Raw genomic sequence first — 56,605 nt, 5'->3', positions numbered from 1 at the left:
CGGTGTCGCCCCCGGCGGCGAGCACGAGGACGCTGCCCGGCGCCGCGGTGTCGACCGCCTCGAACGTGTGCTCGGGTTGTCTCCGCTCGGTCGCGCGTTCGTAGACGACCGTGACGGCGGGTCCCGCGATCCGGGCGGCGACGTGGGAGCGGAGCCCGGGTGCGAGCACGCCGGGCAGGCCGAGGTGGTCGAGCGCGTCGGCGATCGCGGCGGGGGTCGCTGCCGCGAGGGCCCGGCCGGGGTCGGTGTTCACAGTCCCCACCGTCCTTTCTGTTGTGCTCCGTCCACGGCGAGGTGGGCGCCGTTGACGAACGCGGCACGGGGCGACACCAGGAAGGCGACGACCGAGGCGACCTCGTCGGCCGTGCACAGCCTGCCTGGTGGCAGGGAGCCGAGTGTGTCGCGTTCGACCTGCTGCTCGGAGACGCCGCGCAGGGTGGCCACCCGTGCGGTGAGCAGGCCCCAGCGTCCGGTGTCGACTGGTCCGGGGTGGACGGTGTTGATCCGGACTCCCCGTGTGCCGTACTCGGCCGCCAGCGACCGGGCCAGGCTCAGGACCGCCGCGTTCACGCTACCGGCGAGCACCTCCCACGGCGCGGCCTGCAGACCGGCGTTGCCACCGACCAGCACCGCGGCGCCTCCGTGGGTGGCCAGGGCCGGCAGCACGGCACGACACAGCGTGGCGTGCGCCAGCAGTTTGGAACGCAGTGCGAGCAACCAGTCCTCTTCGTCCACATCAGACAACCGGCCGGCGGGTGCGGCGCCCGTGCAGGCCACCGCGGCGTCGATCCGGCCGTGGGTGCGCAGCGTCCAGTCGACGACCGCGGCGCACTGGTCCGGGTCGGCCATGTCGGCGGTGCGCGGGTGGACGGACGGCCCCAGCTCCGCCGCGGTAGCGGCCAGTCGCCGCCGGTCCCGCGCGGCGACGACGACCGTGGTGCCCTCGTCGGCGAGTCGCGCGGCCACGGCGGCACCGATTCCAGCGCTGCCACCCGAGACGAGTGCGACGCGGCCGTGCAGTCCGAGGTCCATGTGGGTCAGCTCCCGGTGGTGGTGCGCTCCAGCAGGATCTCCTTGTGGCCGTCCAGCGGGCGCAGGCTTCCGGGCGGCACGAGGCGGACTTCGGCGCGCACGCCGAGCCTGCGGTGCAGCCGGTCGGCGATCTCGCGAGTCAGCGCCGCGTGCTGCGGCGAGGGCAGGCCCTCGGCATGCTCGACGCGAACCGGCAGCGGCTGGTCCGTGGTATGACCGGGGAATCCGGCGATGATCCGCACCGCGCCGGTCACGCGCGGCAGTAGCCCGCCGACGACGTCCTTGACGGCGGCGGGGAACACGTTGATCCCGCGGACGATGAGCATGTCGTCGGCCCGCCCGAGCACCACGATGCGGAAGCCGGTCCGGCCGCACGGACATTCGGTGCCGGCCACCTCGACGAGGTCGCCGCTGCGGTAGCGCAACAGTGGGCTCGCGTGCCTGCGCAGCGCCGTGTAGACGAGTTCGCCGCGGCTGCCCTGTTCGATGCGCTGGGCGCGGCCGGTCGCCGGATCGACGAGCTCGACGTGGAGCGCGTTCTGCGAGCACAGGTGCATCCCGCCGCCCGCGTCGCACTCGGCCCAGTAGGTGGATCCGAAGTCGGCGCCGCCCATCAGGTCGCGGACCTCGGCGTTCCACAGCTCGCGGAGCCGCTGCCGTACCGAGGGAATCCCGGCCCCCGGCTCACCACCGAGCGACAGCAGCCGGATCGGCAGCGCGGTCGCGGGCTTGCCGAGCACGGCCGGCGCGGATTCGGCGAGGTGACGGGCGAGTGACGGGGTGCCGACGAGCGCGGTCGGCCGCAGCTGGTCGATGGCCAGCAGCAGGCGCTCGGTGCCCGCCTCCGCGCCGATCGGCAGCACGGTGCAGCCGGCGTGCTGCAGCTGCTGGACGATCGGCAGCCCGCCGACGAACCCACGGGACATCGCGAACGCCTGTAGTACCACCTCGCCTCGCCGGATACCGTTGGTCCGGAAGACTCGGGCACCCATCTCGTTCCAGACGTCCCGATCGCCGGCCGTCAGCGCGAGGTAGACCGGTGCACCGGTCGTACCGGAGGTCGCGTGCACCTGCACGATCTCGCTGGGCCGGACGGCGAGATGGGCGCCGAGCGGCGGCTGGTCGGCGAGCGAACGGCGGAGCTCGGCCTTGGTGGTGAACGGAACCGCCTCGAGCGCGTCGAGCCCGGTGAGGTCGGCGCGGCCGATGCCGGCCTCACCGAGTTTCCGGCGGTAGAAGGCGGAATGGGCCAGTACGTGGTCCAGCTGCGGTCCGAGCAGGTCCTCGTGCCGCTGCCGCACCCGTGCCCACGGCAGGTACTCCCAGTCAGCCGTTGACATGGGGCAGGACCTCCTCGACGAGGCGACGCAGCTGCTCCTCCTGGTCGTGGGAGCACAGCCGGAGGGCGATGTGCTGCACACCGGTGCCGCGGTAGCGGCGCAGGTCCTCGATGCACTCCTCGGGCGTGCCCGCGGTGGTCCACGCCGCCGTGCGGCCGGGGCTGAACGTCGTCGCGTAGTACTCATCGAGGTACCGCCGTGCCCGGTCGAGCGAGTCCTGTTTGCTCGTTCCGATGTGGATGTTGTGGTAGAGGCAGTTGCCCAACCGCTCCGGATCGCGGCCGGCGTCGGCCGCAAGCTTGCCGATCGTCTGCCAGCCGACGGCGAAATCCTCCGGGGTGGTGCTGTGGGTCATCCAGCCGTCGGCGATCCGCGCCACGCGTTCCAGCCCCCGTCCCGCCGGCCTGCCCGGGGCGCCGGCGGCGGCACCGGAGTCCGGAGTGGACAACCGAGTGGCGTTGGTGGTCAGCCAGATGGGCGGCGGATCCTGCAGCGGTCGCGGTCGCAGACTGAGCCCGGAGAACTGGTGGAACTCACCGGTGAACGGCTCGCCATCGGTCGTCCACAGGTGCCGCAGCACGGCGATGTTCTCCAGCATGCGGCGGCGGCGCTGTGCCGCGGGCACGCCGAGCGCCTCGCTCTCGGCCTGCCATTCCGGCCCTTTGCCGCCGCCGACGCAGGCGATGAGCACCGTCCGGCCACCCGCGAGGTGGTCCAGGCTCGCCCATTCGTACGCGAGGGTCAACGGGTCGCGCAGTGCGAAGCTGCCCATGCACGCAGGGCCGATCAGCACGTGGCTCGTCCGTGCCGCGAGAGCGGCCAGCAGCGTGACGGCGTCCAGCCGGGGGTTCACGTAAAGCGAGTCGCCCACCCAGACGGAGTCGATGCGACCGGATTCGTCGGCCTGCTCCGCCAGGCGCAGGAGGTCGGCAGCCGTGCCGTGCCCCAGAACGACGTTGCGGTTGGCCAGAGTGAGCCCGAACCGAAGGTGCTCCACACTACCTCCACGGCGAGTGTCATTATCTGACTTTTGAAGTCACAGTATGGCTGCTACAGTCCCGTGTGTAAACCACCCGGGCGGAGGCGAGATGGCCGGAGTTCCCCGAACGTCCGCCGTGGAACGTGCCACGGACGGACGACTGTCCAAAGTGATGACTCTCGACAGCGCGCTGGCCGGCATCGGTGCGGACACGCTGATCGCGGTGGGCGGATTGTGGTACCACAACCGGCCCGCCGCGGCGATCCGTGCGTTGCTGCGCGGTGGCGTCTCCGGGCTGCGCCTGCTCACCTCGCCACCGTCCAGCTTCGACACCGACCTGCTCATCGGGGCCGGAGCCGTGCGCACGCTGTACACGGCGCACGTCTCTTTCGAACACCTCGGGCTCGCACCCCGGTTCCGCCGCGCCGCCGAACGCGCCGAGCTGGAGATCATCGAGTGCGACGAGGCCACGGTGCTGGGCGGGCTCATGGCCACGCTCGAGGGCCTCCCGGACCACCCGGTGCCGTCGCTCGTCGCCACCGACCTCCTGCGTACCTCGACCCAGGTGCGGACCGGCACGGACGGGCCGCGGGCGCCAGCGCTCAGGCCCGACGTCGCGGTGCTGCACGCCCAGGAGGCCGACCGGTTCGGCAATGTCCGGCATCTCGGGGCGGCGTTCTGCGACCCCGTGTTCGCCAAGGCGTCCGCGCGCGTCGTGGTCACCGTCGACCGGCTGGTCGGCAACGACGTGGTGCGCGCGGAGCCGTGGCGAACGACCATTCCGGGCTATCTCGTCGACGCGGTCGTGCCGCTGCCCTACGGGGCGCACCCGTGCTCCAGCCACGGGCTGTACTGCCACGACGAGGAGCACCTGCGGCACTACCTCGCGGCGGCGGGGGCGCCGGACGGGGACGGAGGGGACGCGTTCGCGCGCTACCTGAGGGAGTTCGTGCACCTGGACCACGCCACCTATCTCGACCGGATCGGCGGGACCGCGCGGCTCGACGCGCTGGACGAGGAGGTCGCGTGAGCTATTCCGACCGGGAACTGATGGCCGTGCTGCTGGCGCGCCAGCTACGGAACGGCGAGATCGGGATGATGGGCGCCAGCAGCGAGATCCCGGTGGCGGCGGCCCTGCTCGCGCAGTGCCTCCACGCGCCGGACCTGACGGTGATCATGCCCTCCGGTGCCGTGAACCCGCGGCCGGGCAGGCTGTACCGATCCTCGTCGGACGGCCGGTGGTTCACCGGGTGCGAGGCCATCGGCACCGCGTACGACCTGTTCGAACTGTCGGAGAACGGACGGCTCGACTTCATGTGCTACGGCGGCGTCCAGCTCGACCGCTTCGGCAACATCAACCTGACCCGGACCGGCCCGTTCGGCGAGCCACCCCGGTTCCGTGGCCCGGGGCTCGCCAACATCTCGATGGCCGTGACGGCGAAACGCACGCTGTTGTTCAGCACGGCACACTCACCGCGCACGTTCGTCGAACGGGTCGACTACGTGACGGCGCCGGGTCATCTGTCCGGCGGCACACAGCGGCGTCGTGCGGGGATCGCCACAGCGGGCCCGCAGGTGTGCATCACGCCGCTCGCGGTGTTCGGTTTCCCCGAGCCCGAGCACGCCATGACGGTGTCGTCGCTGAATCCGGGTATCGAGCCCGGTCGCGTGCTCGACGCGACCGGCTTCGCCCTGCCCCCGCCGCCGTGGCCGGCGACGGAACCGCCGACCGGGGAGGAGCTCGGCGCGTTACGGGCCGTTGTCGACCGGACCGGGGTACTTCGAAGCTGAAAGAGAGGACCAGCCATGCGATTCCAAGATCGTGTCGCGATCGTCACCGGAGGCGCCGGCGGCATCGGCCGGGCGACGTGCCTGCGACTGGCCGAGGAGGGTGCGACCGTGGTGGTGGCCGACATCGACGCCGACGCCGCACGCACCACCGCCGCCGAGCTCGCCACGCCCGGACTCGCCGTGCAGGTCGACGTCGGATCACCCGATTCGGCGCGGGAGCTCGCCGCCACGGTCACCGACGTCCTTGGCCGCGTCGACGTGCTGGTCAACAACGCCGGCTGCGACACCATCGGCCCGTTCGCCGACAGTGATCCCGCGACCTGGCAGCGGCTGCTCACGGTGAACCTCATGGGCACGATCGCCTGCACGCACGCCGTGCTGCCGAGCCTGATCGAGCAGGGTGAGGGCGCGATCGTGTGCGTGGCCTCGGACGCGGGCCGGGTCGGTAGTTCCGGCGAGGTGGTCTACTCGGCGACGAAGGGTGGTGTCATCGCGTTCGGCAAGGCGCTCGCCCGTGAGGTCGCCCGCCACCGCATCCGCGTCAACTCGGTGGCGCCCGGCCCCACGGACACGCCGTTCCTCAACGGGTTCGGCGGCGACCTGGAGAAGATCCTCAACGGCATGATCAGGGCCACCCCGTTGCGCAGCCTGGCCCAGCCGGAACAGATCGCGGCCGCGATCGCGTTCCTCGCCTCCGCTGACGCCGACTTCATCACCGGTCAGACGGTGAGCGTGTCCGGCGGGCTCACGATGGTGTAGCGCCACTCACCCTCCGCCACGCCGCCGTGAAGTCTCCGGCGCGCCCGGTCAGGTCCGCGAGTTCGCGTGCGGCGCGTTCCTGGCTCTCCCGGGTGACCGCGGAAGCCAGGCCGAGCCGATGTGCGCGTGGCAATTGCACGAGGCGGCAACCGGGCTGATCACGGCGAAGAACAGCACATCGCTGGGCGCTCGACGCGATCGCAGTGCCGTTCGCCGGCTACGCCGCGTATCACGGCGGGGCGCTGGAATCCTGGTACGGAGCGCAAAGGGTTGACCGGATGTTCGCCCACCGGTCCTTCTGGACGCCGGGATCACCGTGGCCGGTTCGTCGGACTACCCGTGTGGGCCCTACGAGCCGTTGCTCGGTCTGCAGAGCATGGTGACCCGAGGCGGCGTCGACGACGGCGCGCTCGTCGGCGTCCGGCAGCGCCTCACTGCGGCCGAGGCGCTCGCGATCTACACGATCGGCTCGGCCGCGGTGTGCGGCGACGAGGGGTGGAAGGGACGGCTGGCGCCGGGGTTCCTCGCCGACTTCGTGGTGCTGGACCGGCATCCGCTCGCTGTCGAACCCGAGTCGATCGCGGACACCAGTGTGCTGCACACCTACGTCGGCGGGAGTCGCGTGTGGACTCGAGCTCAGTGAGTCCTAAGTGGTCAGATCGGGTGCGAACTGCGCGAGCGCGACCTTCCTGGCCTCGGCGACCTCCTCGGTGGTCGCGGTGCCGGAGGCCTCGGTGGCGCTGGCCCACGCACTCACCGAGTGCTGCGAGAAGCGCTGCACGTCGTCGGAGTTCTCCCACTCCGTCGGGTCGCCATCGGCCTCGCCGCGCACGTACCGGTCCAGGCCGAGCAGGCTGACGTCCCAGCCGGGGCCGACGTAGAGGGAGCCGGCGCCGCTGCCCGCGATCTCGATCGGCACGGTGTGCTCGAGTTCGATCACCGTGTCGTCGTTCTCGTCGGCGGCGAGCCGTAGCTCGACGATGCTGTTCTCGGCGCCCCAGGTCAGCTGCAGCAGTTGGGGCCGTTCGCAGCGCAGGATCTCGCCACCGGCGTTGCCCTCCACCTGAAACTTGCCGCCGGCTTGCAGGTCACCGCTGACCGGGGCGAACCAGCGCGCGAGCCGGTCGGGCTCGGTCACCGCGTCCCAGACGTCGTCGATCGGGGAGGTGTAGCGGCGGCGCAGCAGGATGCTGACCGTCTCGCCCTCATCACCACCGGTTACCTGTCTCTTCTTGACCTCGCGGTAGACGGTCTTGAGCTGAGTGGCTATGTCGATCATGGCTCTTCCGTGCCCTTCTTCCTGCGGTCCCGTTTGCCTCGTGCGAGTTCGGTGGCCAGCGCGTCGAGATGCTGGGTCCAGAAGCCGCGGAAACGCTCCAGCCACACGTCGACCTCCCGCAGCCCGGCCGTGTCGACGGCGTAGAGCCGGCGGGCGCCTTGCGCGCGGACGGTGGCGAACCCGTTGTCGCGCAAAACCCGCAGGTGCTGGGAGACCGCGGGCTGGGAGATTCCGAACTCGTCCTGGATGATGGCCGTGACCGCGCCCGACGTCTGCTCACCGTCGGCGAGCAGTTCCAGGATCCGGCGGCGGACCGGATCCCCCAGTACGTCGAACGCGTGCACGGAAAAGATCCTTGCAGTGACGACTTATATAAGTCAAGGCTAAGATATTCAGCCGGGGGGCCAGGTCATGCCTCGCCCGCCGAGGACGTGGCAATGCGCGTGGAAGACCGTCTGCTGGCCGTCGGAGCCGGTGTTGAAGACGAGCCGGTAGCCGGACGCGTCCACCCCGTCGAGCTTGGCCACCTCGCCCGCGACGGCCAGCACCTCGCCTGCGAGCGCGGGGTCCGCGCTCGCCATGGTCGCGGCGTCGGCGTGGTGCTCCTTGGGGATCACCAGCACGTGGGTGGGGGCCTTGGGGTCGATGTCCCGGAACGCGAGGACGGTCTCGGTCTCGTGGACCACGGTCGCGGGCAGCGTCCGCTCCACGATGCGGCAGAACAGGCACTCGGTGCTCATTGCGCTCACTGTATGCCAGTGGTCTGGGTGTCGCGGGGAAATCGGCGGCAGATCGCAACTTGCGATTGTCGTGTTCGCCATACGGACCGTCACTGTCAGTCACCGCGATGGCGGCGTTGATTTTCGTCCCGGCCGGTTTTGCCGGTGCCGCCGCCGTTTCGCCAGGCCGGCGTCATTCGGCCTCGCCGGGCACGGTAATGCCCGGATATGTGACAGGACGCCGGTCGCCGCGACGCCCTGTCATTGTCTGAAACGACAGTTTCAGTTGCGTCGGTGATAGGCCTCTGTGACCTCGGACGGAATGCGCCCACGCTCGGAAATGTCGAAACCGTTCTTGCGGGCCCAGGCGCGAATCGCCTGATTCTGCTCACGGTCGGCCGACGACGAGCGGCCCTGAGCCTGTCCGTTGGCCCGCTTGCCCTGCGTGCGCTTGCGGCCGCCGGCACGGCGCGCGTGCTCGATGTACTGGGCCAGCGTGTCGCGAAGCTCCTCGGCATTCTCCGAGGAGAGGTCGATCTCGTAGTTGACGCCGTCCAGACCGAACTCGATGGTCTCGTCGGCCTCGGAACCGTCGAGATCGTCCACGAGGGAGACAAGAACCTGCTGAGCCACTGTTCCTCCTGCTTTGCCCGGACAATGCAAATGTGAATTGCCTTCTCAGCCGGAAGTGTACCGGATACCGGCGGTCCGGGAACACGTTCCCGATTATAACGGTCTGTGTTCGCACTAACCCCGGATAGGAGAAAGCAGCTCCACTAGTCGGTAGACGCGCAAATGTGGTTACCGGTTGTCCGGCAGCGCCGGGTATTCGTCAGCGGCGGCCACGTCGGGACCGATCTCGAGGCACTCACCGGCAGCCCTCGAAACGCACGGCATGACGAAACGGCGCCGCTGGTGGGCGTCCAGCACGAGATCCCGGTGCTCGGGCTCGCCGGAGAACAGCCGCACGCGGCACGTGCCGCAGGTCCCGCTCTCACACGAGCTGGGCACCTCGATTTCGGCATCGCGCAGCGCGTCGAGCAGTGTCTTGTTCGCCGGCACGTCCACCGTCCGGCCGGTGGGCCGCCACGTCGCGCGGAACGGCAGGGCCGTGCCATCGGTGCCCGCGACCCCGGCGAAGTCCTCGAAATGCACCCGGCTCGGCCGCCAGTGCATCGTCAGCGCCCGCACGTCGGCCAGTAGCCCGCCCGGGCCGCAGCAGTAGACGCGGGTGTCCTCGCGTGGTTCGGCGAGGTAGGGCCACAGGTCGAGGCGGCCCGCCCCCGCACCGCTGTGGTGCAGCACCACGGCGTCGTCGTCCACAGTGAACTCGTCGAGGAACGCGGTGTGCTCCGGCGAGCGGGTCAGGTACAACAGCCGGACGTCGGCCCCACGGCGGCTCAGGTGCCGGAACATCGCCCTGATCGGCGTGATGCCGATGCCTCCCGCGATCAGCAGGTACCGGTCCGACGGGTGCAGCTCGAAGCTGTTCGACGGCGCCGAGACCTCCAGCTCGTCGCCGGTCCGGGTCTCGTCGACGAGGCTGACGGAACCACCCCTGCCGCCATCCTCGCGGGCGACGGCGATCACGTAGCGGTCCCGCTCGGCCGGGTCGCCGGTGAGCGAGTAGCTGCGCGCGGCCCCCGACGGGGTGTGCACCGTGAGGTGCGCGCCGGGGGTGAAGGCGGGCAACGCGGAGCCGCCGGGCGCCCGCAGCTCGAACCGGCATACCGATGGCGTGAGCAGGTCCTTGGCCGTGATCCGAACGGTGAACGCGGGCGTGCTCATGCGGCCGCCCCGTAGGACACGACGTCGCCGGGCCTGATCGTGCCGCCGCTCAGCACCTCGGCATAGCAGCCCAGCTCGGCGTGACCGTACTGCTGCACGAGGTGGCGGGGAACGGCGATGTCGCGGACGGCGTTGACCGGGTCCACCTCGGTCGCCGCGCAGCGCTTGGTGTTGAGCACGCCCCGCAACCGTACCTCGCCGATCCGGAGCTCCTTGCCCACGAGGTCGAGCTCGCTGAACGGCGGCAGCCCGTCGAAGTAGACGTTGGCCCTGAACCGCAGCGGGTCGATCGGCACGCCCACGCGGTCCTCCAGATCCCGCACCGAGTCCAGGTTGATGAGCGAGATCGCGTTCATCATCGCGTCGGAGACCACCGACACGTCGGTGAACCGCCTGCCCTCGGCGTGGGCGAGCAGTGGAGGGCGCTCGGCGGGACGGTCCAGAACCCTGGCGAAGAACGCGGTGGCCTCCTCGGCGCCCTGCTCGCTGGACAGGTCCGCCTCCAGCACCCGGTGCCCGCGCACGTCCACCGTCAGCACCGAGCTCGCCGGGTCGAAGCGGGTCGACAGCCCGGCGAGGCGCTCGTCCCTGGCCAGCATGAAGAACTGGTCCTTCGGCAGCGGGCTCGTCTGCCCGGGTACGTACCGGCCCTCCGGCCGGGCGAGGGCGAACACGCGGTCGTGCGGCACCCCGCGACCCGCCTCGAGGGTCACCGAGTCCAGCGGCTGCGCGCTCAGGCCCTTGATCGGGTAGACGTACAGGTTGCGGATGTGTCCGGTCATCGCAGTCGTCTCGCTCCCTTCGCCAGTTGCACCGTATCCCCGCTAGATCGCGTCTAGCGGCCGCCCCTCCCGATCTCGCGCCTCCAGGTCGAGAGCGAGAGGAGGCCGGATGACCGCGAGCGAGAACACGACCGCACTGCGTGTCGCGGTGATCATCGGCAGCACCCGCAAGGGGCGGGTGGGCGACAACGTCGCGCACTGGTTCGCCGGCCTGGCATGCGAACGGGAGGACCTGGACGTGGCCGTCGTCGACCTCGCCGACTTCGAGCTGCCCGCACAGTTGCCCGCCGAGACGACGGACGACATGGCCAGGCTCGCGGCGCGCATCGGGGAGTCTGACGCCTTCGTGGTCGTGACCCCCGAGTACAACCGCAGCTTCCCGGCGTCCCTCAAGCAGGCCATAGACGTCGCCTACGACGAGTGGCACGGCAAACCCGCCGGGTTTGTCTCCTACGGCTGCCGCTCCGCCGGGCTCTACGCCGTGGAACAGCTGCGGTGCGTGTTCATCGAGCTCCACGTCGTCACCATGCGCGACACCGTGAGCTTCGACCTCTTCGCCGACGACGTCGACGACTCCGGGCGGCCCGCCGACGACGGCGAGACCGCCCGCACCGTCACCGCGATGCTCGACCAGCTCGTCTGGTGGGGCCGGGCCCTGCGCGCCGCCCGCGCCGAGCGGCCGTACGTCACCTGACTTGGAGAAAGGAAAGTTGATGAGTAAGCACAGGGGAGACCTGGCGATCCAGGCGTCAGGGCTGATCAAGACCTTCGGCAAGACGAAGGCGGTGCGCGGCATCGACCTGGAGGTGCCTGCCGGCACGGTGTACGGCGTGCTCGGGCCGAACGGCGCGGGCAAGACGACCGCGGTCCGCATGCTGGCGACGCTGCTGCGACCGGACGGGGGCGAGGCCACCGTGTTCGGCCACGACATCGTGCGCGAGGCCGACGCGGTGCGCGGCAAGGTGAGTCTCACCGGGCAGTACGCCTCGATCGACGAGGACCTGACCGGCACCGAGAACCTCGTGTTGCTGGGCAGGCTGCTCGGGCACCGCAAACCGGGTGCGCGCAAGCGGGCGGCCGAGCTGCTGGAGGCGTTCGGGCTCACCGAGGCCGCGGACCGGCAGGTGAAGAACTACTCGGGCGGCATGCGCAGGCGCATCGACATCGCAGCGAGCATCATCAAGACGCCGGAGCTGCTGTTCCTCGACGAGCCCACCACGGGCCTCGATCCGCGCAGCCGCAACCAGGTGTGGGACATCGTGCGGATCATCGTCGCCCAGGGCACGACGGTGCTGCTCACCACCCAGTACCTCGACGAGGCCGACCAGCTGGCGTCCCGCATCGCGGTGATCGACCAGGGTCGCGTGATCGCCGACGGCACGCCCGGTGAGCTGAAGTCGTCGGTCGGCGCCGGTTCGGTGCACGTCCGCCTCCGCGACGCGGCGCAGCGGCCGGAGGCCGAACGGGTGCTCGTGCGCACGCTCGGCACCGACGTCACGCTCGAACCCGAGCCGGTGGCGCTCACGGCGCGCATCTCCGGCGAGGAGTCGGGCAGGGGAGCGGCCGAGCAGGCCTCCCGCGCCCTGCACGAGCTCGCCGCCGCCGGCATCACCGTCGACGACTTCTCCCTGGGCCAGCCGAGCCTCGACGAGGTGTTCCTCGCCCTCACCGACCACACAGCCAACCCGACCGATGAGGAGGTGGCGGCATGACCACCGCGACCCCGGAGAAGGAGACCGCGCCGTCGGTCGCCTACGTCCCGACCGCCGAGGGCCTCGGCGCCGTGCTCGCGTCGGGCGAGCAGCCACCGAGGCCGAGCGCGTGGTCGGCGTCGGTGACGTTCGGCTGGCGGGCGATGCTGAAGATCAAGCACGTGCCCGACCAGCTGTTCGACGTCACCGCGTTCCCGATCATGATGACACTGATGTTCACCTACCTGTTCGGCGGCGCGCTCGCCGGGTCGACGGGTGAGTACCTGCAGTTCCTGCTGCCGGGCATCCTGGTGATGAGCATCGTCATGATCACGATGTACACCGGCGTCGGCGTGAACACCGACATCGAGAAGGGTGTCTTCGACCGCTTCCGCACCCTGCCGATCTGGCGACCGTCCGCTTTGGTCGGTGCGCTGCTCGGCGACGTCTGCCGGTACCTGATCGGTTCGACGGTGATCCTGACGCTGGGCCTCATCCTCGGTTTCCGTCCCGAGGGCGGGCTGACCGGTGTGCTGCTCGGTGTTGCGCTGCTCGTGGCGTTCTCGTTCGCGTTCTCGTGGATCTGGACGATGTTCGGCCTGTTCCTCAAGAGCGAGAAGTCGGTGATGGGCGTGAGCATGCTCGTGCTCTTCCCGATGACGTTCCTGTCCAATGTGTTCGTCAACCCGGAGACGATGCCGGGCTGGCTGCAGGCCTTCGTGGACGTCAACCCGATCGCCCACCTCGTGGCGGCGGTGCGCTCGCTGATGGCGGGTACGCCCGACGGCGGCGAGATCCTGTGGACGCTGATCTCCGGCGGCGTGATCCTCGCGATCTTCGGCACGCTGACGATGCGGCTGTACAACAGGAAATGACGTCGGGGGGTCTCCTGGCGGCTCCCTGGGGATCGCGTGTCTGACGATCCCTAAAGCCGCCAGGAGATCGCCTCGGCCGCCGGGTCGTAGCGGCAGCTGGCGCCGGTGGAGACGGTCGCCCGCAGATGCGCGGCGAGCTGGGGGTGGCGATCGTCGAGCTTGCGCAGGGTGTCGCGAATGCGTGCGGTCACGGCCTTGCGGGCCCGCTCCGCCTCGTCGCCGAGGCGGCGCTGGCGCCCCGCGAGTCCCGCGGCCGCACGCAGCTCGTTCAGCAGCGCCGCCCGTTCGCGGTCGAACTCCACCGCCCTGCGGTCGTCGCCGCGGGCGGCGGCGCTGTCGATCTCCTCGTCGAGCACGGCGAGCCTGCGCCGGTAGCTCGCCCTGGCCTCGTCGTCGAGAATGTCGTCGCCGCCAAGGCGTTTCGCGGCGATCACCACCTCCCCGCCGTCGGGGTTGAGCAGCTCCACTGCGGAGACGTCCGTGCCGGGCCTGCTGATCAGGTGGTGCAGGTCGCGCAAACCCTTGGCGTCGGGCAGGTGCACGGTGTGCCCGTCGAGGCCGAGCGACCACACCTCGCCGGTGAACCGGAACTCGCCAGAGGGCTTGTTCTCCCTTACCTCCAGTGTGGATACCGGGGTCGCGAGCGTGATCCCGAGTTCTCCGGCCTCGCGTTCGAGCTCGCCCCGCAGCGCGGCGGCGCGGTCGGCGTCGCCTGGTGCGCCCCGGCCGAGCAGCGCCTCCACGAGCCCTGCCCTCGCCTCGATCGACCACACCCGGGTGCGCATGGCGTCGGCGGATCGCCACGCCGCGGTGAAGCCCTCGATCGCCCGGTCCCAGCGCCGCTGGGCGGCGTCGACCGCGGCGATCCAGTAGTCCACCGGGCCGCTCAGGTCGAAGCCGTACATCGAGACGAGGTACTGGCCCGCGAACGGCGTCAGCTCGTCCCGCGACCGTTCGCACAACTCGGGGTCGCGCGTGACGGCCGCCGTCTGTGCCCGCAGGCGCAGCCAGAGCGGCCCGATGCTGCGTGCCTCCGCGTCGTCGCCGGGACCCTCGTCCAGCAGGCGCAGCGCGGGACCCGGGTCACCTTTCCGCAGCGCGGTGATGGCGGCGATGAGCGGCGCGTGCGAGTAGTCCTCTGGGCCGATCGTCTCGTGCAGCCGGTCCAGTTCCTTCAGGTCGCCCTTGAAGTAGAGCAGCTGCCAGCGCTGGTGGTGGCTCATGGGAAAGAGTTGCTCGTGCGCGGCGGACCACGATCCGTCCGCGCGGGCGGCGAGGTCCTCCGCGTCGGCGAACCGCCCGGTGAACGCGGCGATCAGGCTCTGGTCGATCAGTGCGCCGATACCCATGCGGGTGTCACCGACCCTGGCGGTCAGCGCGACGAACTTGTCGAGCTGGTCCAGGTAGGCCGGGTCGCCCGTCTCCAGCAGCGCGACCCAGCGCAACGAGGTGGCGAACTGCTCGGTCTCCAGGTCGCCGGTGCGGCGCGCGACGCTCGCGAGCTCCTCGGTGAGCGCCACACGCTGCTTCGAGCTGCCGAGCCCCCAGATCGTGTCGTGCAACGACCACAGGGTGAACCCGAGCGTCTCGTCGTCCCCGTCAGCGCGGGCGAGCTTCTCGAGCCGGAAGGTGAGCTCGGCGGCCAGCTGCTGCTGGGAGCGCTGCTCGGGCCTGCCATCGCCGATCAGCGCGCGATGGGCCTCGGCGAGCAGATCGCCCGTGCGGTCCCGCCCCGACCCACGATGGGCGTGGTACGCGGTGAGGGCCACCCGCGCGAGGAGCGTGGGATCCTCCCGGCCGAGGGCGAACGTCCTGGCCTCGTCGAGCACCCTGCGTGCGCCCTCCGCGTCGTGGTCGTGGTCGAGCTGGCGGAACAGCTCGAGCGCGAGCACGGTCCGCAGCCGCGGCTCCTCCTCTCCCGCGAGTTCGAGTCCGCGCCGGTAGTGCCCGACGGCCTCCTCGGAGGCCAGCCTGCTGGAGGCGTGCCGCGCGGCGGCCAGCACCAGCCGTACCGCGTGGGCCCGCTCGATCTCCTCGCCCGCGAGGTAGGCGTGGCGGGCGAGGTCGGCGGGGAACACCCGCTCGGCGAGCGAGGGGGAGCGGTCGAGGGCGCGCACGACGGCGGCGTGCCTGCCGCGCAGTTCGGTCTCGTCGAGCGCGTCGTAGAGCGTCTCGCGCACCAGATCGTGGGCGAACGCGAAGGAGCCCCCGCCGCGCGAGAGCACCAGGCGGGCCGCCGTCGCGCGTTCCAGCAGGCGGTCGACCTGAGGGACCGGCGCGGAGACCGTCGCGGCCAGCACCTGCCGGTGGAACTCCCTGCCGAGCACGGCGGCACCGGTGAGCAGCCTGGTCACGGGCTCGGGCAGCAGCGACAGCCTGCGGCGCACGGCGTCGCGCACGCCCGGCGCGATGGCGGTGATCGTGCCGCTGCCGTGCCACAGCCGGGCGGTCTGTTCGACGAAGAACGGGTTGCCGCCGGTGCGCCGGTGCACCTCGGCGACCAGGTCGGCGTCGGGCTCGCCGCCGATGGTGCGGGCCATGAGCTCTCGGACGTCGGCGGGCTCCAGCCCGGTCAGCGTCAGCGTGGTCGCCCTGCTCAGCAGCGAGGTGATGAGCGGGGTGAGCGCGTGGTCTGCGGCCTCGACCTCGACATCGCGGTAGGTGCCGACCAGCAGGACGCGTTCGAACCACGTGTGCTGGGCCGCGAACTCCAGCAGCTTGAGCGAGGCCGGGTCGGCCCAGTGCAGGTCGTCGAGCACCACGACCACGGGCCGCTCCTGCGACACCGCGACGAGCGCGCTGGTGACGGCGTCGTAGAGCTGGAAGGCGTCGGCCTGTTCGGTGGGCGAGGACTCGCCGAGCAGGATCCCGAGCCGGTCACCGGCCGCCTGCTCGACCCGTGCCCATTCCTCGGTGGTGGTCCCTCGGCGCAACCCGCGCACGACCTGCACCCACGGCCAGTAGCCGGGCGCGTTGTCGGAGTCCCAGCACGACCCGCCGAGCACGAGCGCGCCCTGCCTGCGGGCCTCGTCGGCCGCGTTGGTGACCAGCGTCGTCTTGCCGATCCCGGCCTCACCGGTCACCAGGACGAGGCCGCCGTGACTCTCGGCGGCCCTGGCGACCTCGGCGCGCAGCTGCCCGGCAGGGTGCTCACGGCCGATGAGCGCGCCCGTGGGGTTCTCGGTTCGCATGGCGCTTCCGACCCTAGCGACTGCGAGCCCGGATTGTCGGCTCTTATTCGGGTGTCAGCTGGCCCGGAAGAACCGGTCGAGCACGCGCGTGCCGAAGCGCAGCGCGTCCACCGGAACCCGCTCGTCGACGCCGTGGAAGAGGGCCGAGAAATCCAGGTCGGCCGGCAGCCGCAGGGGAGCGAACCCGAAGTTGCGGATGCCGAGCCGCTGGAACGACTTCGCGTCGGTGCCGCCGGAGAGCATGTACGGCAGGGTGCGGGCGCCAGGGTCCTCGGCCAGCACCGCGGCGGTCATGGCGTCCACCAGCGCGCCGTCGAAGGTGGTCTCGACGGGCGGCAGTTCCATCCACTCCTTCTCGATGTCGGGGCCGAGCAGCTCGTCGAGCTCGCGGTCGAAGGCCTCGAGCCTGCCGGGCAGGATCCGGCAGTCGACCGCGGCCTCGGCGGTGGAGGGGATGACGTTGGACTTGTAGCCGGCCGTGAGCATCGTGGGGTTGGCGGTGTCGCGCAGGGTCGCACCGATCATGCGCGAGATGTTGCCGAGCTTGGCGACGGCGCCCTCGAGGTCGTCCTCGGGGAAGTCCCAGCCGGTGATCTCGGTGACCCCGGCGAGGAACTCGCGGACCGAGTCGGTGAGCACGAGCGGGAAACGGTGGTTGCCGAGCCTGGCGACGGCCTCGGAGAGCTTGGTGACGGCGTTGTCGCGGTGGATCATCGAGCCGTGGCCCGCGGTGCCGCGCACCCGCAGCTTCATCCAGCGGATGCCCTTCTCCGCGGTTTCGATCAGGTAGGCGCGCACGTTGTCGCGGAGAGTGATCGAGAAGCCACCGACCTCGCTGATGGCCTCGGTGGCGCCCTCGAAGAGGTCGGGCCGGTTGTCGACCAGCCACTGCGCGCCGAACTTGCCGCCGGCCTCCTCGTCGGCGAGGAAGGCGAAGATGATGTCGCGTGGCGGGACGATGTCGTGCCGCTTGTAGTGCCTGGCCAGCGCGAGCGTCATGCCGACCATGTCCTTCATGTCGACCGCGCCGCGGCCCCACACGTAGCCGTCCTGGATGGCGCCGGAGAAGGGGTGGACGGACCACTCGGAGGGGTCTGCGGGCACGACGTCGAGGTGCCCGTGGACGAGCAGCGCGCCCCGGCTGGGATCGGCACCGGCCAGGCGGGCGATCACGTTGTGCCGGTCCTTGCCGCCGGACTCGACGTAGGTGATCTCGTGCCCGACCTCGGTAAGCTTCTCGGCGACGAACTCCGCAGCGGCCCGCTCGCCGACAAGGGTGGTGGGGTCGCCGGTGTTGGTCGTGTCGATGCGGATGAGCTCGCTGGTGAGCGTCACGGCCTCATCGGCGGCGGCGTCGATCAGGTTAGGTTCGGTCACCTGACATTCCTATCATTGGTGCAGGTGAGACTGGTGGGACGCCGTGTGGTGCCCCCCGATGCGAGGCCGGGAAGGCGTGGGCTACTCTATTCCCCAGCAAGTCCGAGTGGCGGAATGGCAGACGCGCTAGCTTGAGGTGCTAGTGCCCGTAAAGGGCGTGGGGGTTCAAGTCCCCCCTCGGACACCAGCACAATCCCTACGGCCTGGTCTGATGGTCGCATACATCGCGTCTTCTTCGTGTAGGTACGTCATCTCCAGGTTCAGTGACTCGTAGAGCGCCCGGAGGTCTTCGGGTTCGGCTCGGTTGATCGTCCGGCCGACATCGCCGAGGTAGTCGATCATGGCGTGGATCTCGGCCTCGTTGAGCGCATCGGGAGGTTGGGCATTCTGTAGTTCGGCTTGGGCTGCTTCGCGCTGGGCTTGCGCTTCGTTGATCGCCTCCACGAACGCGGCCGGATCAGCGCCTGCGCCGATGGCCTCGGTGAGTCGCCGTAGTCGTGTCTCGGCGTCGGCGAGGCGCTTCCGGAGTGCCTCGCGCGGCTGCTGTCCTTGGGTGGTGCCTTGTGAGGCGAGCAGTGCGGCGACGGTGCTGTCGCGGTTGTCGCGGTGGAACAGGCCACCGATCCACTCGTTGAGCGGTTCCAGCACAGCGGCCTCGGGCAGGTAGACGTTCGTCGGGTGATCCCTCAGCAGGGGTGACGACGGAACCAGGGTGCGCGCGGCGCAGCGGTAGTAGATCCGATCTTGCCGGGGCGTGCCTTCCATCCGGCGGGTGCAGTACCCGCAGTGGACGCGCCCGCGCAGCGCGTACACGTGCTTCATGTGGCGTTTTGGCCCGCGCTCCAGCTTCCTGCTTGCCGAGAGCCCTCCCGCAGCCCGTGACCGTCGCCGTAAGGCCGCTTCGGTGAAGGTCTCCACCGACACGATCGCGGGGTGCGCGGGCTTGCGCGAGCGCACGATGCGGTCGGGCTCGGAGCGCCGGAACCGGACGGCGTGACCGGCCGAGATGTCCTCGGGGTCCAGCAGGACTTCCTGCTTGGTCCAGCGGCCGAAGAAGGCGTAGCCGGTGTAGCGCGGGTTGTCGAGGATCGCTCGGACCGCGCTGGCCTGCCAGCCATCGGCGAGCCGGTGCCGGTTCTGCTCCCGCCGATGGGCGGATGGGCACGGGATGCCGTCGCGGTTAAGGACGTTGGCAATCGCTCGGTCGCCCTGGCCGTCGAGGTAGGTGGCGAAGATCCGGCGAACGACCTCGGCGGCAGGCTCGTCGATGGCGAGAACCCGCAGCCGGTAGCCCTCGGCAGCCTTTCGTGGGTTGGGATGCGGACCACCGTCGACGCTGATACCCGTAGGGCGGGCGGCCACCCTGGTATCTGCCCTCGTTGATCACCTGCGCGTCCATCGCTGCCCGCACCCGTGCCTGGACGTGCTGGCGTTCCGACTCGCTCATGCCGCCGAGGACTCTCATCAGCATCTTGTGCGACGGGTTGCGCGGATTGAACTTGCCGCCCAGTTCCGGCACCCACAGCTCGACCCCGTAGGCCGCGAACTTCGGCGCGATCAGGGAGAACTGGTCACCGAACCAGCAGCGGGTGCCCTCGCCCACGGTCGTGGACATGCGCGACGAACCTTCGCCTGCCGCTGCGCCAGATGGCGCATGCACCAACTGTCGGACCGCGGCACCGATCTGCTCGACGTTTGTCCCGTTCCCATCCACGACGCCGCACCTCAAGCTGCTAACCAGCTCCGACGTCGCCGGCACTGGCGCCCCGGGCTTCGCCGCTAACAGGAGGTACTTATGTCCGCACGCATAGCACCCGCCACCGCCGCTCCTGCGCGCATCGTCGACCTCGAGCTCAGGCGGCTGCTCGAGACGGAGGTGCCCGTCCGATGAGCAACGAGGCTGTGGTGAGCGGCCTGCCGGTGGCGCAGGGCCGCGCACGATCGGTAAGCGTGTTGCTGATCGGCTGTGTGCTCGTCTACGGCCTGCTCGAGGCGATGATCCTGCCCGCATTGTCGCTCATTCAGCAGGGGATTGGCGCGACGCCGGCGCAAGCCGGGTGGATCATCTCGGCGATGGCGCTCGCCGGCGGGGTCGCTACCCCGGTCGTCGGCAGGCTTGCCGACGTCCGCGACCGGCGGGTCGTCTTCCTCGGCGTCCTCGCGATCGTCTGTGTGGGGATCGCGCTTGCAGGGCTGGCCTCCTCAGTCGCGGTGTTCGCGGTCGGCCAGGGCCTGCAAGGCGTCGGGATCGGCCTCGTGCCTCTGGCCATCGGCATCGTCCGCGACACCGAGCCACCCGAGAAGCTGCGGAGGACCAACGGCCTGCTCGTCGGTGGAATGGCCGTCGCCAATGCGGGTGGTGTGCTGCTGGCGGGGCCGATCCTCTCCGTGCTCTCGTACCCGTGGCTGTACTGGATCGCCCTGATCGTGCTTGTACCACTGATGGTGCTCGCTGTCCTCGTGATGCCGTCCTATCCGCCTGCAGTGCGGGGCAGGGTCGACTGGACAGGTGCCGTCCTGCTCGGCATCGGCCTGGTGGCGCTCCTGCTGGGCGTCACGTTCGTCGCGTCGACCGGGTGGACGTCGGCTCCCGTGCTCGGCCTGGGAGCGGTGGCCGTCGTCGCGCTGGCCGTGTTCGTCGCCGTCGAGCGGCGGGTCGTGGAACCCCTTGTCGACCTGCGGCTGGGCGGCCGGACGGTGACGATCGTCCAGCTGACCGCGTTCGCCTCGGGTGTGGCCTCCGTGGGGCTGATGATCGCTGTCCCGACGATCGTGGCGGCACCGGCAGCGACCGGGTACGGGCTGGGCTCGACCCCGGTCGTCACCGGGCTCATCATGTTCCCGCTAGGCGTGCTCGGTGCGATCGTCTCCCCGCTGGCCGGCCGATTGGAGAGGCTGGTGGGGTCGCGCATGGTCATGGTGCTCGCCGGGGTGCTGTTTCTCGCCGCGGGGCTGGTCATGTTGGCCGGCCGGTCCGATGCTGTCGTGCTGGCCGTCGGCGCTGGCCTGGTCGGCGTGGCGGTGGGCCTCGGCCTCACCCAGGGCGTCAACATCATCGCGCTCACGCTTCCCGCGGACCGCGTCGCGAGCGTCTCCGGGGTCGCCTACGTGCTGCGTGCGGTGGGCCAGGCGGTCGGTGCTCAGCTGGCCGCCACCGTCATGGCCCTCGAGTTGACGCCGGGTATGCAGCTGCCGAGCTGGAACGCCATCACCTGGGCGTTCCTCGGAGCGAGCGCCGTGGGTGCCCTCGTGGCGGCGGTGTCGTTCGGGCTTCCCGCCCGACTGACCAGTTCACGCTGACCCGTGTGCAGTTGACCGACAAAGGAGCCGATCATGGCGTTGACCATCCGAAGCCTCGCCGACCGCGTGTGGGACCACGTCCTGCGTACCGAGCCGCACTATGCACTGCGCAACGGGCAACCCGTCGAGCGACTGCCGTGCGGGTCGCACGAGGAGGCGGAAGAAAGAGTCGCGGTGGGCCGGTCCGTGCGCGAGGCGCTCATCGGGATCGACGTTGCCGCGCTCGAGCAGGACGAGCGGAATACAGCCGCTCTGCTCCGCTTCGTCGCCGACGACTGGACGCGCGCCGACGAGTCATGGTGGTGGCACTTCCCGGTGGCGCCCTACCAGATGTTCGAGTTCAGCCACACGGCGCCGCAGGTGTTCGACGTGATCACCTTCGCCGACTCGACGGCCGACGTCGAGCGTTTCCATGCCCTTGCCGCAGACCTCGCGCGACGGGTACGCGTGGCGGAAGCGAAGCTTCGCGCGCAGGCCGAGCGTGGCTGGGGGATACCGCGCGCGGCGTTGCCGGGGTTCGTGTCCACGGTCGAGGGTATGCGCGTCGCGATGCGACGGTGGCTCACCCTCGACGACTCCCGCCTCGAACCCCTGTCACCGGCCCTGCGGGGCAGGCTGCAGGACGGGCTGCGGCGGGTTGAGGAGAACGACATACTGCCGGCGGTCGACTCGCTCCTGCGCTACCTCGACGGCACGGGGCGTGACACCGCGGCCGGCGGGGTCGGGCTCGGCCAGTACCCCGGAGGCGAGCGGGCGTACCGGGAACTGGTGCGTCAATATGCCTCGTTCGACATCTCGCCGGAGGAGGTGCACGAGCTCGGGCTCGCCCAGGTCGCCGAGCTGACCGAGCAGATGGCGAAGCTCCGCGCGGAGGTGGGTTTCGACGGCGACGAAGCCGCGTACCGGAGAGTGCTCGAAGCGGACGAGCGGTTCCACGCACGCGGCGCCGACGACGTCGCCGCGACCTACCGGCGGCACATCGCCGCCATCGAGCCACTGGTCGGGGGCTGGTTCTCGGTACTACCCGAGGCAGGCTACGAGGTCGAACGCCTCGATCCCGAGCTCGAAGCCGGGCTGTCCTACGGCTACTACGAGCAGCCAGGCCCGACAAACCCCGCCGGCCGTTACCGCTATAACGGGTCCGGCCTCGACACCAGGTCCCAGATCGACGCGGCGACCCTGATCTATCACGAACTCGTCCCCGGCCACCATTTCCACCTCGCCCGCCAGGAGGAAGACGCCTCGCTGCACCCGGTCCGCGGCGTGTTCGCCCCCGAGCTGCTCGGTGCCTACACGGAGGGCTGGGCCGAGTACGCCGCGTCGCTCGGGACGGAGATGGGCCTCTACACCGACCCATGGGATCGCTACGGCCACTACGTCCACCAGCGTTTCACCGCGCAACGGCTCGTCGTCGACACCGGGCTCAACGCGCTCGGCTGGTCCCTCGAGGAGGCGGCCAGGTACATGGCGTCGACGACCATGGAGTCGCCGGGGCAGATCCGTACCGAAACGCTGCGCTACTCGACCGACATGCCCGGTCAGGCGCTCGGCTACCGCCTCGGCTTCCTCAAGTTCTGGGAGCTGCGCAGCCGCGCGGCGGAGGCGCTCGGGCCCGCGTTCGACGTCCGCGACTTCCACGAGATCGTTCTCGGCGCCGGCGCCCTCCCGCTCACCGCCGTCGCCGAGAACGTGGCGAGCTTCGTGGCGGAGCGGACCACCTGAGAATGCTTGTCCGACCAGCGGCACGCCAGCTTGCGGGCCGAAGGGCCCTTCGAGTGCGGTCGTGCGGGCGATTACATCAATGAGTTCCTCGCAAGGACGACGCGCGACTCGCAGGCACTGTTGAAGAGCTTTTCCGAATGGACGCATGGCGGCGAGGCACGTGGCCGAACTTGCTGACACCTACAACGACCAATGGAGGTACAAGCGGCGGCGAATGAATCTCGCTACGTCTGGCACTCGACATGTGAGGCACCGAGGCGTGCACGCCCGGTTCGCCGGGGATTCCCGTGACCGGCAGGGTGGTGAGTTCTTGCGTCGGCTGCTCGAGCACGTCCGGCAGGTAGCCGCCGGGCAGGCCGGATGAGTGGTTTCAGCGGCAGCCGAACGGTCACTGCCGCGGACCGGTCGGGATTCGCGAGCTTGAAATCGGTCAGGTATGTCTGCACCGGCGCGTCGATCGGGCCGCCGGAGCGACTACCACGGTGGCGGGCTGGATAGCTCTGTGTGCCGGGCGGGTCCGTTGCGCGTCCGCTGATGGGCTGGCGCTGGCTGGGGGCCACGCCCTGATCGGATGCGCCGGCGGCACACGCCAGGATGATCCAAGTCCTTGCCGAACTCCCGATACCCGGCCATCGCACCTCGAAGTGTGGCGATGTCTTCGGGCCGCCGTGCGCATCATCTGTCGCACGGCAGGAGGGAGGACGCGACATCTGTCGCTCGCAATTCGGGGGGTGCTGATGCATAGTTGATCCACGCCCCTACCACGGGAGGTGTGTGCGATGGCAGATGACCTGCAGGACATCGTCGACAACCTGGCCGAGCGGCTGCAGCGGTCCGTGGCGATCGATGACCCGAACATCCGGTTGCTGGCCGCGAGTCGCCATTTCGGTGACGAGGACGCATCGCGAGTGTCGTCGGTGCTCAACCGCTCGGTCGCCCCGCAGCTGTGCGAGCAGATCCTCGCGCAAGGCATTGCGCAGTGGACAACGCCGGGCCGGGTGATCGTGCCCCTGGAGGGCACCTTGCCGCGGCTGTGCATCCCGATCCGCTGCGCCGGGTTGCTACTGGGCTACCTGTGGCTCATCGACCCCGACTCCACACTCGGCGATCGGGACCAAGACATTGCCCGGGAAGCGGCCGAACGCGCCGGTGTGGTTCTGTATCGACAGCTCATCGTGCACGAACGCAGCAGGGCACGGCATGAGGCGATCCTGCGGGAACTCGTGGCCACCGATCGTGCCATCCGCTCCCAGGCCGTGGACGACCTTCGGGCCGAGCAACTGTTCCCGACCACCGGCATGTACTTCCAGGTTCTCGGCATGCAGCACCAGGGGCCAGATGGCATCGCTGCCCCGCAGACCGTAGCCATGGAAGCCGCCGTCGAAGATGCGCAGAGCTGGATGTCGCAGCGCTCGGCAGCCCCCGCCTGCGCCCTGATGGCCACCAACAAGTCCCGAGCATGGTTGATGCTCGCCCAGCCCCAGCCGCCGTCTCGCCGGGAGCTGGACACGATCTGCAGCAGACTCACCGCGCGGTTCGACCGGCTCACCCAGGACGGCGTCCAGCTCGTGCTGGGCATCGGAGGCCTCGCCCACCGCGTCGAGAACATTGTCGAGTCCTACCGCCAGGCCTTTCTTGCGGTGCGTGCGGCACAGCTCGTGCCCTCGATCGGACCGGTCGCCCGGTGGGGCGCACTCGGCCCCTACCAGCTGTTGCTGAGGATGCCTACCGAAGACCTGCTCGCGGCCGCGCAGGTGCCCGCGCTGGTCACCCTGGACAAAGAAGACGGCCATCGTGGGCTCGTTGCCACTCTGGAGGCATTCCTCGACAACGCCGGCGATGTCGCCCGTACTGCACGGAACCTGAATGTCCACCGCGCGACGCTGTACCACCGGCTCAAACGAATCGAACAGCTCACCGGCTGTGAGCTGAGCCGGGGAGACGACCGGCTGACCCTGCACCTGGGACTGAAGCTGCGCGCCCTCGCCGCTGCCCACCGCAACGAGACAACACTGACTTTGACCGAAGACAAGCCGGCAAGAATGCGCTCGGTGTCCTGATACCGGGTGTCAACCTCCGGCAGGAGTTGGAGCGTTTCTCGTGCACGAAAACACCGCCGGGCGCGACACATTCCGCGACGGTTCTCGGAATGCCCGAGGTCCAGTCATCGATAATCGTTCTCAGCCGAGGACCGTGCCTGAGTTCTCCGCGTTGTAGGGGCGTTTGCGGGAGAACGCGGACAGGTCGATCTCCAGTCCGGTGTGCTCGCCGACGAACCGCGCCGGTCGTTCATCATGGTCTACACCGTTCTCGGTCTGCTCGATGATCGTCGTGAGGAACTTGCCGACGACTGGCGCGTTCTTGAACTGGTTGCCGCTGGTGCCCATGGCAACGTAGAACCCTCCTAGTTCCGTACGGTCGTAAATGGGGGTCCAGTCGTCGGCGACGTCATAGACGCCCACGACCCCGCGGGCGCGGTTGGGTATCTCCAACTCCGGCAGTCGTCGCGCGGCGCGTGTGACCTGTGCCTGGAACACCGGCATCGTCGGATGCATGGTGACCGCATCCGGGTCATCCACCCACTGCAGGGGATCACACTCCGGTTCCGTACCGCCGACCAGCAGGCCCCCGCCGACCTCGCCGCGCAGGTACGTCCCCAGGTCCATGTCCGCGATAGAAATCCCGACCCCATCACCGCTGCGGTAACCCGCAGGAGCCGCCACATGCGCGACCTCCTGACGCAATGGCCGGCAAGCCACCGTGAAATCCGCGCCCACGCCGGCGAGCTTGTTGATCCGCGACGACCACGGCCCCGCGGCGTTGACAACGACGCCACACGGGATCCTGCTGCCGTCGGCACACATCACCGCCGTTACCCGGCCGTTGGCCCGCTCGACCCTGTGCACGGTGGCGCGGAATCGGAACTCGGCACCATACGCTTTCGCGGCAACGGCCAGATTCTGCGCTGCCAGCGCGGGATCGCTCACGAAACCCGCGTCGGGCGTGTACACCGCGCCCAACGTGGCCTCGGCCGCGGTCCAAAACCGATCGTCGTCAATGCGCTTTGGTGGCCAGTAACGGCCGACATCGATACCAGGTATCCGTTCCCCCAGATCCGCACTCGACCACTCCTCGAACGGAACGCCGACCTCCTTGAACAGTGGCAGGTACATCGACCGCGGTGCGGCCGGGACATCCAGCATCGCCAACCCGCACCGCTCGAACCGGGCAAGGTCCCCGACATCGCTGCCAAGGTGCTCCGCCCATGACCGCCAAGCGAAGTGCGCCTCCCACGCCGCGGAGACGCTGGCCAAGGTGGAAAAGTTGAACCGCACCACCGCGCTCGACGCGCCCGTGGAGCCATGTCCCGCTCCTCCGGCCTTGTCGACGACCGTCACCCGCCAGCCGCGCCGAGCAAGTTCCAGCGCGATCGAGGCACCCACGACCCCCGACCCGATCACGACGACATCCGTGGCCATAGACCCACTCCCTCGCGTTACAGAATGCGCGACGCGGACGACGCACGATGACACCCATTGTCGAGACGCATGGAGCCGCGCAGCATCAAGCGTTTGTCGGACCTCTCTTGGCCAAACGACGTCATCCGTCGAAGACGTGGACCGACCCTGCGGTAGCGCTGTATCTGATCTGCAGCGACTGCGGTCAGACAGCCGGACGGAGCGTGGCCCATGGGCCCTGCCGTGTCGGTGCCGGATGGGCGAGCTCTGCGAAGTCGCCCTCGGAGATCGCCGGTTTTCGACGAACGGCGCGCCCGCGCCCGCGCGGAAAAGATCTTCGACACCTGCCAGCGCATCCTCGCCATGGCGACCGACCGCGAGATCCCACCGGCTCGGACGGCCGACCACCTCGCCGAACAGCGCATCGCCGAGATCAGCCGTCCGCGCGGCAGCTGGAGGCCGAACCAGGCCACCGCGCCGAGCCGCGTGAGGTCGCGCCGTGAAGGGAGCCGACTCCGAGCCCAGCACGACGATGGGGGAGAAGTTCGTTCGTCAACGCCTCGCCATGCACGTCGCCGGATTCGACGGGGTCCCGCGCGTCATCAGACTGCTGCACCAACGGCGAAGACTCAACGGGCTACCAAGCACGCTCAAAGTCCGCCGCAAGACATCCAAAGCGATCAGCCGATCTGGGACTAGCCGTACTGCCCTGAAGGGTTTGCGAACGCGAGGGACTCGTGAAGGGACGATCGTGGCGTGACCGAGGGCCTCCGGGTTCGGCGTGGACCACCACTCCGCAACCGACGCCCGGGAGGCCCTCTTGTCCCGCCGTAACGCCCTGCTGAACCCGACCGCCAGACTGCGTCCGGCCCGGTGTGCGGTAGGGAAGGCTGGCCACTGCGCTGAGCACCGAGCGCTTCCAGTCCCGGTCTCCACCGCGCAGCGCCGGGCCCGCACCAAAGTCCGGGTACTGCGCCGGTGGGGCCCGGCGCGGACGGCGTTCTTCCGGGGGTTGAACCCATCCACGGTGCACCGGGTGCAGGTCCGCTCCGGGCTCGCCTGCTGAGCGGGCCGCGACGGTTATGGGCGGACGGTGGTAAGTCACGGATATGCCAATCCTGGGCCCCATCAGCATCGGTCTGCGCTGGGGCTCAGCTCGTGCCATGTCGAGCTCGTACATGACAAACGCCGGCCATTCGTTGTCACCCGCGAGGGAGGGCTCCTGCTGTTCGCAGCGTCGTGGCGTGCTCCCAGACGCTGGGTTGCGCCGGCGTGTTCCGGCCTGCGTCCGCGTGAAGGCGGGCGGCAAACTTGCGTGCGTGCCAAGGTGGGCAGCATGGGTCGGCAGAAGATGCTCGACCAGGGACGAGGACGTTTCAGACCTCGGGGATGCGGCTGTCCACAGTGGCGATCGTTCGTGCGATTTCGACCACCTCCTGCAGCCTGGCCATCATCGCGGCGTCCCCCGACACCTGTGCGTCGGGCGCGGGCACCTCGCGACCCTCCCGCTCGGCTCGGGCCGAGCGCATCATCGTGGTCCAGTCGACGCTCACCGTGGCATCCGGAGTGGTCGCCGGGGGTCCCAGCCGGAACCGTGCTCCCGTTGGGGAGATCTCGAAGGTCCAGTACTCCACGCCGCTCGGCGCCCCGTCGAGGCGGTACGTCAGCGAGTGCGTACCGCCGAAGGCCGCGGCTGCCTTCTTCACTGCTACCGAGTCGGCGAGAAGTCGGTTCATCTGCGCGACGTGGTCGGGGGACATGAATTCTGGGATCTGCATGCTCGCTAGTCCTCCTCAGGGGTGGGCGTCGATTATCGCCGCCGCCTCACGCTGAGGCGCCGCCCGTCGTTGAAACCTCGCCCGTTCGCGGGCGTGGCGGGCGCACATGTCAGTGCGTTCCGTGCATGGAGGACGGGCAACCCGGCAAGCGCGGACCATGATGGAGAAATCGTTGGTAGTGAACCTCTTCCTCAAGCGGAGCTGGAAGCTCCGCAGTCAACAGCGGCTGCTCCGGGAGCGCGTCGAGATCTACCAGTGCACCGTCCTTTATGACGGCGTGGATGCTTTGGTAGCTCTTCGCGCCTTGTAGCGGGTCCTCGTCGAGGACCACCATGTCAGCGATCTTGCCCGCTTCGAGTGTTCCGAGATCGTCGTCGACCTTATACGCCTGGGCGACGTTGCGAGTCGCCGCATGCAGCAACTCCATCGGTGACATGCCTTTTTCTTCCATGGCTCTCAGCCAGACGAAATGACCTGTTGCCAGTCGTCCCAGGGCTTCTTCTTCGGGCAAGCCGTTCCAGGTGTCTTTGATCATCGGTTCCTGTAGGACTTCCGGAGCGAAAATGCCACCGTCGTTGGCGAGGAGGATCTTCGCGCCCGAGTTGATGAGATTACGAGTATTCGTATCAGCGGCCTTCCACATCGTCCATTCCATGTCCGAAATCGATGCCTTCAGGGTTTCCAGGCCATTATTTGTTAATGGGAAGACGACGGCGCCGCAGTTTTCTCGTGCAAATAGTTCAAGGGTCTCGTCCGGGATCTCGGTAGGCCCCGTCATGTTGCAATGCTGTACGAGATCGCAGCCTGCCTCGATCGACAGTCTCAAACCCTCAACCGATGAAACGTGCGATTGTGCGGTCAACCCGGCGCGATGGGCTTCTTCGACGATGACGCGTTGTGTGCGCTCCGAAAATTGGATGAAGGCGCCGGCCGCGGTCGCACCATGTTCGTTCGCCGCGTACTTGACGAAATCTATACCGCGCTCAATGTACCGGCGCACCTCTTTGCCAACCCCTTCGGGGGTCATCCACATCAAATGCCGACCAGTATTTTCGACCCATGTCGCGTTCACTCGGTCGACGAAATGAGAGCTCCCAATCCCGGGTATTCTCCTATCGAAATCCCCGGAGAACGGACCGTCGAGTCCGACTATGTTGCCGGCGCAGCGAATACGGCTGCCAGCGATCTCACCTCGGTCGATCTTTTCGCGAACTGTCGTGAGCGCACGCCGCGGGCCCCAAGTGTCGAAAACTGTCGTCATTCCGCCTTTCAGAGCAACCTGGGCGGCCTCGACAATCAGATCCTCGTAACGCCCTTCATAGCGAACGAGCGTTTCGAGGAAGATGTTGATGAGGAGATGCACATTGGCGTTCATCAGCCCGGGAATGATGAACTTCCCGCTGAAATCGACGGTTTCGGCGTCTGCCGGTACCGGAAGCTCGTCAGGTTGGCCGACCGCCACTATACGGCCATTATTCGTCAGGATAGCCCGACCGTCGATTCCTTTGTCGGAAACACCGTCGATGATGGTAGCACCGGTAATCAGGAGTGACATTGTCTTCCCTCATGGGTCGGCTGCGTCCCCTGTCGGGTGCAGCACGTCGAGTTCAACGTTCGACGCGGCGGGGGTGATGGCCGCGCTTTCCAGATCTCGTGGAGCGGATCGCCTCTAGCGATGAAGGTTCATGGTATGACCGCAAGTCCAGATCGGCTACGTACAGACGTAGCCGGAACGTGGTGGGATGCTCGAAGATTGTCGATGTGGCCGTCAGCGACCGCTGCTCGGCTCGAAATCGAGGGTGTTCGGGAGAGCCGAATCGATTCGAGGAAATCGGGCTGCCCGAAATGGCGACGGGGTCGAACTGACGCGAGATCAGCGAGATCCTCGATCACCGACGGTTGTTGGCTGCCGGATCCTTGCGACATCGCTGACTCCTTCATGGTCGATTTCGGATGGGCGCCCCCTATGGGCGGCAGGGAACGGAGCCCCACGGCGCCCGCTCCGACCACCACGACCCGTTGCGGCGGGGAGAACCTCATGTCAACTCCTCTTCCTCATGATCCAGCCAGCACGATCGGGCTTGCCGCTCGAGTCTGCCGGCCTCCGCCACGTCAGGGCTGTAGACCGCGCTGCACCGGCACGGCGCTCACGACGACATTTCGTCCGGGAGAACCCGAGTCCGATGCCGAGTCCGAGCAGCGCTGCGGCGATCACCAGCCTGGGTCGAGCGGAAGGCAACAATGCTGCTCCCACACCAGCGCCTGGGCGTGCTGGGCAGCAAGGTCGAGCTTGGCGTCGTGTGCTCCTGCCTCATCGATCTCCCGGAGGTGAGAGGTGGTTTCGGCCGAATCTATGCCTTGCGCGTGCCGATGGGCGAGCGACAGCTGTCGCGTTGTGAAGGACGTCCAGTTGACAGCTGTCGCTGGCATGTAGCCGAGCATCGTCGATGCAAGGTAGGTCCACCCGTCCGTACCGGACGCCGGTCTTCGGCAGGGTCTTCTCGTCGGCGGCCTCCACCGGAACTCGTCCAGGGCCGCCCACACCACCTACCCACGACTGAGGCCGCGAACAGGCCCGCGACGACGCGGCGCCCTGCCCTGTCCAGAAGCCATGTCCAACTCCATCGTCGACGGCGGACTCGAACAACCTACGGGGTAGCGTATTTCTCGATCAAGGCCGTCGCGGCCGCCAAAGCATGTACCTCCCGAAGGCCTCGGTCGCGATCGCGTCTGACGGATCCTTCTCGGGCGCCTCGGATCCCGTCCTCGCACTCCTTTCGACACCATCCGGTCACCGCTCGACCTGAGACCGCCGGCCTCGTCGAGCGGAGCTCGCCGATGACGACGCGTTGGCCACCGCACGGCTCGTCGGCGGGTGGTGCTGTCCTCTGTGTCCCGACAGGAGTAGGCGGCGTCGACGTATGGGCCCCGACCGCCAGTGCAAGGCACGATCGACTCGTCGGCCGACCAAGCGACCGCGCCGCCCTGCCGGGTTGATCGGTTCCTGGCGTGGCGGCATAGGGTGTCACCATGGGATTCCTTGGCTGGATCGTGCTCGGCCTGCTGGCGGGTGGCATCGCGAAACTGCTCATGCCGGGCCGTGATCCGGGCGGCTGCATCCTGACGATCCTGCTGGGCGTGGGCGGCGCGCTGCTCGGCGGCTGGATCGGCAAGACCCTGTTCGAGGTGGAGCTGGGCCGCTTCTTCGAGGCACGCACGTGGGGCCTCGCCATTCTCGGCTCCATGATCATCCTGGCGATCTACCGGCTGATCATCGGGTCACCGAGCCGCCGGGACCGCTGAGTACGACTCCGCTGCCGCGCCGGGCTCGGCCGGTCGCGGGGGACCGGTTCCGGCGTGCTGGGACCCGTTGCCCTGGCGGGGGCTGGTACCCGCGACGTGCCGCCGCGGGTACCAGCCGGAGCTTCGCCGACGTCGAGTGGCGGTCAGGACGTGCGCCGTGGAAAGGGGTTCTCCAGTGGCACACCGGTATCCGACAGCTTGGGTGGCGGTAGGTCGGCACTGGAGGCGAGTGGCGCGGCGCCTGCCAGGGGGGCGCCTGCCGGTTCCCGGAGGAAGAGCGTGCTGATCAGGCCGATCACGCCGGCGCCGATGAGGTAGTAGCCTGGCCAGTCGAGGTTGCCCGTGGCCGTCACGCCGACACCGATGACGGTGGGCGCAGTGCCGGCGACGGCCGAGACGAACACGTTGAAGATGATCGCCAGGCTCCCGTAGCGGATAAACGTGGGAAAGAGCGAGGGCAGCGTCGACGGGGTGACGGCCGCGAAGCACACCAGGGCGAAGCCCATGATCAGCAGACCCGCGATCTGGCCCGCCAGCCCGCTCTGGAGCAGCCACACCGACGGCAGGCCGAGCAGGACGAGCGCGACGCTGCCGGTGACGAGGATGGGTTTGCGGCCGATGCGGTCGCTGAGCCGACCGAGTAGCACCACCACGCTGAGCATCACCAGCATGACCGCGACCTGCAGAGTGGTCGACATGGCCTCACTGGTGCCGTGGTGGCCGTGGTCCGGCAGGGTGCCAGTGAGGTAGGTGGGCACATAGTTGGTCAGCACGTAGTTGGTGACGTTCCAGGCGACGACCAGTCCGGCCGCGATCAGCGAGGCCGACCGGTAGTGGGTCAGCAGGATCTGGAACACGCGGCGCAGCGACATCGTGGCCATCGCCGGGGAGCGGTCCATCAGCTGCCGGAACGCCGGAGTCTCCTCCAGCCGGATGCGCAGGTAGATCCCGACAACACCGACCGGAAGCGCGAGCATGAACGGGATCCGCCAGCCCCACGTCAGCAGGTCGTCCTCGGGCAGCACGGCGATCAGGATCGCGCAGACACCGGCGCCGAGGGTGTAACCGACGAGCGTGCCGAATTCGAGCCAGCTGCCGAAGAACCCCCGCCTGCGGTCCGGGGCGTATTCGGCGACGAGGGTGAGGGCGCCGGTGTACTCGCCTCCGGCGGAGAAGCCCTGCAGCATTCTGATGAACAGGACGATGAGCGGCGCCGCGATTCCGATGGTGCCGTAACTGGGGACCAGGCCCAGCAGCACGGTGGCGACCGCCATCAGCAGGACGGTGGCGGCCAGCACTTTCGTGCGGCCGATTCGGTCGCCGAGTGGGCCCAGGATGAAGCCTCCGAATGGGCGGGCCAGGAATGCGGCCGCGAATGTGCCGAGCGTGAAAACCGTCGACCAATCACCGGCGTCCGGAAAGAAAACCCGGTCCAGCGCTACTGCGGCAAGGTAGGAATAAATACCGAAGTCGTACCATTCGGCCACATTTCCCAGCGTGGCCGCCGTGGTCGCTCGGCGGATCGTTCGCTCGTCTTCGATGACTGCCTGGCCGGGCGCTGGCTGATCGGCCACCCCGCTCACCCCGCCGACTCAGCTCGTGTGACCTGCGGAAACAACCTCGAGTGTCGTGGATACATGATCACCCTTGATTCATGAGACGACTGATATATCTGTCGAACGTAATAGATGTGTCATGTGAGCGTCAAGTTAACAGGGGTCTTTACGGGTTCGCCAGCAGTTCGAGCCTGGCGAGGATTTCTTCGGACGCCTGCTTGAGTATGCGGGCGAGGTCCTTGAAATCATCGGGCTGCAGGTGCTCGTCGTAGGCGGACACGCTGAGGGCGCCCGCGATGCGGCCACCAGGCCCTCGGACCGGCACGGCGACGGAGTTGAGCCCGGTCTCCAGCTCGCCGATCGTCGCGGCCCAACCACGATCGCGGACCCTGTTCAGATCCGCCAGCAGTGCGCCGCTGGCCGTGATGGTGTCGGCGGTGAACCGCTGCCGGGGCCGCTCGAGGGCGCCACTGAGCTCCTCGAAGCCGAGGCTCGCCAGTAGCACCTTCCCGGTCGCCGTCGCGTGCAGCGGCATCCGGAGGCCGATCCAGTTCCGCTCCGTGCTCGGTTCCTGGGCCACGGCGGTGGCGCCGCCGCCCTCGAGGACGCTCAGGCTGACCGTCCCCCGCAGCTCGGCGGCGAGCCGGGCGCAGACCGGCCGTCCCTCCTTGGCGATGTCGAGCTGGGCGGCGGTAGCTCCGGCGAGCCGGACGATGCCGAAGCCGAGGCGGTACTTGCCGCGGTTGCCGTCCTGCTCGACGAACCGGAACCTCTCCAGCGTCGCCAGCAGGCGGGCGGTGGTCGACTTGTGGACGCCGAGTGCGTTCGCCACCTCGGTGACGCCCGACGGTCCCCGCTGGGCCAGCAGGGTGAGGATCGACAGTGCCCGGTCGACGGTCTGGCTCGGGGGCTTCGGCTCTGGGATGGCGGTGGTGGGGGCGACGCCGTTGTTGTACATGTTGCAACTCCGAGGCGGCGAGGGCGGCTTCTGTGTTCGGGCGATTGACGGGCCACGGAAACCTAGCTGATGCTCTGTTGCGTATTGCACGGCGTGTTCCGCGATAAGCAACAGGAGCAACGATGATCTTAGTTGGCGCGGTGTCCGAGATTCCCGCTGGAGAGTCTGTACGTGTGCAGGGCCAGGTCGCAATCGCGGTCTTCAACGTGGACGGCGAGTTCTACGCGATCGACGACACCTGCACCCACCAGGACGCATCGCTGTCCGACGGCTGGCTGGAAGGCTGTGCGGTCGAGTGCCCGTTGCACGCCGCGTGCTTCGACCTCCGCACCGGACGCCCGAGCGGACCGCCTGCCCGCAAGCCCGTGCGCACGCACGAGGTGGTCGTCGTGGACGGCCAGGTCTACGTGCACGAGACCATCGGTACCGAGGTCGAGGTGGTCGGCGCGGTCGCGGAAGAGGTCGCCTGATGCGGGCGGTCACCGTCGTCGGCGCGTCGCTCGCCGGGCTCACCGCGGTCCGCGCCTTGCGTGACCAGGGCTACGACGGGCGGATCACCGTCGTGGGTGAAGAGGCGCACGCCCCGTACGACAGGCCCCCGCTGTCGAAGGAGTACCTCGCGGGCACGGTGTCCGAGGCGGATCTCAAGCTGGAGACGCCCGAGGACGCCTCTCTGGGCGCCGACTGGCGCCTCGGCCGGACCGCCACGGCGCTCGACACAGCGGAACGGACCGTGGTGCTCGACGACGGCGAGCGGATCGTCTCCGACGGCGTCGTGCTCGCCACCGGCGCCCGGGCTCGGTGCCTGCCGGGGCAGGCCCTCGACGGGGTGCACACGCTGCGCACTCTCGACGACGCGATCGCCCTGCGCAAGGTGCTCGTTCCCGGTTCGCGCCTCGTGGTGATCGGCGCGGGGTTCATCGGCTCCGAGATCGCGTCGACGGCCGCGGGTATGGGCATCGAGACCGACGTGGTCGAAGCCGAGCCGGTGCCGCTGCGGAAACCGCTGGGCCTGGAGATGGGCCGGCTGTGCGCGCGGCTGCACGCCACGAGGAAGGTCCGGTTGCACACAGGGGCCGGACTGGCCGGGCTGGTCGGGAGCGATCGCGTGACCGCGGTCAGGCTGACCGACGGCCGCGAGCTGCCGGCGGACGTGGTGGTGCTGGGCATCGGTGCCTCGCCGTGCGTGGACTGGCTGATCGGCTCCGGCGTGGAGCTCGCCAACGGGGTGCGCACCGACGCGCGCGGTGTCACGAACATCCCGGAGGTGGTCGCGGTCGGTGACTGCGCCAACTCCGACCGGGCACACGCCGCCGAGCCGATGCGGCTGGAGCACTGGACCAACGCCGTGCAGCAGCCGATCGTCGCGGCGTCCGCCCTGCTGGGCCGGGACTACACCCCGCCCGCGCACCACGGTCTGCCCTACTTCTGGTCGGACCAGTACGGCCACCGGATCCAGTTCGCCGGGCACCGCGCCGAGGACTCCACGGTGGAGGTGCTCGAGGGCGACGTGACGGCGTTCGACTTCCTCGCGGTCTACCGCGACCCGGCCGGCACCCCGGTGGCAGTGCTCGCGATCGACCGCGCCCGCTCGTTCGGCCGCTGGCGCCGCCAGCTCGCCGGACGTCCGTCCACTTCGAACTGACTGACCCGCAGAAAGGATCACCGTGAGTTCCGTCGAAGTCCAGCACCAGCAGCCGGAGCCCGCCACCAGCCTCATCCCGACCCTGCCCGGCGCGCACTACACCGACCCGGCGATCTTCGAGCGCGAGCAGAGCCGGATCTTTCAGCGCCACTGGTTCGCCGCCGCCCGCAGCAGCGACCTGTCCGAGCCGGGCAACTTCCGCACGGTCGACGTCGGAGGGGAGAGCGTGGTGATCGTCCGCGGCCGCGACCGCTCGCTGCGGGCCTTCCTCAATGTGTGCCGTCACCGCGGCGCCCGACTGTGCATGGAGGACTCCGGCACCGTGCGCCGGTCCCTGCAGTGCCCCTACCACGCGTGGACCTACGGCCTCGACGGCTCGCTCGTCGCCGCGCCGAACCTGAACTCGATGCACGACGTCAACCGTGACGAGTACGGCCTCGTCAAGGTCGCGCTGCGCGAGTGGCTCGGCACGGTGTGGGTGTGCCTCGCCGACGAGCCGCCGTCCTTCGCCGACACGGTGCAGGCCGCGGTCTCCGGCAGGCTCGGCGACCACGAGACCATCGAGGAGTGGGGCATCGACGAGCTGGTGGTGGGCCGCCGGATCACCTACGACGTGAAGGCCAACTGGAAGCTGATCGTCGAGAACTTCATGGAGTGCTATCACTGCGCGACGATCCACCCCGAGCTGACCGAGGTGCTGCCCGAGTTCGCCGACGGCTACGCCGCCCAGTACTTCGTCGGGCACGGCGCCGAGTTCGGTGAGGAGATCAGCGGCTTCACCGTCGACGGCCAGGGCGGCTTCGGCAAGCTCGCCGGGGTCGGGGAGAGCCACGACCGCCGCTACTACGCGATCACCGTCAACCCGCAGGTCTTCATCAACCTGGTGCCCGACCACGTCATCTTCCACCGGATGTACCCGATGGCCGTGGACCGGACGGTCGTCGAATGCGACTGGCTCTACACGCAGGACGTCATCGACAGCGGTGCCGACCTGAGCAAGTCGGTGGAGCTGTTCCACCGGGTCAACCAGCAGGACTTCGACGCCTGCGAGCGGTGCCAGCCCGCGATGTCGTCGAAGGCCTACGCCGCGGGCGGAGTGCTGGTGCCCAGCGAGCACCACATCGGCGAGTTCCGCGACTGGGTCGCGGACGCGATCTCGGACTGAATCCGGCGAACGAGGACGACGTTGTCTGACGAAGAGGCCGGCCTGAGGGTCGGCAAGGCCGCCACCCGCGCCGCCGGACTGAAGGCGGTGCGGGTGTCGGTGGCGAGGGCACTGCGGCAGATGGGCGCGGTGAAGTCGGCGAAGAACCTGCTGACGCTCAACCAGGAGAACGGGTTCGACTGCATGTCGTGCGCGTGGCCCGATCCGCTGGATCACCGGCACACGGCCGAGTTCTGCGAGAACGGCGCCAAGGCGGTGTCCTGGGAGGGGCAGCGGGAGGTCGTCGGCCCCGAGTTCTTCGCCCGGCACCCGATCGCCGACCTCGAACAGCGGAGCGGCTACTGGCTGGAGCGCCAGGGGCGGCTGGTGCACCCCATGGTGCGCCGCGACGGCGGCGACCGGTACGAGCCCATCACCTGGGACGCGGCCTTCGCGCTGGTCGCCGAGCACCTGTCCGGCTTGGCCGATCCGGACGAGGCGCTGTTCTACACCTCGGGCCGCGCGTCCAACGAGGCCGCGTTCCTCTACCAGCTGTTCGCCCGCGTGTTCGGCACCAACAACCTGCCCGACTGCAGCAACATGTGCCACGAGTCCACGTCCGTTGGCCTCGCGAGGACGATCGGCGTGGGCAAGGGCACGGTGTCGCTGGAGGACCTGCACGAGGCCGAGCTGATCGTCATCTCCGGGCAGAACCCCGGCACGAACCATCCGCGGATGCTGTCCGCGCTGGAGAAGGCCAAACGCCGGGGCGCGCGGATACTGGCGATCAACCCGCTGCGCGAGGCGGGCCTGCTCAGGTTCAACAACCCGCAGACCGCCCGTGGCCTCACCGTCGGCACCGAACTGGCCGACCGGTACCTCCGGATCCGGTCCAACGGTGATCTCGCGCTGTGGCAGGCGTTCGGGCACCTGCTGTTGCGTGCGGGCGCCGTGGACTGGGACTTCGTCGAGCGGCACACCACGGGGTTCGCCGCGTGGCGCGAGCACATCGGGCGACTCGACTGGGCGCGGGTTCTCGAGGCGACGGGCCTGTCCCGCGCGGAGATCGAGTCCGCGGCCGAGCTGCTGATGGGCTCGAGGCGGACCGTGCACTGCTGGGCGATGGGCATCACCCAGCACCGCAACTCGGTCGCCACCATCCAGGAGTTCGTCAACGTGGCCCTGCTGCAGGGCATGATCGGTAAGCCCGGCGCGGGGCTCTGCCCGGTGCGCGGGCACTCCAACGTCCAGGGCGACCGCACCATGGGCATCTGGGAGAAGGTGCCGGACTCCTTCCTCGACGCGCTGGGGGCCGAGTTCGGCTTCGCGCCGCCGCGTGCGCACGGGCGGGACGCGGCGGGCGCCGTCCGCGCGCTCCGCGACGGGCGGGCGAAGGTGTTCGTCGGGCTGGGTGGCAATTTCGCCTCGGCGATGTCGGACACCGAGGTGACCGAGGCGGCGCTGCGCTCGGCCGCCCTCACCGTCCAGATCTCCACCAAACTCAACCGCAGCCACGTCGCGGCCGGACGGGACGCGCTCATCCTGCCCGCGCTGGGGCGCACCGAGCGCGACCACACCGGTGGCCGGGTACAGCGGATCACGGTGGAGGACTCGATGTCGGTCGTGCACGCCTCCCGCGGGCGCGCGAAGCCGGCGGGCGCGCTGCTGCGGTCCGAGGTGGACATCATCTGCGGGATCGCACACGCCACGCTCGGCGCCCGGCACGGTATCGACTGGCCGTCGTTCGCCGGCGACTACGCGCTGATCCGCGAGCGCATCGGCCGGGTCGTGCCCGGCTGTGAGGACTACGAGGAGAAGCTCCGCCACGGCACCGCGTTCACTCTGCCGCATCCACCACGCGACAGCCGCACGTTCCCGACGCCCGAGGGAAGGGCGGTGTTCACGGTCAACCCGCTGGACGTGCTGTCGGTGCCCGAGGGGCGGCTCGTGCTGCAGACGTTGCGCAGTCACGACCAGTTCAACACCACTGTCTACGGGCTCGACGACCGCTATCGCGGCATCTCCTCGGGCCGTCGCGTGGTGTTCGTCAGCCAGGCCGATCTCGACGAGCTCGGCCTGGCGGCGGGGGAGCGGGTCGACCTCGTCTCGGAGTGGGACGACGGCCGAGAGCGGCGGGTCCGCGGCTTCCGGACCGTCTCCTACGACACGCCGAAGGGCTGCGCGGCCGCGTACTACCCGGAGACCAACCCGCTGGTCCCGCTCGACTCGCAAGCCCTCGAATCCGGCGCACCGACCTCGAAAGCCGTCGTCGTGCGCCTCGAACCCGCCTGACGCGCGACAGAAAGAGGAGAGACCACATGGCGCGGAACCCCCGAGTCGGCTCGCCCGAGAGGGGCTGGCCCGTCTCCGTCGCGCCCGTCGTCGTCCCCGCCCTCCTGCCCGGTGAGGCCGTGGTGCGGGTGCAGGCGTGCGGGGTGCTCGGGCCTCGACACGATCGCGCGTTGCCGAGCCTGCCGGACGACGCCGTCGTCCGCACCGGGCACGGCGATCAGACCTCGATCGGAGAGGAGGTGCCGGAACTGTCCGAGTGGATTAGCCGGGGATACTGAGCCGCTTCCCGCACGGTATTGACCGGCGCCACAGTGGGCCTTAACGTGGCCCGTAATTGATATATCAGTCCGCCGAAAAAGATATGACGGGAGTTGGGCCGCATGTCCGTAACCGTTGATCGCGAGGAGACGCGGAGTCCCGAGCGGGTGCTCGGCCTGCCCCTGGCGGAGGCCGACCCTGAGGTCCACCGGCTGGTCAACCTGGAGGTGGCCCGCCAGCGCGGCACCCTGGAGATGATCGCGAGCGAGAACTTCGCTCCGCTGAGCGTCCTGGAGGCCCAGGGCTCGGTGCTGACCAACAAGTACGCCGAGGGCTACCCGGGGCGTCGCTACTACGGCGGCTGCGAGCACGTGGACGAGGTGGAGCAGCTGGCGATCGATCGCGTGCGGGCACTGTTCGAAGCCGAGTTCGCCAACGTCCAGCCGCATTCGGGCGCGCAGGCCAACGCGGCGGTGCTGGCGGCCCTGCTCTCGCCGGGGGACACCTTCCTCGGCCTGGACCTCGCGCACGGCGGGCACCTGACCCACGGAATGCGCCTGACCTTCTCCGGCAGGTACTTCGACGCCGTGCCCTACCACGTGCGCGAGGACGATCACCTGGTCGATCTGGCCGAGGTCGAGCGGCTGGCGCACGAGCACCGGCCGAAGCTGATCATCGCGGGCTGGTCGGCCTACCCCCGGCACCTCGACTTCGCGGAGTTCCGGCGGATCGCCGACGAGGTCGGCGCCTACCTGATGGTGGACATGGCGCACTTCGCCGGTCTGGTCGCCGCCGGACTGCACCCGTCCCCGGTGCCGTACGCGGACGTGGTCACCTCCACCACGCACAAGACGCTCGGCGGCCCCCGCGGCGGCGTGATCCTGGCGCGGCGGGAACTGGCCAAGAAGCTCAACTCCAGCGTGTTCCCCGGACTGCAGGGCGGGCCGCTGGAGCACGTGATCGCGGCCAAGGCGGTGGCGTTCAAGCTCGCCGGGGAACCGGCCTTCCGCCTTCGCCAGGAGCGCACGCTGGCCGGGGCGCGGATCCTCGCCGAGCGGCTGCTTCGAGAGCCCGGCGTCGGCGTGGTGTCCGGCGGCACCGACGTCCACCTGGTGCTGGTCGACCTCCGGCATTCCGAACTGGACGGCAAGACCGCCGAGGACCGGCTGCACCGCGTGGGGATCACGGTGAACCGCAACGCCGTGCCGTTCGACCCTCGCCCGCCGATGGTCGCTTCCGGCGTGCGCATCGGTACGCCGGCACTGGCCGCCCGCGGGTTCGGTGACGCCGAGTTCGCCGAGGTCGCCGACATCATCGCGCTGGCGCTGCGCCCCGAGACCGGTGACGCCGAGCTGGCCGAGCTGGCCGACAGGGTCGGCGCGCTCGCCGACCGCCACCCCCTCTACCCGGAGTTGCAGGCATGAACACGGCGACGAACCCACCGGGCGCGGACCTGCCCGAGCACCCCGACTTCCTCTGGCGCAACCCCGAGCCGAGGAAGAACTACGACGTGGTGATCGTCGGTGGCGGCGGACACGGCCTCGCGACCGCGCACTACCTCGTGAAGAACCACGGCATCACCAACGTGGCGGTGCTGGAGAAGGGTTGGCTCGCGGGCGGCAACATGGCCCGCAACACCACCCTGATCCGGTCGAACTATCTGTGGGACGAGTCGGCGGCGATCTACGAGCACTCCCTGAAGCTGTGGGAGGGCCTGGAGGACGACCTCGGCTACCCGATCCTCTTCTCCCAGCGCGGGGTGCTGAACCTGGCGCACACCGAACAGGACATCCGCGACTCCGTCCGCCGGGTCGAGTCCAACAAGCTCAACGGCATCGACGCGGAGTGGCTCGGGCCGGAGGAGGTCAAGCGCATCTGCCCGATCGTCAACATCTCCGCCGACATCCGCTACCCGGTGCAGGGCGCGACCTACCAGCCGCGCGCGGGCATCGCCAAGCACGACTACGTCGCCTGGGGCTTCGCGCGACGGGTCGACGAGGCCGGTGTCGACCTGATCCAGGACTGCGAGGTCACCGGGTTCACCGTGGACGGTGACCGGGTCACCGGGGTGCGCACGACCCGCGGCGACCTCGGCTGCGGCACCGTCGCGCTCTGCGCCGCCGGGCACACGTCGGTGCTGCTGGACCGGCTGGGCGTGCGCACGCCGCTGCAGTCGCACCCCCTGCAGGCGCTGGTCTCCGAGCTCCTGGAGCCGGTGCACCCGACGATCGTCATGTCCAACGCCGTGCACGTGTACGTCTCCCAGGCGCACAAGGGCGAGCTGGTGATGGGCGCGGGCGTGGACTCCTACAACGGGTACGGGCAACGCGGCGCCTTCCACATCATCGAGCGGCAGATGGCCGCCGCGGTGGAGCTGTTCCCGGTGTTCGCCCGCGCGCACCTGCTCCGGTCGTGGGCGGGCATCGTCGACGTCACCCCGGACGCGAGCCCGATCGTCGGGCACACCCCGTACGAGAACGTGTTCGTCAACGCCGGGTGGGGGACCGGCGGGTTCAAGGCGACGCCGGGCATCGGCTGGTGCTACGCGCACACCATCGCGCACGGCGAGCCACACCCCTACGTCAAGCCGTTCAGCCTGGACCGGTTCACCACCGGCGCACTGGTCGACGAACACGGCGCCGCGGCCGTGGCCCACTGAAACACGAGGACTGCCATGCAACTCATCCACTGTCCCTGGTGCGGCCCCCGCGAGGAGGTCGAGTTCCACTACGGCGGGCAGGCCGAGATCACCTATCCCGAGCGGCCGGCCGAACTGTCCGATCAGGACTGGGCAGAGTACGTCTTCTACCGCGACAACCCGAAGGGCCCGTTCGCCGAGCGGTGGAGCCACAGCGCGGGCTGCCGCCGCTGGTTCAACGCCCTGCGCGACACGCACACCTACCGGTTCCTGGGCACCGCCAAGCCCGGCGAGCCATTGCCGAACACGCAACGGAACACGGAGGTGCGGGTATGAGCCGCCACCGGCGCACCGACTCCCGCGGAGGCGGCATGAGCAGGGTCCACGGTTACGGCCGGATCGACCGCGGCCGCATGCTCACCTTCACCTTCGACGGCCGCACCTACACCGGGCACCCCGGTGACACGCTCGCCTCGGCACTGCTCGCGAACGGCGTGCACCTGGTCGGCTCCAGCGTCAACCTGGGCCGCCCGCACGGCATCAGTGCGGCGTGGACCGAGGACGCGACAGCGCTGGTGCAGATCGAGAAGCCGTTTCCCGAGCCGATGCTGCAGGCCACCACCGTCGAGCTCGTCGACGGCCTGGTCGCCCACGGCGTCAACGGGCAGGGGCGGCTCGCCGACACCGCCGATCCGGCCCGGTACGACCGCAAGCACACGCACACCGACACGCTGGTGATCGGCGCCGGTCCGGCCGGGCTGCTGGCCGCGCTCGCCGCCGCGAGGGCGGGGGAGGACGTCGTGCTGGTCGACGACCGGCCCGTCGCGGGCGGGAGCCTCACCGGCACCGAGGTCATCGACGGCCGCCCCGCGCTCGGCTTCGTGGCCGACGTCGTCGCCGAGCTGGCGCGGCTCGGGGTCCGGCACCTCCAGCGCACCACCGCGTTCGGCCAGTACGACGACGGCTTCGTGCTCGCGCTGGAGCGGCGGACCGACCACCTCGGCGCCGACGCGCCCGCGCACCGCAGCCGTCAGCGGGTGCACCGCATCCGCGCGCTGAAGGTCGTGGTCGCCACGGGCGCGCAGGAACGGCCGATCGTCTTCGAGGACAACGACCGGCCCGGCGTCATGCTCGCCTCGGCGGCGCGGGACTACCTGCACCGCTACGGCGTGCTCGCTGGCAGGGAGGTCGTGGTCTTCACCTCCGACGACGCCGCCTACGCGGCCGCGCTCGACCTGGCGGGAGCGGGTGCGCGGGTGACCGTTCTCGACGCCAGGGACACGCTGCCGCCCGAGTGGGCAGCCCGTGCGGCCGAGGCCGGCGTCCCCGTGCATCCGTCGACGATCGTCACGGGGACCGAGGGCGAGGAGCGGGTGCGCGCCGTGCTCGCCCATGGCGTCGACGGCAGCGTGCGGCTGCCCGCGGACCTGCTGCTGGTCTCCGGCGGCTGGAACCCGGTGGTGCACCTGTTCAGCCATGTCAGGGGAGCGCTGGCCTACGACCCGGAGCTCGGCTCGTTCCGGCCCTCGGGCTCGCTGCCCGGGGTCATCGTGATCGGCGCCGCCAACGGAACCCTGGACCTGGCCGGTGTGCTGCGGGAGGGCGGCGGCCCGGACGCGCCGGAGGCCGGTCCGGAACCGGCCCGTACGCCGACCAAGGTCGTGTGGCGCACCGACGGCGATCCGGGCAGGCAGTTCGTCGACATCCAGCGCGACGCCACCGTGGCCGACATCGGGCGCGCGGTGGGCGCCGGGCTTCGCTCGGTGGAGCACGTCAAGCGCTACACCACCATCGGCACCGCGCACGACCAGGGCAAGACCTCCGGGGTGCTCGCCTCGGGCATCACCGCGGAACTGCTGGGTGCGCGGATCGAGGATCTCGGCACCACCACGTTCCGCCCGCCGTACACGCCGGTGGCCTTCGCCGCGCTCGCCGGCCGCGCCCGGGGCAGCCTGTTCGATCCCGAGCGGACCACGCCGCTGCACGACTGGCACGTCGAGGCGGGCGCGGTGTTCGAGGACGTCGGGCAGTGGAAGCGCGCGCGGTACTACCCGGAGCCGGGGGAGGACATGGACGCCGCGGTGCTGCGCGAGTGCGCGGCGGCCCGCTCGGGTGTGGGCATCCTCGACGGGTCCACTCTGGGCAAGATCGACGTTCAGGGCCCGGACGCCGCGGTGTTCCTCGACCGGCTCTACACCAACATGATGAGCACGCTGAAGGTCGGCAGGGTCCGCTACGGGGTCATGTGCGGCAACGACGGCATGGTGCTCGACGACGGCACCGTGCTGCGGATCGACGAGAACCGGTACCTGGTCACCACCACCACCGGCGGCGCGGCCACGGTGCTGGACTGGATGGAGGAGTGGCTCCAGACGGAATGGCCGGAGCTGCGCGTGCACCTGACCTCGGTCACCGAGCAGTGGTCGGTGTTCCCGGTCGTCGGCCCGCGTTCCCGCGACGTGGTCGGCGAGGTCTTCCCCGAGTTGGACGTCAGCGCCGACGCGTTCCCGTTCATGTCGTGGCGCGACACCACGCTCGACGGCGTGCCCGTGCGTGTCGCCCGGATCTCGTTCTCCGGTGAGCTCGCCTACGAGGTGAACGTCAACTCGTGGTACGCCCCGGCGCTGTGGGAAAGGCTCCTCGCGGCGGGGGAGCGGTACGGGATCACCCCGTACGGCACCGAGACCATGCACGTCCTGCGCGCCGAGAAGGGCTATCCGATCATCGGGCAGGACACCGACGGCACGGTGACCCCGCAGGACCTCGGCATGAGCTGGGCGGTGTCGAAGAAGAAGGAGGACTTCGTCGGCAAGCGCTCGTTCTCCCGGCCGGAGAACCACAACCCGTTGCGCAAGCAGTTCGTCTCGCTGTTGCCCATCGACGGCCGCACGAAGCTGCCCGAGGGCTCGCAGATCGTCGAGCTGTGCGAGAACGGCAGTCTGCCGGAGCCGCCGGTGCCGATGCTCGGGCACGTCACGTCCAGCTACCTCAGCGCGGAACTGGGGCGCCCGTTCGCGCTGGCGCTGGTGAAGAACGGTCGCGCCCGGATCGGGGATCTGGTGCACGTGCCGGTGAACGGCGCGCTCGTACAGGCCCAGATCGGCGACACCGTGCTGATCGACCGGGAGGGAGCACGCCGCGATGGCTGACATCCTGTACCGCACCCACCCGCTGGAGAACCGGCGCGCGGCGCTGGCCGAGCTGTCCGGCCGGGTGGAGGGGCTGACCGTGTATCCGGAGGACCCGGTCGCCGCCGTGGACCTGCGCGTCGACCCGGCAGGGCCAGGCGCCGACGCGGTCGGCCGTGCGCTCGGCACGGCTCTTCCCGTCGAGCCCAACACCTGGACCCACACCGTCGACGGCCAGCTCGTCTGGCTCGGGCCCGACGAGTGGCTGGTGACCAGCGCGGGTGCCGATCCGCAGGAGTTCGAGCGGGAGCTGGGCTGGGTCGTCTCGGCCTATGACGGCTCGGCCGTCGACGTCTCCGCGCAGCGCACGAGCCTGCGCCTGCACGGGGGTCTCGCCCGCGAACTGCTGTCGCTGGGCTGCGCCTTGGACCTGCGCCCGTCGGCGTTTCCCGCGGGCGCGTGCGCGCAGACGTACGTCGGCCAGACCGTGGTGCTGCTGCTCGCGCTCGGCCCCGACGACTTCCGCCTGTTCGTCCGACAGTCCTTCGCGGGCTACCTCGCCGACTGGGTGCTCGACGCAGCCGAGGAATTCCGCGCTTTCCCTTAGGAGGTCCACATGAGCACGACCCCCCGCGTTGTCATCATCGGAGCCGGGATCGTCGGTGCGAACCTGGCCGACGAGCTCACCGTGCGCGGCTGGCACCAGGTCACCGTGGTCGACCAGGGGCCACTGCCGCTCACCGGCGGCTCCACCTCGCACGCCCCCGGCCTCGTCTACCAGACCAACGGCTCCAAGACGATGACGGAGTTCGCCACCTACACCGTCGAGAAGTTCCTCGGCCTCGACGTCGATGGCGCCTGGTGCTTCAACCAGGTCGGTGGCCTCGAGGTCGCGACCACTCCCGAGCGCCTGGCCGACCTGCACCGCAAGCAGGGCTGGGCGATCTCGAGGGGCGTGCCCGCGGAGGTGGTCGACCCCGCGCGGTGCAAGGCACTGCATCCGTTGCTGGACCAGGAGAAGGTGCTCGGCGGCCTGCACACACCCACCGACGGTCTCGCCAAGGCCGCCCGCGCCGTGGTCGCACTGGCCCGCCGTGCCGAGTCGCGCGGTGCGGTGTTCCGCGGCTCCACCCGCGTCACCGAGGTGCTCCAGCAGGGCGGCCGGGTGACCGGCGTGCGCACCGACGCCGGGGACGAGATTCCCGCCGACATCGTGGTGTCCTGCGCCGGGTTCTGGGGCCGCGCGGTCGGCGAGCTGGTCGGCATGACGGTGCCGCTGCTGCCGCTGGCCCACCAGTACGTCCGAACCGGGCAGCTCGCCGAGCTCGTCGGCCGCAACGACGAGCACATCGAGGCGCGCATGCCGATCCTGCGGCACCAGGACCACGACCTGTACTACCGCGAGCACAACGACTGCCTCGGCATCGGCACCTACGCCCACCGCCCGATGCCCGCGCGGCTGGCCGACCTGCCCGAGGTCGACGACAGCGGCATGGGCGAGCAGGCCATGCCGTCGATGCTGCCGTTCACCGAGGAGGACTTCGCGCCGTCCTGGGAACACAGCAGGAACCTCCTGCCCGCGCTGCGCGAGGCCAAGGTGGAGACCGGGTTCAACGGCGTGTTCTCGTTCACGCCGGACGGCGGCCCGCTGGTCGGAGAGTCGCCCGACGTGGCCGGGTTCTGGGTCGCCGAGGCGGTGTGGGTCACGCACTCCGCCGGGGTGGCGAAGGCGGTCGCCCAGCTACTCGTCGACGGCCGCAGCGAGGTCGAGCTGCACGGCTGCGACGTCAACCGCTTCGACGAGATCCAGACGACCGACGCCTACGTGAACGAGACGGCGCAGCGCAACTTCGTGGAGATCTACGACGTGCTGCACCCGCTGCAGCCCAAGCTCTCCCCGCGCGAGCTGAAGGTCAGCCCGTTCTACGCACAGCAGAAGGACCTCGGAGCGTTCTTCCTCGAGGCGAACACCTGGGAACGGCCGCACTGGTACGAGGCCAACGCCCGGCTGGTCAAGGACCTGCCGCCGGAGTGGCAGCCGCCGTCCCGGGACGCGTGGTCGGCGATGTTCCACTCGCCGATCGCCGCCGCGGAGGCGTGGAAGACCCGCACCGCGGTCGCGCTCTACGACATGACCCCGCTCAAGCGGATCGAGGTGTCCGGCCCCGGGGCCACGGAGTTCCTGCAGCGGTTGACCACCGGCAAGATGGACAAGTCCGTCGGCTCGGTCACCTACACGCTGATGCTCGACCAGGGCGGCGGAATCCGCTCGGACCTGACCGTGGCCCGGCTCGGCGACGACCGCTACCAGGTCGGCGCCAACGGCAACCTGGACCTGGACTACCTGCTGCGCCAGGCGCCCGACGACCACAGCGTGCGGGTCCGCGACATCACCGGCGGCACGTGCTGCATCGGCGTGTGGGGTCCGCTCGCGAGGGACCTCGTGCAGCCGCTTAGCGACGACGACTTCTCCCACGAGGGACTGAAGTACTTCCGCCTGCGACACGCGCACATCGCCGGCATCCCGGTGACCGCGATGCGACTGTCCTACGTGGGCGAGCTCGGCTGGGAGATCTACACCAGCGCCGAGCACGGCAGGCGGCTGTGGTCCGTGCTGTGGGAGGCGGGGCAGGCGCTGGGCGTCATCGCGGCCGGGCGCGCGGCCTTCAACAGCCTGCGTCTGGAGAAGGGCTACCGGTCCTGGGGCACCGACATGACGACCGAGCACAACCCCTACGAGGCGGGCCTCGGCTTCGCGGTGAACAAGAAGAAGACCGGCTACGTCGGCCACGAGGCGATCGCCGGCCTGGAACACGAGACCCCGGCCCGGCGGCTCACCTGCCTCACCGTCGACGACGGGCGGAGCGTGGTGCTCGGCCACGAACCGGTGTTCCTCGACGGGGAGGTGGCCGGGTACGTCACCTCGGCCGCGTTCGGCCACACGATCGGCAAGCCGATCGCCTACGCCTGGCTGCCGTCGTCTGCGGTGGAGGGCACACCAGTGGAGATCCAGTACTTCGACCGCAAGGTGCGCGCCACCGTCACGGCCGAGCCGCTGGTCGACCCGGACATGACTCGCATCCGCCGCTGAAAGGGCCCGAAGGTCATGCGTACCTATCCTATCGAGACCTATTTGGACAATCTCGCCGCCCGGACCCCGGCCCCGGGCGGCGGGGCGAGCGCCGGGTTGCATCTGGCCCAGGCAGCCGCGCTGCTCGGCATGGTCGCCCGCTACAGCGACGGCGAGAAGTACGCCGAGCACGCCAGGAGCATCACCGCGATCAGGGAGACCGCCGACAATCTGCGCGAGTGGGCGCTTAGTCTGTCCGAAGAGGACATCGAGGCCTTCGGCGGCGTCGGTGCGGCCTATGGTCTTCCCCGGTCCACGGCCGAGGAGAAGTCCGCACGGAAGCAGGCCATCGCCGAGGCGCTCGTCGAGGCGGGGCGGGTTCCCGCCAAGGTGGTCGCGGCCGCCGAGGCGGCCGTCGGGCTGGCCGAGCAGCTCCTGCCCATCGGCAACCGCAACGTCGTCACCGATGTCGCCGCCGCGGCGGACGCGGCCAGGGCGGCGGCCACCACCGCCCGGGTCAACGTGGAGGTCAACCTCGCGGGAATCAGCGACGAGGTGGAACGGTCCGAGCTGCTGGAGGCCATCGCCACGGTGGACGACATCGCGCTGCGGGCAGACAAGGTGACCGCCGCCGTGCGGGAGGTGATCGCCCGATGACCAGCCAGCTGGCCACCACGACCGTCGTTTCCGGCACGGGGCTGGCCCGTGACCTCCGCGCGGAGGTCACGAGCGCCGCGGCGGACCTGACCGCGGCGGGAAACCCGCCGCAGCTGGCCGTGGTGGTCGCCACGGCCGACGAGTCGACGGCCTGGTACGTCCGCTCGATCAGGGGCGCGGCGACCAAGACCGGGATCCGGTGCAGCGTCGTGGACCTGGGGCCGGATGCCCCGCCAAGCCGGATCGGCGCCACGCTCTCCGCGCTGAGCGCCGATCCCGAGGTGCACGGCATCATGTTGCAGACACCGCTCCCGGACGGGGCACGCTTCGCGGACCTGACGGCGTCGATCAGCCCCGAGAAGGACGTCGACGGCGCGAACCCGGTGTCGCTGGGTCGACTCGGCGCCGGGCTCACCGCGTTCGCTCCGGCCACCGCGGCGGCGGTGCTCGCCCTGCTGGACCATTACGAGGTCCCGCTCGCGGGGCGGCACGCCGTGGTCGTCGGACGGTCCACCGTGGTCGGCAAGCCCGCCGCCCAGCTGCTGCTTCGCCGCGACGCCACGGTCACCGTGTGCCACCGCCACACCTCGGATCTCGCCGAGCACACCGCTAGGGCGGACGTGCTCGTGGTGGCGGTGGGCCGGACGGGTCTCATCACCGCCGAGCACGTCCGGCCAGGGGCCATGGTGATCGACGTCGGCACCAACCCCACCGACGACGGTGGCCTGGCCGGTGACGTGGATGCCGCCGCGGTGAGCGGGCTCGCGGGCGGCCTGACCCCGGTGCCGGGCGGCGTGGGACCCGTGACCACGGCCCTGCTGCTGCGCCACACCGTGGAGTCCGCCGCGCGGAGGTCGCCATGACCGGGGTGCGCAGTGAAGGCCACCCTGCCTGCGTTCAACGCAGTGATGGTGGCCTTCACTGCACCGCCGCCGTCGCGGACCTCCTCCCGGTCCGCGCGCCGGGGACCCGTCCGCTGGTGTGCGGGATCGTCAACGTGACCCCGGATTCCTTCTCCGACGGCGGCTCCTTCGCGGACCCGGACGCGGCGGCCGACCACGCGCTGCGGCTGATCGACGAGGGCGCCGACCTGGTCGACATCGGTGGGGAGTCGACGCGGCCGGGTGCCCATCCGCCGTCCGTGGCCGAGGAACTCGCCAGGGTGGTTCCCGTGATCGAACGCCTGACGGGCAGGACGGGCACCCCGCTGTCGGTCGACACCTCCAGGCCGGAGGTGATGCGGGCCGCCGTGGCCGCCGGGGCGTCGCTGATCAACGACGTGCGGGCGCTGCGTTACCCCGGCGCTCTCGACGCGGCCGCGGAGCTGGGAGTGCCCGTGTGCCTGACCCATATGCTGCGGCCGCCGCACCTCATGCAGCGGAACCCGGCCTACGCCGACGTGCTGTCCGAGGTGGCGGAGTTCCTGCGGGAGCGGATGGATGCTTGTGCCGGTGCGGGAATTCCCCGTGAGCACCTGATCGTCGATCCGGGGTTCGGCTTCGGCAAGACGCTGGAGCACAACCTGGAGCTGCTGCGCTCGCTCGCGGTGTTCACCGAGCTGGGCGCGCCGGTGATGGTCGGCCTTTCGCGCAAGGCGATGCTCGGGCGGCTCACCGGGCGGCCGGTCCGGGAGCGGGTGAGCGCGTCGGTCACCGCCGCCGTGCTGGCCGCGCAGCGCGGGGCGCGGATCCTGCGGGTACACGATGTGGCGGCGACCAGCGATGCGCTCGATGTGCTCGCCGCGGTGGGGTAGCGGGGTGCGGCCCGGGCGCTCAGATGATCGCCCGGACCGCCTTCTCGAAGCCCGTGACGTGGTCGCGGGCGATGTGCTCGGCTTCGGCGCCCTTGCCGTCCGCGATCGCCAGCAGCAGGCCGACGTGCTCGCCGATGTGCCGGTCGAAGTGCGCGATCCGGTCGAGGAACAGGCAGAAGATCCTGGTGGCGAGGTTGTGGTAGCGCACCAGCGTGTCCTCGAGGTGCGGGTTGCCCGCGGCGCGGTAGATCGCCCGATGCACCCGCAGGTCCCAGTGCATCAGCTCGGTGCGCTCCAAGGTGTGCACGTCCTTGTGCCGGATCGTCTCGGCCAGCTCGGCCAGGCCCGCGCGCGTCGCGTCACCCGAGCTCTCGGCCGCGCGGCGGGCCGCCAGCGGCTCCAGCTGCACGCGGATCTCGGAGATGTAGGCGAGATCGGTGATGTCGACGCCGGTGGCGAACGTGCCGCGGCGCGGGTAGGAGACGACCAGCCGGTCGACCTCGAGGCGTTTGAGCGCTTCCCGGACGGGCGTGCGGCCCATGTCGAGGGACTCGGCCACCGCGACGTCGTCGATCGGGGACATGGGCGGGATGTCGAGCATGATCAGCCGGTCCTGGATCGCGGCGTACGCGCGGTCGGCCAGCGAGGCCTGTGGCTGCTCGAGCTCGTGAGGTGCCGTCGTCACATGGTCATCATACGTCGTGACATCCAGAGCGTCAGACAGTGTCGCATATTGATATATCAAGCGGAGGGCTGAATGACCATCTCGGTGTTCGACCTGTTCAAGGTGGGGATCGGGCCTTCGAGTTCACACACCGTCGGCCCCATGCGTGCCGCTTACCTGTTCGTCAGCCGACTCAGTGCGTCCGGCCGGCTCGCCCGCACGGCGCGCGTGCGCTGCGAGTTGTTCGGCTCGCTCGGGGCGACCGGTCACGGCCACGGCAGCGTCAAGGCGGTGGTGCTCGGACTGGCGGGAGAGCAGCCCCACCTGGTCGATCCGGTGGCCGCCGACCCGGCGGTCGTCGCCGTGAGCACGACAGGGCGGCTCAGTCTCGGCGGGAAGCACGAGATCGGCTTCTCCGTCGACGACGACGTGGTGCTGCACCGGCGCAAGCGGCTCGACTTCCACAGCAACGGCATGCTCTTCGTCGCCTGCGACGCCGACGGCGCCGAGCTCGACCGCCGCGAGTACTACTCGGTCGGCGGCGGCTTCGTGCTGGACGAAGACGAGGCCGGGAACCCCGTTCTGGTCGAGGACTCCACCCCGGTCCGCTACCCGTTCACCACCGGGGACGAACTGCTCGAGCTGACCAGGGAGACCGGTCTCCGGATCAGCGACATCATGCTCGCCAACGAGCAGGCGTGGCGCGGGGAGCCCGAGATCAGGGCCGGGCTGCTGCACATCTGGTCGGTGATGCGCGAATGCGTCGAACGCGGCACGCACACCGGTGGAACACTGCCCGGCGGGCTCAGGGTTCGCCGCAGGGCCGCCGCGCTCCGCGCTCGACTCGAGTCCGGTGTGGACGATCTGGACCCCTTGCACGCCATGGAATGGGTGACGCTCTTCGCGCTCGCGGTGAACGAGGAGAACGCGGCGGGCGGGCGCGTGGTCACCGCGCCCACAAACGGTGCCGCCGGCATCGTGCCCGCCGTGCTGCACTACTGCGCCCGCTTCCTGCCGTACTTCGACGACGACCACATCGTCCGGTTCCTGCTCACCGCGGGCGCCATCGGCCTGCTGTTCAAGGAGAACGCATCCATCTCCGGTGCCGAGGTCGGCTGCCAGGGCGAGGTGGGCTCGGCCTGCTCCATGGCCGCGGGCGGTCTCGCGGAGGTCCTCGGCGGCTCGCCCGAGCAGGTGGAGAACGCCGCGGAGATCGGCATCGAGCACAACCTGGGCCTGACCTGCGACCCGGTCGGCGGCCTGGTGCAGATTCCGTGCATCGAGCGCAACGCGGTGGCCTCGGTCAAGGCCATCACAGCGGCTCGGATGGCGGTGCGGGGTGACGGCGCCCACCACGTGTCATTGGACAAGGCGATCAAGACCATGCGCGAGACGGGCGCGGACATGAAGGACAAGTACAAGGAGACCGCCCGTGGCGGGCTCGCTCTCAACATCGTCGAGTGCTGAGGAGAACCCATGACTGACACCATCACCCTCACCCTGAGCTGCCCCAACCGCACCGGCATCGTGCGGGCGGTCAGCGGATACCTATTCGAGCAGGGCTGCGACATCGCCGAACACCGGCAGTTCGACGACGCCGTGCGCGACCGGGTGTTCATGCGGACGCAGGTGAGCGCGCCCGAGGGCACGGACCTCGATCGTCTCTCCGCCGGCTTCGCACCCGTCGCCGCCGAGTTCCAGATGACCTACGAGTTCAGCGCCGACCGCAGTGCCCGGATCCTGGTCATGGTCTCGAAGCTCGGGCACTGCCTCAACGACCTGATCTTCCGCTGGCGGGCAGGCAGCCTGGGCGCCGACATCGTGGCCGTGGTGTCCAACCACGAGGATCTGCGGCCGATGGCCGAGTCGGCCGGGCTTCCGTTCATCCATGTGCCGGTCACCGCGGAGACGAAGGACGCCGCAGAGGCGCGCCTGCTGCGACTCGTCGAGGACTACGAGGCCGAGCTGGTGGTGCTGGCCCGTTACATGCAGATCCTCTCCGACGCCACCAGCAAGGCGCTGCACGGGCGCGCGATCAACATCCACCACTCGTTCCTGCCCGGGTTCAAGGGCGCCAAGCCCTACCACCAGGCCTACGAGCGGGGCGTCAAACTCGTCGGTGCCACCGCACACTACGTCACGTCCGATCTGGACGAAGGCCCGATCATCGAGCAGGAGGTGATCCGGATCGATCACACCTACGACCCGCGTGCGCTGCAGACCGTCGGCCGCGACGCCGAGGCGCTCGCGCTGTCCCGCGCGGTGCGCTGGCACTGCGAACGGCGGGTGCTGCTCAACGGCCACAGCACGGTCGTCTTCCCCTGACACCGGTATAGCGCGGGTTGTCGAGGATCGCTCGGACCGCGCTTGCCTGCCAGCCATCGGCGAGCCGGTGCAGGTTCTGCTCACGCCGGTGGGCCGACGGGAAGGGGATGCCGTCGCGCTCGAGGACGTTGGCGATAGCTGTGTCGCATGTTTCGGGACGTGTCCCATGAGCGTCTCTGCGCGGGTCGGGATTGGTTTTCGCCTGTCCTGGCGGGCTATCCCGGTGGTCCGTCAGCGGGACACCGGGATAGCCCTTACGCGAAGGTTCTCCCGATGGCCCGCCTTATTCCGAACAGTGGGGATAATGCGCCCCCACGCGTATCCACTCGAGATCCGGCGAGTTCTCTATACCACGAACATGATCGAATCACTCAACGCCCGGCTGCGTAAAGCCACCCGCAACCGCGGCGCCTTCCCCTCCGAACAAGCAGCGCTGAAGACTCTCTACCTCACCATCCGAACCATGACCCGGTCGGACGGAGCCAACGGCATCACCCGATCCGACGGCTGGAAAGCTACCCTGAACGCGTTCGCCATCCAGTTCGGCGACCGTATCAACATCAACAGGTAGGCCACGGCCTTACACAGTTGATCTGCCGCTCCCGGACACAGTCCCCTCTGCTTCTTCGATTGTGCGTTGGAGCCTGTTCATGCCTGCGAGCCAACGGTCGGTATCGGTCGCTCGTGCCCGGTAGTAGTCGCCGGCTTCGGGGTGGGGGAGGATGAGGAATCGGTCGTCCGCGAAGGCCTCGACGACAGTGTCGGCGACTTGGTCGGCGTGGATGGCGGTCGCTTCCATGATGAGTTGCTCGCCGGGGCCGGCGTTGGCGAGCATGTTGGTGCGGACGCCTTGCGGGCAGAGTGCCTGAACGGTGATGCCCCGGTGCCGGTAGGTGGCCTGGAGCCATTCGGCGAAACCGAGTGCGGCGTGTTTGGTGACGGAGTAGGCGGCCGAGCCGAGCATGGTGAGCAGTCCGGCGGCGGAAAGTGTCGCCAGGAAGCGGCCGCGGCCCTGCTCCAGCCAGGTGGGCACGAGCAGTCTGGCGGCGCGGACATGGGCCATGACGTTGACGTTCCATGCGTGTTGCCACGTGTCCTCGGCGGTCTCCGGCCCGCCGTGCGGAGCGACTCCCGCGTTGGCGACGAACAGGTCGATGGTGCCGAGCGCCTCGACGGACGTCGCGATCAGTCGTTCGACGCCGTCCGCAGTGGCGGCATCACCGACGACCGCGATCCCTCCGACCTCGGCCGCGACGGACTGGGCACTGTCGCCGTCGAGGTCAGAGATCACCAGTCGTGCGCCTTCGTCGCGAAACCGGCGTGCCATCGCGGCGCCGATCCCGGCGCCACCACCGGTGATCACCACGCCCGCTCCGCGCAGTTCGAAGCTCATAGCCCGCCTCCGAGTGTCGCGCCTCCGTCGATCACCATGGTCTGCCCGGTGATCCACCCGGCGTCCGGGGAGAGCAGGAAGGCGACCGTGCCGGCGATGTCCTCCGGAGCTCCGAGCCGGCGCAGGGGGTAGGCGGCGGCCAGCCGTGCCTCCCGGCCGTCGTACAGGGCGGCGGAGAAGTCGGTCTTCACGATGCCGGGTGCCACGGCGTTCACCCGGATTCCCGGCCCGAGTTCGGTGGCGAGCTCGGTGGTCAGCCGGATCAGCGCCGCTTTGCTGACGCCGTACATGCCAATGCCGGGGGAAGCCCGCAGGCCTCCGATGGACGCGACGTTGACGACCGAGCCGCCGTGCTGTCCCATCCAGACGTCGCGTGCCTGGCGGGTCCATGCCAGTGGCGCGAGCACGTTGACCGCGAGAATCTTGGCGGCGGCGCCGGGATCGATGTCGGTGACCGGTCCGTGGACCGGATTGATCGCGGCGTTGTTGACCAGCATGTCGACGCTGCCGAAGGCGGCGAGGGTCTTGGCGAACACCTCGGCGCGGTGCTCACTGTCCGCGGACTTGCCGGCAACGCCTATGGCGCTGCCGGGTCCGCCGAGTTTCTCGACCGCCTCGGCGAGTGGTTCCGCGTGGCGCGCGGTGATGCAGACTCTCGCGCCGCGTCGCACCAGTTCCGCGGCGATCGCGAGACCGATGCCCCGGCTGGCTCCGGTGATGATCGCGGCGCGCCCGTCCAGTTGCTGATCCGTTGTCATCCGACCTCTCCGTGCTGTTTCAGTTCGCGGCGGGCGAGTGAGCGTTTGTGGACTTCGTCGGGTCCGTCGGCCAGGCGGAGCATGCGGGCGGCTGCCCAGAGTTCGGCGAGGGGGAAGTCCTGTGAGACGCCGCCGGCGCCGTGGGTTTGGATGGCTTTGTCGAGGATCCATTCGACGGAGGTGGGGGTGGCGATCTTGATGGTCTGGATCTCGGTGTGGGCGCCTTTGTTGCCCTGGGTGTCCATGAGCCAGGCGGTCTTGAGCACGAGCAGTCGTAGCTGTTCCACGCGTACGCGTGCCTCGGCGATCCATTCCTGGATCACGCCTTGCTGGGCGAGGGTTTTGCCGAAGGCTTCGCGGGCGGTGGCTCTGCGGCACATCAGTTCGATGGCGCGTTCGGCCATGCCGATCAGGCGCATGCAGTGGTGGATGCGGCCGGGGCCGAGGCGGGCCTGGGCGATGGCGAAGCCGCTGCCTTCTTCGGCGATCAGGTTGTCGGCGGGTACGCGGGCGTTGTCGAAGACGACCTCGGCGTGGCCGCCGTGGTCGCCGTCGGTGTAGCCGAACACGTGCATGCCGCGTTTGATGTGCACGCCGGGGGTGTCCCTGGGCACCAGGATCATGCTCTGCTGCCGATGTGGTTCGGCGTCGGGGTCGGTTTTGCCCATCACGATGAAGATCCGGCAGTTCGGGTTCATCGCGCCGGAGATGTACCATTTGCGCCCGTTGATCACGTAGTCGGTGCCGTCGCGGCGGATGCGGGTGGCGATGTTGCGCGCGTCGGAGGAGGCGACGTCGGGTTCGGTCATCGCGAACGCCGAGCGGATCTCCCCGTCCAGCAACGGTTGCAGCCACTGTTCGCGCTGCTTTTCGTTGCCGAACATGGCGAGCACTTCCATGTTGCCGGTGTCCGGGGCGGCGCAGTTGAGCGCGGTCGGGGCGAGCGAGGGGCTGCGGCCGGTGATCTCGGCCAGCGGCGCGTACTGCAGGTTGGTCAGCCCCGCGCCGTGTTCCCCGGGCAGGAAGAAGTTCCACAGCCCGCGCTTGCGTGCCTCGGCCTTGAGCTCCTCGACCACCGGCACGCTGGTCCACGGGTTCTCGCGTTCGGCGAGCTGCTCGTGGAACACCGGCTCGGCGGGGTAGACGTGCTCGTCCATGAACGCCAGCAGCTTCTCCCGCAGCTCTTCCGTCGTGGCGTCGAA

The 56,605-nt window shown here is 69.5% G+C and carries 51 protein-coding genes, 1 tRNA gene and 1 pseudogene (1 of these 53 cut by a window edge); 30 read left to right on the top strand and 23 right to left on the bottom strand.

Annotated features, from left to right (window positions below):
- The 4 genes in view from DI005_RS19175 to DI005_RS19160 are tightly spaced (at most 5 nt apart) and all read right to left on the bottom strand, a layout consistent with a single transcriptional unit that may run on beyond the window.
- Positions 1–253, bottom strand: partial view of an RraA family protein gene (locus tag DI005_RS19175; RefSeq protein WP_158559840.1) — the 5' portion only. 386 nt of this gene lie to the left of the window's left edge; only the first 253 of its 639 coding nucleotides appear in the window; the start codon lies at positions 251–253; the stop codon falls past the left edge of the window.
- Positions 250–1,032, bottom strand: a complete 783-nt coding sequence (locus DI005_RS19170) for an SDR family oxidoreductase (RefSeq protein WP_113643000.1) — start codon at positions 1,030–1,032, stop codon at positions 250–252. The genes DI005_RS19175 and DI005_RS19170 overlap by 4 nt, the downstream gene beginning before the upstream one ends.
- A 5-nt stretch (positions 1,033–1,037) precedes the next feature.
- Positions 1,038–2,372 (bottom strand): phenylacetate--CoA ligase family protein, encoded by a 1,335-nt coding sequence (locus DI005_RS19165; protein WP_113642999.1) that lies wholly within the window; start codon positions 2,370–2,372, stop codon positions 1,038–1,040.
- Complete coding sequence (locus tag DI005_RS19160; RefSeq protein ID WP_112274217.1) at positions 2,359–3,369, bottom strand: LLM class flavin-dependent oxidoreductase; 1,011 nt, start codon at positions 3,367–3,369, stop codon at positions 2,359–2,361. The genes DI005_RS19165 and DI005_RS19160 overlap by 14 nt, the downstream gene beginning before the upstream one ends.
- 154 nt (positions 3,370–3,523) lie before the next feature.
- On the opposite strand from DI005_RS19160, the gene DI005_RS19155 reads away from it, so the two are divergent.
- The 4 genes from DI005_RS19155 (at position 3,524) to DI005_RS19140 (ending at position 6,544) form a co-directional block, all read left to right on the top strand.
- Positions 3,524–4,381 (top strand): CoA transferase subunit A, encoded by an 858-nt coding sequence (locus tag DI005_RS19155; protein ID WP_199542985.1) that lies wholly within the window; start codon positions 3,524–3,526, stop codon positions 4,379–4,381.
- Positions 4,378–5,142 (top strand): CoA-transferase, encoded by a 765-nt coding sequence (locus DI005_RS19150; protein ID WP_199542982.1) that lies wholly within the window; start codon positions 4,378–4,380, stop codon positions 5,140–5,142. Before DI005_RS19155 ends, DI005_RS19150 begins: the two co-directional genes overlap by 4 nt.
- A gap of 15 nt (positions 5,143–5,157) precedes the next feature.
- A complete protein-coding gene (locus DI005_RS19145; RefSeq protein WP_112274214.1) occupies positions 5,158–5,901 on the top strand; it encodes an SDR family NAD(P)-dependent oxidoreductase in 744 nt (247 codons plus the stop codon).
- Positions 5,902–6,217: 316 nt separating this feature from the next.
- Positions 6,218–6,544, top strand: a complete 327-nt coding sequence (locus DI005_RS19140; protein WP_199542979.1) for an amidohydrolase family protein — start codon at positions 6,218–6,220, stop codon at positions 6,542–6,544.
- A 3-nt stretch (positions 6,545–6,547) separates the two neighbouring features.
- On the opposite strand, the gene DI005_RS19135 is transcribed toward DI005_RS19140, so the two are convergent.
- The 6 genes from DI005_RS19135 to DI005_RS19110 form a co-directional block, all read right to left on the bottom strand.
- Positions 6,548–7,180, bottom strand: coding sequence for an SRPBCC family protein (locus tag DI005_RS19135; protein ID WP_112274210.1), 633 nt, complete (start codon positions 7,178–7,180; stop codon positions 6,548–6,550).
- Entirely contained in the window at positions 7,177–7,524 is a 348-nt protein-coding gene (locus tag DI005_RS19130; RefSeq protein ID WP_199542975.1) for a helix-turn-helix transcriptional regulator, read from the bottom strand. Before DI005_RS19130 ends, DI005_RS19135 begins: the two co-directional genes overlap by 4 nt.
- Before the next feature lie 48 nt (positions 7,525–7,572).
- Positions 7,573–7,920, bottom strand: a complete 348-nt coding sequence (locus DI005_RS19125; protein WP_112274206.1) for a histidine triad nucleotide-binding protein — start codon at positions 7,918–7,920, stop codon at positions 7,573–7,575.
- 261 nt (positions 7,921–8,181) lie between these two features.
- The gene (locus tag DI005_RS19120) at positions 8,182–8,532 is read right to left on the bottom strand and encodes an Lsr2 family protein (protein WP_112274204.1); all 351 of its coding nucleotides are present in this window, start codon (positions 8,530–8,532) and stop codon (positions 8,182–8,184) included.
- A gap of 168 nt (positions 8,533–8,700) precedes the next feature.
- Positions 8,701–9,687, bottom strand: coding sequence for a PDR/VanB family oxidoreductase (locus DI005_RS19115; RefSeq protein ID WP_112274202.1), 987 nt, complete (start codon positions 9,685–9,687; stop codon positions 8,701–8,703).
- Entirely contained in the window at positions 9,684–10,469 is a 786-nt protein-coding gene (locus tag DI005_RS19110; protein ID WP_112274200.1) for an MOSC domain-containing protein, read from the bottom strand. Before DI005_RS19110 ends, DI005_RS19115 begins: the two co-directional genes overlap by 4 nt.
- 109 nt (positions 10,470–10,578) lie before the next feature.
- On the opposite strand from DI005_RS19110, the gene DI005_RS19105 reads away from it, so the two are divergent.
- Genes DI005_RS19105 through DI005_RS19095 form a run of 3 tightly spaced genes read left to right on the top strand, consistent with a single transcriptional unit; the run spans position 10,579 to position 13,035 of the window.
- Positions 10,579–11,163, top strand: coding sequence for an NADPH-dependent FMN reductase (locus DI005_RS19105; protein ID WP_112274198.1), 585 nt, complete (start codon positions 10,579–10,581; stop codon positions 11,161–11,163).
- 19 nt (positions 11,164–11,182) lie between these two features.
- Positions 11,183–12,181 carry an ATP-binding cassette domain-containing protein gene (locus tag DI005_RS19100; protein WP_112274196.1) on the top strand — a complete coding sequence of 333 codons (999 nt, stop codon included), beginning with the start codon at positions 11,183–11,185 and terminating at the stop codon, positions 12,179–12,181.
- Positions 12,178–13,035 (top strand): ABC transporter permease, encoded by an 858-nt coding sequence (locus DI005_RS19095; RefSeq protein WP_112274194.1) that lies wholly within the window; start codon positions 12,178–12,180, stop codon positions 13,033–13,035. Before DI005_RS19100 ends, DI005_RS19095 begins: the two co-directional genes overlap by 4 nt.
- A 50-nt stretch (positions 13,036–13,085) precedes the next feature.
- Here the strand turns inward: DI005_RS19095 and DI005_RS19090 are convergent, their stop codons facing one another.
- Both DI005_RS19090 and DI005_RS19085 read right to left on the bottom strand, forming a co-directional pair.
- Complete coding sequence (locus DI005_RS19090; protein WP_112274192.1) at positions 13,086–16,226, bottom strand: AAA family ATPase; 3,141 nt, start codon at positions 16,224–16,226, stop codon at positions 13,086–13,088.
- A gap of 54 nt (positions 16,227–16,280) precedes the next feature.
- Positions 16,281–17,603, bottom strand: a complete 1,323-nt coding sequence (locus DI005_RS19085) for a M20/M25/M40 family metallo-hydrolase (protein WP_113642998.1) — start codon at positions 17,601–17,603, stop codon at positions 16,281–16,283.
- 100 nt (positions 17,604–17,703) lie between these two features.
- On the opposite strand from DI005_RS19085, the gene DI005_RS19080 reads away from it, so the two are divergent.
- Positions 17,704–17,790: transfer RNA gene (locus DI005_RS19080), tRNA-Leu, on the top strand.
- On the opposite strand, the gene DI005_RS19075 is transcribed toward DI005_RS19080, so the two are convergent.
- Positions 17,769–18,965, bottom strand: coding sequence for a recombinase family protein (locus DI005_RS19075; RefSeq protein ID WP_233520202.1), 1,197 nt, complete (start codon positions 18,963–18,965; stop codon positions 17,769–17,771). The genes DI005_RS19080 and DI005_RS19075 overlap by 22 nt on opposite strands.
- Before the next feature lie 525 nt (positions 18,966–19,490).
- On the opposite strand from DI005_RS19075, the gene DI005_RS19070 reads away from it, so the two are divergent.
- The 3 genes from DI005_RS19070 (at position 19,491) to DI005_RS19060 (ending at position 24,685) form a co-directional block, all read left to right on the top strand.
- Positions 19,491–20,903 carry an MFS transporter gene (locus tag DI005_RS19070; protein ID WP_113642997.1) on the top strand — a complete coding sequence of 471 codons (1,413 nt, stop codon included), beginning with the start codon at positions 19,491–19,493 and terminating at the stop codon, positions 20,901–20,903.
- Between the two features lie 33 nt (positions 20,904–20,936).
- Positions 20,937–22,625, top strand: coding sequence for a DUF885 family protein (locus DI005_RS19065; RefSeq protein WP_113642996.1), 1,689 nt, complete (start codon positions 20,937–20,939; stop codon positions 22,623–22,625).
- A 779-nt stretch (positions 22,626–23,404) separates the two neighbouring features.
- Positions 23,405–24,685 (top strand): CdaR family transcriptional regulator, encoded by a 1,281-nt coding sequence (locus DI005_RS19060; RefSeq protein ID WP_113642995.1) that lies wholly within the window; start codon positions 23,405–23,407, stop codon positions 24,683–24,685.
- Positions 24,686–24,805: 120 nt separating this feature from the next.
- On the opposite strand, the gene DI005_RS19055 is transcribed toward DI005_RS19060, so the two are convergent.
- Positions 24,806–26,104: an FAD-binding oxidoreductase gene (locus DI005_RS19055; RefSeq protein ID WP_113642994.1), complete on the bottom strand. Its 1,299-nt coding sequence runs from the start codon at positions 26,102–26,104 to the stop codon at positions 24,806–24,808.
- Positions 26,105–26,903: 799 nt separating this feature from the next.
- Between DI005_RS19055 and DI005_RS39020 the strand changes: the two are divergent.
- Positions 26,904–27,143, top strand: a pseudogene (locus DI005_RS39020) (IS481 family transposase); the annotation flags it as partial.
- A 316-nt stretch (positions 27,144–27,459) separates the two neighbouring features.
- Here DI005_RS39020 and DI005_RS19050 read toward each other — a convergent pair.
- Together DI005_RS19050 and DI005_RS19045 are read right to left on the bottom strand one after the other, a co-directional pair.
- Positions 27,460–27,861 carry a hypothetical protein gene (locus DI005_RS19050; RefSeq protein ID WP_113642993.1) on the bottom strand — a complete coding sequence of 134 codons (402 nt, stop codon included), beginning with the start codon at positions 27,859–27,861 and terminating at the stop codon, positions 27,460–27,462.
- A 109-nt stretch (positions 27,862–27,970) separates the two neighbouring features.
- A complete protein-coding gene (locus DI005_RS19045) occupies positions 27,971–29,416 on the bottom strand; it encodes an amidohydrolase family protein (RefSeq protein WP_113642992.1) in 1,446 nt (481 codons plus the stop codon).
- Between the two features lie 1,475 nt (positions 29,417–30,891).
- Here DI005_RS19045 and DI005_RS19035 point away from each other — a divergent pair.
- Positions 30,892–31,164 (top strand): GlsB/YeaQ/YmgE family stress response membrane protein, encoded by a 273-nt coding sequence (locus DI005_RS19035; RefSeq protein ID WP_112273930.1) that lies wholly within the window; start codon positions 30,892–30,894, stop codon positions 31,162–31,164.
- 143 nt (positions 31,165–31,307) lie between these two features.
- Here DI005_RS19035 and DI005_RS19030 read toward each other — a convergent pair whose 3' ends face one another.
- Both DI005_RS19030 and DI005_RS19025 read right to left on the bottom strand, forming a co-directional pair.
- On the bottom strand, positions 31,308–32,738 hold the full coding sequence (locus DI005_RS19030; RefSeq protein WP_233520201.1) for an MFS transporter: 1,431 nt from the start codon (positions 32,736–32,738) through the stop codon (positions 31,308–31,310).
- Between the two features lie 148 nt (positions 32,739–32,886).
- Complete coding sequence (locus DI005_RS19025) at positions 32,887–33,678, bottom strand: IclR family transcriptional regulator (protein ID WP_112273926.1); 792 nt, start codon at positions 33,676–33,678, stop codon at positions 32,887–32,889.
- Positions 33,679–33,800: 122 nt separating this feature from the next.
- Here DI005_RS19025 and DI005_RS19020 point away from each other — a divergent pair, with 122 nt between their 5' ends.
- The 14 genes from DI005_RS19020 to folP all read left to right on the top strand — a co-directional run bounded on the left by DI005_RS19020 (position 33,801) and on the right by folP (position 50,263).
- Positions 33,801–34,148, top strand: coding sequence for a bifunctional 3-phenylpropionate/cinnamic acid dioxygenase ferredoxin subunit (locus DI005_RS19020; protein WP_112273924.1), 348 nt, complete (start codon positions 33,801–33,803; stop codon positions 34,146–34,148).
- Complete coding sequence (locus DI005_RS19015; RefSeq protein ID WP_113642991.1) at positions 34,148–35,323, top strand: NAD(P)/FAD-dependent oxidoreductase; 1,176 nt, start codon at positions 34,148–34,150, stop codon at positions 35,321–35,323. The genes DI005_RS19020 and DI005_RS19015 overlap by 1 nt, the downstream gene beginning before the upstream one ends.
- 22 nt (positions 35,324–35,345) lie before the next feature.
- On the top strand, positions 35,346–36,488 hold the full coding sequence (locus tag DI005_RS19010) for an SRPBCC family protein (RefSeq protein ID WP_112273920.1): 1,143 nt from the start codon (positions 35,346–35,348) through the stop codon (positions 36,486–36,488).
- Positions 36,489–36,509: 21 nt separating this feature from the next.
- Entirely contained in the window at positions 36,510–38,759 is a 2,250-nt protein-coding gene (locus DI005_RS19005) for an FdhF/YdeP family oxidoreductase (protein WP_113642990.1), read from the top strand.
- 26 nt (positions 38,760–38,785) lie between these two features.
- Entirely contained in the window at positions 38,786–39,037 is a 252-nt protein-coding gene (locus DI005_RS39715) for a hypothetical protein (protein ID WP_112273918.1), read from the top strand.
- A 102-nt stretch (positions 39,038–39,139) separates the two neighbouring features.
- Entirely contained in the window at positions 39,140–40,441 is a 1,302-nt protein-coding gene (glyA, locus tag DI005_RS18995; protein ID WP_113642989.1) for a serine hydroxymethyltransferase, read from the top strand.
- Complete coding sequence (locus tag DI005_RS18990; protein ID WP_113642988.1) at positions 40,438–41,676, top strand: sarcosine oxidase subunit beta family protein; 1,239 nt, start codon at positions 40,438–40,440, stop codon at positions 41,674–41,676. The genes glyA and DI005_RS18990 overlap by 4 nt, the downstream gene beginning before the upstream one ends.
- Before the next feature lie 15 nt (positions 41,677–41,691).
- Positions 41,692–41,991, top strand: coding sequence for a sarcosine oxidase subunit delta (locus tag DI005_RS18985; protein ID WP_112273915.1), 300 nt, complete (start codon positions 41,692–41,694; stop codon positions 41,989–41,991).
- 35 nt (positions 41,992–42,026) lie between these two features.
- Positions 42,027–44,804: a 2Fe-2S iron-sulfur cluster-binding protein gene (locus DI005_RS18980; RefSeq protein ID WP_113643028.1), complete on the top strand. Its 2,778-nt coding sequence runs from the start codon at positions 42,027–42,029 to the stop codon at positions 44,802–44,804.
- Positions 44,797–45,390 carry a sarcosine oxidase subunit gamma gene (locus DI005_RS18975; RefSeq protein WP_112273914.1) on the top strand — a complete coding sequence of 198 codons (594 nt, stop codon included), beginning with the start codon at positions 44,797–44,799 and terminating at the stop codon, positions 45,388–45,390. The genes DI005_RS18980 and DI005_RS18975 overlap by 8 nt, the downstream gene beginning before the upstream one ends.
- A gap of 9 nt (positions 45,391–45,399) precedes the next feature.
- On the top strand, positions 45,400–47,874 hold the full coding sequence (locus DI005_RS18970; RefSeq protein ID WP_113642987.1) for an FAD-dependent oxidoreductase: 2,475 nt from the start codon (positions 45,400–45,402) through the stop codon (positions 47,872–47,874).
- A gap of 15 nt (positions 47,875–47,889) precedes the next feature.
- The gene (locus DI005_RS18965) at positions 47,890–48,510 is read left to right on the top strand and encodes a cyclodeaminase/cyclohydrolase family protein (RefSeq protein ID WP_112273912.1); all 621 of its coding nucleotides are present in this window, start codon (positions 47,890–47,892) and stop codon (positions 48,508–48,510) included.
- On the top strand, positions 48,507–49,373 hold the full coding sequence (locus DI005_RS18960) for a bifunctional 5,10-methylenetetrahydrofolate dehydrogenase/5,10-methenyltetrahydrofolate cyclohydrolase (protein ID WP_113642986.1): 867 nt from the start codon (positions 48,507–48,509) through the stop codon (positions 49,371–49,373). The genes DI005_RS18965 and DI005_RS18960 overlap by 4 nt, the downstream gene beginning before the upstream one ends.
- A 134-nt stretch (positions 49,374–49,507) precedes the next feature.
- Positions 49,508–50,263 carry a dihydropteroate synthase gene (folP, locus tag DI005_RS18955; protein ID WP_233520200.1) on the top strand — a complete coding sequence of 252 codons (756 nt, stop codon included), beginning with the start codon at positions 49,508–49,510 and terminating at the stop codon, positions 50,261–50,263.
- 19 nt (positions 50,264–50,282) lie between these two features.
- Here the strand turns inward: folP and DI005_RS18950 are convergent, their stop codons facing one another.
- Positions 50,283–50,948: a GntR family transcriptional regulator gene (locus DI005_RS18950; protein ID WP_112273907.1), complete on the bottom strand. Its 666-nt coding sequence runs from the start codon at positions 50,946–50,948 to the stop codon at positions 50,283–50,285.
- A 72-nt stretch (positions 50,949–51,020) separates the two neighbouring features.
- On the opposite strand from DI005_RS18950, the gene DI005_RS18945 reads away from it, so the two are divergent.
- Both DI005_RS18945 and purU read left to right on the top strand, forming a co-directional pair.
- On the top strand, positions 51,021–52,394 hold the full coding sequence (locus DI005_RS18945; protein WP_113642984.1) for an L-serine ammonia-lyase: 1,374 nt from the start codon (positions 51,021–51,023) through the stop codon (positions 52,392–52,394).
- A gap of 9 nt (positions 52,395–52,403) precedes the next feature.
- The gene (purU, locus tag DI005_RS18940) at positions 52,404–53,252 is read left to right on the top strand and encodes a formyltetrahydrofolate deformylase (protein ID WP_112273903.1); all 849 of its coding nucleotides are present in this window, start codon (positions 52,404–52,406) and stop codon (positions 53,250–53,252) included.
- On the opposite strand, the gene DI005_RS18935 is transcribed toward purU, so the two are convergent.
- Positions 53,221–53,361: a recombinase family protein gene (locus DI005_RS18935; RefSeq protein WP_233520207.1), complete on the bottom strand. Its 141-nt coding sequence runs from the start codon at positions 53,359–53,361 to the stop codon at positions 53,221–53,223. The two genes, purU and DI005_RS18935, sit on opposite strands and share 32 nt — an antisense overlap.
- Before the next feature lie 57 nt (positions 53,362–53,418).
- Here DI005_RS18935 and DI005_RS18930 point away from each other — a divergent pair, with 57 nt between their 5' ends.
- Positions 53,419–53,823 (top strand): transposase, encoded by a 405-nt coding sequence (locus DI005_RS18930; protein WP_112273901.1) that lies wholly within the window; start codon positions 53,419–53,421, stop codon positions 53,821–53,823.
- Between the two features lie 9 nt (positions 53,824–53,832).
- On the opposite strand, the gene DI005_RS18925 is transcribed toward DI005_RS18930, so the two are convergent.
- The 3 genes from DI005_RS18925 to DI005_RS18915 all read right to left on the bottom strand — a co-directional run.
- Positions 53,833–54,645, bottom strand: coding sequence for an SDR family oxidoreductase (locus DI005_RS18925; protein WP_113642983.1), 813 nt, complete (start codon positions 54,643–54,645; stop codon positions 53,833–53,835).
- Positions 54,642–55,403 carry an SDR family oxidoreductase gene (locus DI005_RS18920; RefSeq protein ID WP_112273897.1) on the bottom strand — a complete coding sequence of 254 codons (762 nt, stop codon included), beginning with the start codon at positions 55,401–55,403 and terminating at the stop codon, positions 54,642–54,644. Before DI005_RS18920 ends, DI005_RS18925 begins: the two co-directional genes overlap by 4 nt.
- Positions 55,400–56,605 (bottom strand): acyl-CoA dehydrogenase family protein (locus DI005_RS18915; RefSeq protein ID WP_113642982.1); only part of this gene is annotated, 1,206 nt, incomplete at its 5' end. The genes DI005_RS18915 and DI005_RS18920, both read right to left, overlap by 4 nt.

The organism is Prauserella sp. PE36, from assembly GCF_003311655.1.
GTDB lineage: Bacteria > Actinomycetota > Actinomycetes > Mycobacteriales > Pseudonocardiaceae > Prauserella_A > Prauserella_A endophytica.
This window is presented reverse-complemented; position numbering and strand designations above follow the sequence as displayed.

What these genes read in the sequence shown, in the direction of transcription:
- DI005_RS19155 (WP_199542985.1), top strand. Translation starts at nt 3,524, where the DNA reads ATGACTCTCGACAGCGCGCTGGCCGGCATCGGTGCGGACACGCTGATC.
- DI005_RS18990 (WP_113642988.1), top strand. Translation starts at nt 40,438, where the DNA reads ATGAACACGGCGACGAACCCACCGGGCGCGGACCTGCCCGAGCACCCC.
- DI005_RS19170 (WP_113643000.1), bottom strand. Translation starts at nt 1,032, where the DNA reads ATGGACCTCGGACTGCACGGCCGCGTCGCACTCGTCTCGGGTGGCAGC.
- DI005_RS19070 (WP_113642997.1), top strand. Translation starts at nt 19,491, where the DNA reads ATGAGCAACGAGGCTGTGGTGAGCGGCCTGCCGGTGGCGCAGGGCCGC.
- DI005_RS19145 (WP_112274214.1), top strand. Translation starts at nt 5,158, where the DNA reads ATGCGATTCCAAGATCGTGTCGCGATCGTCACCGGAGGCGCCGGCGGC.
- DI005_RS18930 (WP_112273901.1), top strand. Translation starts at nt 53,419, where the DNA reads ATGAGCGTCTCTGCGCGGGTCGGGATTGGTTTTCGCCTGTCCTGGCGG.
- DI005_RS19015 (WP_113642991.1), top strand. Translation starts at nt 34,148, where the DNA reads ATGCGGGCGGTCACCGTCGTCGGCGCGTCGCTCGCCGGGCTCACCGCG.
- DI005_RS18925 (WP_113642983.1), bottom strand. Translation starts at nt 54,645, where the DNA reads ATGAGCTTCGAACTGCGCGGAGCGGGCGTGGTGATCACCGGTGGTGGC.
- glyA (WP_113642989.1), top strand. Translation starts at nt 39,140, where the DNA reads ATGTCCGTAACCGTTGATCGCGAGGAGACGCGGAGTCCCGAGCGGGTG.
- DI005_RS18920 (WP_112273897.1), bottom strand. Translation starts at nt 55,403, where the DNA reads ATGACAACGGATCAGCAACTGGACGGGCGCGCCGCGATCATCACCGGA.
- DI005_RS18975 (WP_112273914.1), top strand. Translation starts at nt 44,797, where the DNA reads ATGGCTGACATCCTGTACCGCACCCACCCGCTGGAGAACCGGCGCGCG.
- DI005_RS19060 (WP_113642995.1), top strand. Translation starts at nt 23,405, where the DNA reads ATGGCAGATGACCTGCAGGACATCGTCGACAACCTGGCCGAGCGGCTG.
- DI005_RS19110 (WP_112274200.1), bottom strand. Translation starts at nt 10,469, where the DNA reads ATGACCGGACACATCCGCAACCTGTACGTCTACCCGATCAAGGGCCTG.
- DI005_RS19065 (WP_113642996.1), top strand. Translation starts at nt 20,937, where the DNA reads ATGGCGTTGACCATCCGAAGCCTCGCCGACCGCGTGTGGGACCACGTC.
- DI005_RS19035 (WP_112273930.1), top strand. Translation starts at nt 30,892, where the DNA reads ATGGGATTCCTTGGCTGGATCGTGCTCGGCCTGCTGGCGGGTGGCATC.
- DI005_RS19100 (WP_112274196.1), top strand. Translation starts at nt 11,183, where the DNA reads ATGAGTAAGCACAGGGGAGACCTGGCGATCCAGGCGTCAGGGCTGATC.
- DI005_RS19050 (WP_113642993.1), bottom strand. Translation starts at nt 27,861, where the DNA reads ATGCAGATCCCAGAATTCATGTCCCCCGACCACGTCGCGCAGATGAAC.
- DI005_RS18965 (WP_112273912.1), top strand. Translation starts at nt 47,890, where the DNA reads ATGCGTACCTATCCTATCGAGACCTATTTGGACAATCTCGCCGCCCGG.
- DI005_RS18945 (WP_113642984.1), top strand. Translation starts at nt 51,021, where the DNA reads ATGACCATCTCGGTGTTCGACCTGTTCAAGGTGGGGATCGGGCCTTCG.
- DI005_RS19095 (WP_112274194.1), top strand. Translation starts at nt 12,178, where the DNA reads ATGACCACCGCGACCCCGGAGAAGGAGACCGCGCCGTCGGTCGCCTAC.
- DI005_RS19025 (WP_112273926.1), bottom strand. Translation starts at nt 33,678, where the DNA reads ATGTACAACAACGGCGTCGCCCCCACCACCGCCATCCCAGAGCCGAAG.
- DI005_RS19125 (WP_112274206.1), bottom strand. Translation starts at nt 7,920, where the DNA reads ATGAGCACCGAGTGCCTGTTCTGCCGCATCGTGGAGCGGACGCTGCCC.
- DI005_RS18970 (WP_113642987.1), top strand. Translation starts at nt 45,400, where the DNA reads ATGAGCACGACCCCCCGCGTTGTCATCATCGGAGCCGGGATCGTCGGT.
- DI005_RS19090 (WP_112274192.1), bottom strand. Translation starts at nt 16,226, where the DNA reads ATGCGAACCGAGAACCCCACGGGCGCGCTCATCGGCCGTGAGCACCCT.
- DI005_RS19020 (WP_112273924.1), top strand. Translation starts at nt 33,801, where the DNA reads ATGATCTTAGTTGGCGCGGTGTCCGAGATTCCCGCTGGAGAGTCTGTA.
- DI005_RS19045 (WP_113642992.1), bottom strand. Translation starts at nt 29,416, where the DNA reads ATGTCACTCCTGATTACCGGTGCTACCATCATCGACGGTGTTTCCGAC.
- DI005_RS18980 (WP_113643028.1), top strand. Translation starts at nt 42,027, where the DNA reads ATGAGCAGGGTCCACGGTTACGGCCGGATCGACCGCGGCCGCATGCTC.
- DI005_RS19135 (WP_112274210.1), bottom strand. Translation starts at nt 7,180, where the DNA reads ATGATCGACATAGCCACTCAGCTCAAGACCGTCTACCGCGAGGTCAAG.
- DI005_RS18985 (WP_112273915.1), top strand. Translation starts at nt 41,692, where the DNA reads ATGCAACTCATCCACTGTCCCTGGTGCGGCCCCCGCGAGGAGGTCGAG.
- DI005_RS19055 (WP_113642994.1), bottom strand. Translation starts at nt 26,104, where the DNA reads ATGGCCACGGATGTCGTCGTGATCGGGTCGGGGGTCGTGGGTGCCTCG.
- DI005_RS18960 (WP_113642986.1), top strand. Translation starts at nt 48,507, where the DNA reads ATGACCAGCCAGCTGGCCACCACGACCGTCGTTTCCGGCACGGGGCTG.
- purU (WP_112273903.1), top strand. Translation starts at nt 52,404, where the DNA reads ATGACTGACACCATCACCCTCACCCTGAGCTGCCCCAACCGCACCGGC.
- DI005_RS39715 (WP_112273918.1), top strand. Translation starts at nt 38,786, where the DNA reads ATGGCGCGGAACCCCCGAGTCGGCTCGCCCGAGAGGGGCTGGCCCGTC.
- DI005_RS19165 (WP_113642999.1), bottom strand. Translation starts at nt 2,372, where the DNA reads ATGTCAACGGCTGACTGGGAGTACCTGCCGTGGGCACGGGTGCGGCAG.
- DI005_RS19115 (WP_112274202.1), bottom strand. Translation starts at nt 9,687, where the DNA reads ATGAGCACGCCCGCGTTCACCGTTCGGATCACGGCCAAGGACCTGCTC.
- DI005_RS19105 (WP_112274198.1), top strand. Translation starts at nt 10,579, where the DNA reads ATGACCGCGAGCGAGAACACGACCGCACTGCGTGTCGCGGTGATCATC.